A 55,932-nucleotide genomic window follows, 5' to 3' on the forward strand; every position below is an offset into this window, starting at 1 on the left:
CCCATAGTCCTTCTTCAGAACCTCGATCACCGCTTCAAAGAATTGGGATTTTTCCCGCGCTTCCTTGAGCTGGACCTCCAGTTCCTTGATCCGTTGCTCCGGCGTGAGCGTCTGGCTGTTCGGTGATTGGGCAGGGTCACTCATACGACCGTAGTGTGCCATCACACCCCAGCTCTGGCGACCGTGCTTGCGCAACCAGACCAGAACCGTCGACCGGCCTTGAATGCCGTAACGCTCCTGCGCCTGCTTGTAGGTCAGTTCGCCTTTTTCTACTTGCTCGACCACCGCCAGTTTAAAAGCCAGCGTGTAGTCCCGCTGTGTCCTCTTAATCCCCGTTTCCATCTGACTTCCCCTTTCTTTCCAGAAAAGGTGTCAACTTCTTTCAGGACGGGTCACAGCTGAAAGAAAAAGGGGCGCCCGGTGGGCGCCCCTTTTTTCTGCTTGCCGCAGCTGATCAGTGCTATTTGTGGGTTTCGACCTGCTGCAGCGGCTCGTCGGAAACCACCAGCGAAGGCCGCGGACGCCGGCCGAGCGGACGGGCAGGTGCCTCTTCGGCATGGACCTGGGCGAAAGCCTGGACCTTTTCGCGGCTCGTTTCGATCATGACGAGACCGCTCTCCGCCAGCGAGCTGCCGAGATCGATCGGTGCAGACGGCGCATGAGAGGCCTCCGGTACCTCGGCCGCGCTGGCCTGCTCGACCGCGACGACCGGGGCGGCCTCGGCTTCCGCCGGAGCAGGTTGCTCGGCTTCGGCTGACCCGGCTGCCGGCGCGACTGCGGGGGGCGCAGCGGCTTCCACTGCCGGCGCAACGACTTCCGCGGGCGCCTCCTCGGCTTGTGCCGTCGGCGCTGCTTCGATGGCCGCTATTTCCTCGACGATCGTTGCGGCATCGTCCACGGTGCCGGCGGGGGCTGCTGCCGCCATCGCACGAACGGGCATGGGCGCTTCCTCGACCTCAGCCGGAACCGCTTCGGCTGCGCTGGCGACGACGGGCAGCGGGGCCTCGGTTTCCGCAACAGTGATCGCCGCTTGGGCTGGCGCGGCAGTTGCGACTGCCGCCGCCTCGACCACTTGCGGGGCCGGTTCCGTCTGTGCGGCTTCGCCTGCGGTTACCGCTTCGATGGCCTCGGTGCCCGTTGCCGCTGCAGCCACGACTCCCTGGTCTTCACCCGGGCGCCGATCGCGGCGACCGCGGCTGCGGCGGCGGCGCTTCTCGGGCGTACCTTCTTCGCCCGTCGGTGCGCCTGCCTCGGTCACACCGGCTGCTGCGACGGTCTCCGCGATCTGCTGTTCGGCTGCATTCTCTACGGTCTCGACGGGCTTGGGCTGGCGCGGACCGCGCTGGCGGCGGCCTTCGCTGCGTTCCGCAGTTTCGGGGCGCTCTACGCGTTCGGTGCGTTCGGTGCGTTCCTGGCGTTCAGTCCGTTCGGGACGCTCGGCCCGTTCGGCGCGCTCCTGTCGCTGTTCGCTTCTGCCGCTGCTGCGGGCGCCTTGCGACGGCTCCTCGCGTTCGGTGCGCTGGCCTTCGCGGCGGTTGCGGTTGTTGCCGCCGCGGCGGTTATCCCCGCGCTCGCCGCGCGGACGCGCTTCGCGCTTGGGCTGTGCTTCTTCCACGGGTTGCGGAGCAGGGGACGACTTCTCACCGCGCAGCCACCCAAAGAGGCGCGCAATCAGGCCGGGCTGTGTGGCCGAGGGGGTGACAGGCTCGGACTTCGGCTCCACCACCGGTGCAGGCTGTGCAGGCGCGATGCCCTTCACCACGGCTTCGGCACGGGCCGGTTTTTTGTCGTCCTTCGTCGGCAGGCGCAGGTCGACTTCGGCAGGTTTGCCGACCAGCTGGTAGCTGGCGAGCGTCACTTCTTCCTGGTTCAGCTGGTCGTGGCGCAACCGGATGATCTCGTGGTGCGGCGTCTCGAGATGGCGGTTGGGGATGATGATCAGCTGGATCTTGTGCCGGTACTCGATGTGCGCGATGTCCGAACGCTTCTCGTTGAGGAGGAAGGTCGCGACATCCACCGGGACCTGCAGGTGCACTGCGCCGGTGTTTTCCTTCATCGCTTCCTCTTCGAGGATGCGCAGGATGTGCAGTGCGGACGATTCGGTGCTGCGGATGTGACCGGTGCCGTTGCATCGCGGACAGGGGATGTAGCTCGTTTCCGCAAGCGCGGGGCGCAGGCGCTGGCGCGAAAGCTCGAGCAGGCCGAAGCGGCTGATCTTGCCGGTCTGGACGCGTGCACGGTCGTGGCGCAGCGCGTCACGCAGGCGGTTCTCGACCTCGCGCTGATTCTTTTGCGACTCCATGTCGATGAAGTCGATGACGATCAGGCCGCCAAGGTCGCGTAGACGGAGCTGGCGTGCGATCTCTTCGGCCGCTTCGAGGTTGGTGCGGAAGGCCGTTTCCTCGATGTCCGCGCCCTTGGTCGAGCGGCCGGAGTTGACGTCGATCGAGACGAGGGCTTCGGTATGGTCGATCACGACCGCGCCGCCGCTGGGCAGGCCCACCTGGCGCGAGTAGGCGGACTCGATCTGGTGTTCGATCTGGAAGCGCGAGAACAGCGGCACGTCGTCGCTGTAACGCTTCACGCGATTGACGTTGGCCGGCATCACGTGGGCCATGAACTGAAGGGCCTGCTCGTACACGTCATCCGTGTCGATCAGGATTTCGCCGATGTCCGGCTGGAAGTAGTCGCGGATCGCGCGGATCACGAGGCTGCCTTCCTGATAGATCAGGAAAGCGCCCGACTGTGACTGTGCAGCGCCGTCGATCGCTCGCCACAGCTGCAACAGGTAGTTGAGATCCCACTGCAGTTCCTCGGCGCTGCGGCCGATCGCTGCGGTGCGCGCGATCAGGCTCATGCCCGGGGGAACTTCGAGCTGATCCATGACTTCGCGCAGTTCGCTGCGCTCGTCACCCTCGACGCGCCGCGAAACGCCACCCCCTCGGGGGTTGTTCGGCATCAGGACCAGATAGCGTCCCGCCAGTGAAATGTAGGTGGTAAGGGCCGCGCCCTTGTTGCCGCGCTCGTCCTTTTCGACCTGGACGATGAGTTCCTGGCCTTCCTTGAGCGCGTCCTGAATGCGCGCCTTGCCGGCATCGACGCCGGGCGCGAAGTAGGAGCGGGATATTTCCTTGAACGGCAGAAAACCATGCCGCTCGGAGCCGTAGTCAACGAACGCAGCTTCGAGACTGGGCTCGATACGCGTGATGACGGCCTTGTAGATATTGCTCTTGCGTTGTTCCTTGGCGGCCGATTCGATATCGAGGTCGATCAGTTTCTGACCATCCACGATTGCGACGCGCAGTTCCTCGGCCTGCGTCGCATTGAAAAGCATGCGCTTCATTGATTTCGTTCCCCCGCGCGAAACCCACGGGCAGGACGAACCGCGCGCACCATCGCGCTTGTTACGTGATCAGGAGCGGGTAGGTTCTTCTACTTTTTTCCGGTCGGTAATGGGCTGTGATGGGTCGGCTGGTCGATGTTCATGCATTCCCGCCTGGGGCCGGAACGCTTGATCCTGCGGGTGCGTTACGCGTCTTTGTTCAATCCAATGGATCGAAGATTGTCAATTGCGTTACCATCGATGCCTTTTTCGGCAACGACAGCACGTTGTGGTTGTCCGGGAGCTCTTCTGGGGCTCGTTGTCGACCGCTTTCCTCCGCATCGGTGCGAGAGGGGCGTCGATGAAACCGGGACTAACCGGCGGCAAGTATATTTCAGGATGATGGCACAAGGCAAAGCGACGACGGTCCGGCGCGAACGCGTCGATGATTCGGTCGCCGGTCAGCGGATAGACAATTACCTCATGCGCTTGTGCAAAGGGGTACCGAAAAGCCACGTCTATCGGATCCTGCGCAGCGGGGAAGTGCGCGTCAACGGCGGACGGGTCGGTCCGACCTACCGCCTCGCGCTCGGGGACGAGGTGCGGATTCCCCCCGTACGCGTCGCGGAATCGAACACGCCGGCGGTGGTGCCTGCGGGCAAGGCTCTGCCCGTCGTGTACGAGGATGATGCCCTCATGGTCGTCGACAAGCCCTCGGGGAAAGCCGTGCATGGTGGCAGCGGCGTGAGCTTCGGTGTCATCGAGCAATTGCGCAGCCAGCGGCCGGAAGCACGCATGCTCGAACTGGCGCATCGCATCGACCGTGAGACCTCGGGGCTCCTGATCATCGCGAAGAAGCGGTCGGCGCTGACCGCGCTGCACGACATGATGCGCGAGGGGCGCGTGGAGAAGTGCTATCTCACGCTGGTGCCCGGCAGGTGGGCCAACCCCTTGCAGCACGTGAAGGAGCCGCTGTTCAAGTACCTCACGCCCGAGGGGGAGCGGCGCGTGCGGGTGAGCGCTGACGGCAAGCAGGCGCATAGTGTCGTGCGGCTCGTGAAGCGCTGGCAGCGCTTCAGTCTGCTCGAGGTGGAACTCAAGACGGGTCGTACCCATCAGATCCGCGTCCATCTCGCTCACCTCGGCTTTCCGCTGTGCGGCGACGACAAGTACGGCGATTTCCCGCTCAACAAGGCGCTCGAGCAGGAGGGGCTGAGACGGATGTTCCTCCATGCAGCCCATCTCTCCTTCGTCCATCCGCTTACCGGGGAGCCGATCGTGCTGCAGTCGCCGCTTCCCGACGAGCTGCAGGGTTTCATCGATCACCTGGATGCAACAGAGTCTCGCAAGAATGGCTAAGCGCTTCGACCTCATCGTCTTCGACTGGGACGGAACCCTCATGGATTCGGCGGCGGCGATCGTAAGCGCGATCATGGCGGCGTCACGAGACCTCAATCTGCCGGAGCCGTCCGAGGCGCGCGCTCGCCACGTCATCGGACTGGGGCTGGCCGACGCGCTGCGCCATGCCGTGCCGGATTTGCCCGAGGCCGACTATCCCCGCATGGTCGAGCGCTATCGTTACCATTACCTGGCGCGGGATCAAGAGCTGTCGTTGTTTCCGGGTGCGTACGAAATGGTCGAGGAGCTTTCCGCGGCGGGGCGGATGCTGGCTGTCGCAACCGGAAAGAGCAGGCTGGGCCTCAATCGCGCGCTCGAACTCAGCGGGCTGGGGCCGTTCTTTCACGCCACCAGGTGCGCGGACGAATGTTTCTCCAAGCCGCACCCGGCGATGCTGGAGGAAATCATGGACGAGCTCGGCGTCACTCGGGAGCGCACGCTGATGGTCGGTGACACGACGCACGACCTTCAGATGGCGAGGAATGCGGGGGTGGCCGGGCTTGGCGTGACCTTCGGGGCGCATCCGCGGGAGGCGCTGGAGGGCGAGGAGGTCGTCGGGCTTCTCGATTCGCCCGCCGAGCTTGTCCTGTGGCTGCGCAAGTACGCCTGACCGCGGGAGGGGTCAGCTCGCGAGCAACAGGAAGAGCGTGGGGCGTCTGGCCAGCTCGGGCCTGGGCTTCCGGCGCCAGTCGGCAATGCTCGCGCTGTGCACCCATTCGCTGTCCGTCGTCAGTTCGCGCGCGACGCATAGCCGCGTCGCCGGACGGCAATTCGCCAGCAGGGCGTCGAAGAGGCGTTCGTTGCGGTAGGGGGTTTCGATGAAGATCTGCGTACGCTGCAGGCGGCGCGATTCGTCCTCGAGTTGCCGGATGCGCCCGTCCCGTTCCGATTCGGAAACGGGCAGATAGCCGTTGAAGGCAAAGCTCTGGCCGTTAAGGCCGGACGCCATCAGGGCCAGCAGAATCGACGACGGGCCGACCAGCGGTCGCACCTCTATGTCCAGTGCGTGCGCGCGAGCCACCAGTCTTGCTCCTGGATCCGCGACCGCCGGGCAGCCGGCTTCCGACATCAGGCCGATATCGTGGCCCTGAAGTGCCGGGGCCAGCAGGGCATCGAGTGCGGCCGGGGCATCTTTCTCCGGCAAGACCTGGATGTCGATATCGCGCAACGGGCCCGGGTGTTCGAGGCGCTTGAGTTCCGTCCGTGCCGTCTTTGCGTTTTCGACGACAAAGTGGCGGAGCCGGCGGGCGACCGCCTGTACCTCGTGCGGGAGTATGTGCGAGCACACCGTGTCGCCGAGGCTCACCGGTACGAGAAACAGGGCCCCGCGTCGTGCGCTCATGGGAGCTGCATGCCTTCGGCGCGCAAGAGGCGCGACAGCGCGATGAGCGGCAGGCCGATCAGCGCTGTCGGGTCGTCGCCGGAGAGCGACTCCAGGAGTGTGATGCCGAGACCTTCCGACTTCGCGCTGCCGGCGCAGTCGAGGGGGCGTTCCTTGTCTACGTAGCGCCGGATCTCGTCATCGTCGAGATTGCGGAAGCGCACGAAGGTCGGGACGTTTTCGCTGCGGACATGTCCGTTGCGGGTGTTGACGACCGCGAGTGCAGTGTGGAACGTGACCGTCTGTCCGCTCATGCGGCGCAATTGGGCGACGGCTCGCTCGACGGTGCCCGGCTTGCCGAACACTTCGTCGCCGATGTGCGCGACCTGATCGCTGCCGATCACGAGGGTGTCGGGGTGATTGAGTGCCACCGCCTGCGCTTTCTCGATTGCGAGGCGATTTGCGGTCGCGGGCGGTGTCTCGCCGGGCAGGGGGGTTTCGTCAACCTTCGGGCTGGCGGTCTCGAACGGGGTCTGGAGGCGTTCGAGGAGCATGCGGCGATAGGTGGAGGTCGAGGCGAGTACGAGTTTCATGGTCGAAGGGGGGTGCGAACGGCGGCCGGGCGATGCGGGTGAGGCTTGTGCAGCCTCGCCGGTAGCGCAAATCCTTGAAAATAGGCGTTTCAGGGTTTTGACAGGGGAAGCCGAAAATAATATCATGCGCCTCTTATGTCGCAACGCCGTGTTCTTCCGGATCCTTTCAAGTTTGCAGCCGAAGGCCATAGCCTGAGCGGGGTCATTCCGCTGACGCAATTGCCGCGACTCGGCGACATGCTGCTGGATAAGGCCGGTAGCGTGCAGTTCAGTCTGGTCGGCGAGATGGGGATGGACCGCAGGCCGCGCATGCATCTCGCCATTTCGGGTGAGTTGCAGGTGCGTTGCCAGCGCTGCCTTGGTTCCATGGTTTGGCCGGTGGACGTGGACGCGCTGTTCGAACTGGTCAGGCCCGGTCAGCCGATCGCGGATGACGAACTGGAAGAAGACGAGTTCGATGCAATTGAAGCGACGTCGGACATGGATGTGACGGCGTTGGTCGAGGATGAGATCGTGCTGACGGTGCCAATTGCGCCTCGGCATGAAAAGTGTGAGGCGCCCCGCCCCGATGGTGGCGCCGTAAAGGAATCGCCTTTCGCGTCGCTTGAGAAGTTGCGCAAGACCGACGGCGCGGAATAGGCGCGATATTTGTACTAGGAGTTTTTCATGGCCGTTCAGCAGAACAAAAAATCCCCCTCCAAGCGTGGCATGCATCGTGCCCACGACTTCCTGACCAATCCGCCGCTCGCTGTCGAAGCGACCACCGGCGAAGTTCACCTGCGTCACCACATCAGCCCGAGCGGTGTGTATCGCGGCAAGAAAGTCGTCAAGATCAAGGGCGAATAAGTCCTGTCTTTCAAGGCGGCGCGGCGCTTAGGGCGTCTGCGCCGTTTTTTCATCCCGAGTCCCTGTTCGAGGTGCACGAAAGCTCCATGGGTGTCACCGTTGCGATAGATTGCATGGGCGGCGATCATGGTCCGTCCGTGACGGTGCCGGCCGCGCGGGCCTTCCTGCGCAACCATCCCGAGGCCAAGGTCATTCTGGTCGGGCGCCAGGACGCGCTCGATCAGGCCGTGGCGGCCATCGGCAATGGTTTCGGTGATCGTCTGTCGGTCCGTGCGGCGTCCGAGGTCGTCGAGATGGACGATCCGCCGGCGATCGCCATGCGCACGAAGAAGGATTCCTCGATGCGCGTCGCGGTCGACCTGGTGAAGGCCGGCACGGCCCAGGCGGCAGTGTCCGCGGGCAATACCGGCGCGCTGATGGCGATCTCGCGTTTTGTTCTGAAGACGCTCGACGGCATCGACCGGCCTGCGATCGCGACAATCCTGCCCACGCGGAAGGGGCAGGTGTATGTGCTCGACCTCGGCGCCAACGTCGATTGCGAGCCCGAGCACCTGCTCCAGTTCGGCATCATGGGGGCAATGCTCGTGTCCGCGGTCGAGCACGTCGATCGCCCGTCGGTAGGACTGCTCAACATCGGCGAAGAGGCGATCAAGGGTAACGATGTCGTGAAGCGCGCCGGCGAACTGCTGCGCGGCAGCGGCCTGAACTTCTACGGCAACGTGGAAGGCGACGACATCTACAAGGGTACGACCGATGTTGTTGTGTGCGACGGGTTTGTCGGCAACGTGGCGTTGAAGACGTCCGAGGGGCTTGCGCAGATGCTTGCGGCCTTCCTCAAGGAGGAATTCAGCCGCAGCCTGCTGACCAAGGCCATGGCGGTAGTTGCGATGCCCGCGCTCAAGCGTTTCAAGAGCCGCGTCGATCATCGTCGCTACAACGGTGCGGCCTTGGTCGGGCTGCGTGGTGTCGTGGTCAAGAGCCACGGATCTGCCGACGTGTATGCGTTCGAGCAGGCCATTCACCGAGCCGCCGAGGCCGCGTCGAATCGCCTTGTCGAGCGCATCAGCGAGCGCATGGCGGCAATGGGGAGAGCAGCATGATCTATGCACGAATCGCCGGCACGGGAAGTTTCCTGCCGGGTGAGCCGGTCAGTAACGACGATCTCGTCGCGCGCGGCATCGATACGTCGGACGAATGGATCGTCGAGCGTACGGGCATTCGCACCCGTCACCTCGCGGCAAGCGACGTCACGTCGAGCGATCTCGCGTGCGAGGCGAGCCGTCGCGCCATCGCGGCCGCCGGGCTGCAGCCGGAAGACATCGATCTCGTCATCGTCGCGACCTCCACGCCGGACTGTATCTTCCCGAGTACCGCAACCCTGCTGCAGGCCAAGCTCGGGATGCGCAACGGTGCCGCCGCGTTCGATGTGCAGGCCGTGTGCACCGGCTTCGTCTACGGACTGACGATCGCCGAGAAATTTATCCGCTCCGGCAGTCACAAGCGCGCGCTGGTGGTTGGTGCCGAAGTGTTCTCGCGCATCCTCGACTGGTCCGATCGCGGAACCTGCGTGCTGTTCGGCGATGGGGCGGGCGCGGTCGTGCTCGAGGCGTCCGATGTGCCGGGTATCCTGGCGACCGCACTGCACGCGGACGGCAGCCATCACCCCATCCTGTGCGTGCCTGGCGCGGTGGCCTCGGGCCAGGTGATCGGAGACCCCTTCCTGCGCATGGACGGTCAGGCGGTATTCAAGTTTGCGGTCAAGGTGCTGGGCGAGGTCGCGCACGAGGTGCTCGCCGACGCCCGAGTGGAGTCTGAGACGGTCGACTGGCTGATCCCGCATCAGGCCAACATCCGCATCATCCAGGCGACCGCGAAGCGGCTCGGCGTGCCGATGGACAAGGTGATCGCGACGGTCGATCGGCATGGCAACACCTCGGCGGCATCGATCCCGCTTGCCCTCGATCTGGCTGTGCGCGACGGGCGTATCCGGACGGGCCAGCGGATCATCGTCGAAGGCGTCGGCGGCGGTTTCACGTGGGGCGCCGCGCTGCTCCAATTCTGAGACAGGACAAGAACAATGGCTTTTGCTCTGGTGTTCCCGGGACAGGGGTCCCAATCCGTCGGAATGATGGCGGGCTACGGCGACCGCGCCGAGATCCGCGATACCTTCACCGAGGCATCCGATGCGCTCGGCGAGGATCTCTGGCAGATGGTCAATGATGGGCCTGCCGAGCGACTCGCGCTGACCGTCAATACCCAGCCCCTGATGCTCACGGCCGGTGTGGCCGCATATCGCGCGTGGCTTGCCGCGGGTGGTCCCAAGCCGCAGCTGGTTGCGGGTCACAGTCTCGGTGAGTATTCCGCGCTCGTCGCTGCCGGTGCGATGGCCTTCGCTGATGCTGTTCCGCTCGTGCGTTTCCGTGCGCAGGCGATGCAGGAGGCCGTTCCTGCCGGTGAAGGCGGCATGGCCGCGCTGCTCGGTCTGGAAGTCGAAGCCGTTCGCGAAGCCTGCGCCGAAGCGGCTCAGGGCGAAGTTGTCGAGGCTGCGAACCTGAACGCCCCCGGCCAGATCGTGATTGCCGGAGCCAAGGGCGCGGTCGAGCGCGCGATCGAGGCGGCGAAGGCACGCGGCGCCAAGCGCGCGATGCTGCTGCCGGTGAGCGCCCCGTTCCACTGTGCGCTGATGAAGCCGGCGGCGGAGCGCCTCGCCGAGCGACTCGCCTCGGTGGCGATCGGCAAGCCGGAAATTGCCGTGATCAACAATGTGGACGTTGCCGTATACGACGATCCCGCGAGGATCCGCGACGCTCTCGTGCGCCAGGCCTTCTCTCCGGTACGCTGGATCGAGCTGGTGCAGGAGATGGCGCGCCGCGGCATGGGGCACGTCCTTGAGTGCGGACCGGGCAAGGTCCTCGCGGGCATGACGAAGCGGATTGCGGGCGACGTGCAGGGCGGCTCGATTCACGACGCGGCGAGTCTCGAACAATCCATTGCGGTCTTGAGGTAATTCAAATGAGTTTTTCGCTCGAACGGCAGGTGGCCCTCGTGACCGGTGCGTCCCGCGGGATCGGACGCGCCGTGGCGCTCGAACTGGGCCGGCTGGGCGCGACCGTCGTTGGCACTGCAACTTCGGAGGCGGGGGCCGCCGATATCGAACATGGCCTGCAAGAAGCGGGCATCAAGGGTTGCGGGATGGCGCTCAACGTCACCGACGCGGCCGCGTGCGAAGCGGCCATCGGCGAAATCGAGAAGCGCTTCGGCGCCGTCGGCATCCTCGTGAATAATGCCGGCATCACGCGCGACAACCTCGCAATGCGCATGAAGGACGATGAGTGGGATGCCGTCATCGACACCAACCTGAAAGCGGTGTTCCGCATGTCGCGGCTGGTCATGCGCGGCATGATGAAGGCTCGTGGCGGCCGCATCATCAACGTCACATCCGTGGTCGGTAGCGCCGGCAACCCGGGGCAGGCGAACTATGCAGCGGCAAAGGCCGGTGTCGCCGGCATGAGCCGTGCGCTGGCGCGCGAGCTGGGTAGCCGCAACATCACGGTGAACTGCGTGGCTCCGGGCTTTATCGACACGGACATGACCCGTGCCCTGCCGGAATCGGCCCGCGACGCGCTGCTGGGCAACATTGCGCTCGGCCGGCTCGGACGTCCCGAAGAAATCGCCGGAGCGGTGGCCTTCCTGGCCTCGCCCGCTGCCGCCTACGTTACGGGCACGACCCTGCACGTGAATGGCGGTATGTACATGTCGTAATCGCCGGCGGCGATAGCGGTTCTCATCCTTTTTGGTAGAATACGCCGGCTTTTTTTCTTACATATCTGGATCATTCTGGGAAGGAGTTAGTTCATGGAGAACATCGAGCAGCGCGTCAAGAAAATTGTCGCCGAACAACTTGGTGTGAACGAGTCGGAAATCAAGATCGAGTCCTCGTTCGTCGACGATCTGGGCGCGGATTCGCTGGATACCGTGGAACTGGTCATGGCCCTCGAGGAAGAGTTCGAGTGCGAAATCCCGGACGAGGAAGCTGAGAAGATCACCACGGTTCAGCAGGCGATTGACTACGTCAACGCCCACCTGAAGAAGTAAGACTGATTACCGGAGCGAACATTGACCCGTCGCAGAGTCGTCATTACCGGCCTGGGCATCATTTCCCCGGTCGGGAATACCGTTCCGGAGGCCTGGGACAACATTGTCAACGGCCGCTCCGGTATCGGCGAGATCACGCGCTTCGATACCACGAACTTCCCGGTGAAGATCGCCGGTGAGGTGAAGGGTTTCGATATCGGCACGTATCTCTCGCCGAAAGAGGCCCGTCGTATGGATGTGTTCATCCATTACGGCATGGCCGCCGGCATCCAGGCGTTCCAGGACGCCGGACTGCAGGTTACCGCCGAGAACGCCGAGCGCATCGGCGTAAATCTGGGCTCGGGTATCGGCGGTCTGCCGATGATCGAATCCACCCACGACGATTACCTGAAGGGGGGGGCGCGCAAGATTTCCCCGTTCTTCATTCCCGGAACGATCATCAACATGATCGCGGGCAACCTGTCGATCATGTTCGGCCTGAAGGGGCCTTGCCTGGCGATGGTCACCGCCTGTACGACCGCTACGCACTGCATCGGCGAAGCCGCGCGTCTCATCCAGTACGGCGACGCAGACGTGATGATCGCCGGCGGCGCCGAGTCGACCGTGACGCCGCTGGCCGTCGGTGGTTTCGCCTCCGCCCGTGCGCTTTCCACGCGCAACGACGATCCGCAGACGGCGAGCCGTCCGTGGGACAAGGGGCGCGACGGTTTCGTGCTGGGCGAGGGCGCCGGCGTGCTGGTGCTCGAAGAATACGAGCACGCGAAGGCGCGTGGCGCGAAGATCTATGCCGAAGTCGTCGGTTACGGCATGAGCGCCGACGCCTACCACATGACCGCTCCGTGCGAGGATGGCAACGGTGCGGCGCGCTGCATGACGAATGCGATGCGCGATGCAGGCATGGCGCTTGACGAGGTCGACTACATCAATGCCCACGGCACGTCGACGCCGCTCGGCGACCTCGCGGAAACGACGGCGGTCAAGCGCTGCTTCGGCGACCGCGCGAAGTCGATTGCGGTGAATTCGACCAAGTCGATGACTGGTCACCTGCTGGGCGCAGCGGGAGGCGTCGAGGCGGTGTTTACAACGCTCGCGATCCATAATCAGATCGCTCCGCCGACGATCAACATCTTCGAACAGGACGAAGGTTGCGATCTCGACTACGTTGCGAACAAGGCAAGGCCGATGGAAATCCGCGCCGCGCTGTCGAACTCGTTCGGCTTTGGCGGCACGAACGGAACCATCGCGTTTCGCCGCGTCTGAGTTGCAGGTGCGGTAGCCCGTGCGCTACCCGCTTGAAATCGGACTCCGCCCGTCGAGGCTGATGTTCCTGATGAACGCCGCGATCCACGCGATCGCGGCGTTTGCATTTCTGCGCTCGTCCTTCCCTCTGCCATTCGTCATCGTCATCGTTGCAGGGCTGGCATTCTCACTGCGCTCGGCGATCCGCGCCGAAAGAGCGAAGGCGGGCGTGTGTCTGGTGCTGCAGGATAATGGCGAACTGTACGTTGATCCGGATGGCCGCGGGCGCCGAACGGTGTATGCGGTGGCCGAACCGGGGTGTGTCGATTTCGGTTGGGCCGTTTGGATTCACTGGCGCGGTACGCGGGTCCGACGTTCGTCTCGCCTGCCGATCGTCGGAGCGCTGATGCTCGTAAGAGGGAATGTCGGTGGCGACGAGTGGCGGGGTATGAAGGTCTGGCTCAGACACAAGGTCGGCGCCGCCCGGTCGGACGCCGCCGGGGACGACGCACCCGCGCAGCGCTGATCCAGCAGGGGGCGAATCGGGCCCTGCCGGAGGGCGCGTCGCCGCTCCTCAGCGCCGGTGCGGTCTCAGAACCGTGGGGCGTGCCACCGACAGCGTGTCCGGGTAATCGCGCGAGCTGTGCAGGCCGCGGCTTTCCTTGCGGCGCAGGGCGCAGCGCACGATCAGGTCGGCAGTGACCACGAGGTTGCGCAGTTCGATCAGATCGTTGCTGACGCGGAAGTGCGAATAGAACTCGTTGATTTCGCGCGCGAGCAGGCGGATGCGGTGCTGCGCGCGCTGCAGGCGCTTGGTTGTGCGTACGATGCCGACATAGTCCCACATGAAGCGCCGCAATTCCGCCCAGTTGTGCGAAATCACGACTTCTTCGTCGGCGTCGGTCACGCGACTCTCGTCCCAGTCCGGAAGTCGGGGCAGGGTGCGGCGCGGTTGGGAAAGGATATCGTTCGCCGCCGCTTCGCCGAAAACCAGGCACTCGAGGAGCGAGTTGCTGGCGAGGCGGTTGGCGCCATGAAGGCCCGTGTACGCAGATTCGCCGACGGAGTAGAGGCCCGGTACGTCGGTGCGGGCGGCGAGATCGGTGACGATGCCCCCGCAGGTGTAGTGAGCTGCGGGTACGACGGGAATCCCCTCGCGGGTGATGTCGATCCCCAGTTCGAGGCAGCGTGCGTGAATATTGGGAAAATGCTCGCGCAACCAATCGGCCGGCTTGTGGCTGATATCGAGATAGACGCAGTCGATACCGTGTCTCTTCATCTCGAAGTCGATCGCGCGGGCGACGATGTCGCGCGGAGCCAATTCCGCGCGGGCATCGTGCGCCGGCATGAATCGGGTCCCGTCGGGCAGCTTCAGCAGCCCGCCTTCACCGCGCACGGCTTCCGAAATCAGGAAGGATTTCGCTTGCGGGTGATACAGGCAGGTCGGGTGGAACTGGATGAATTCCATGTTCGCCACGCGACAACCGGCCCGCCATGCCATGGCGATACCGTCGCCGGTCGCGACGCTCGGGTTGGTCGTATACAGATAGACCTTGCCCGCTCCGCCGGTCGCAATGACGGTATTGCGGGCGCCGATCGTCTCGACGCGGTCATTGGCGATGTCCAGCACATATGCGCCGAGGCAGCCCTGGTCGGGCTGGCCCAGCTTGTCGCCGAGGATCAGGTCGACCGCGATGTGGTTTTCGAGGATGTCGATGTTGGGATGCTTGCTGACCTGTTCGGTCAACGTTGCCTGCACCGCTGCGCCGGTGGCGTCCGCTGCGTGAATGATGCGCCGGTGCGAGTGGCCGCCTTCGCGGGTGAGGTGGTATCCGAGGCTCGACTGGTCTTCGCGAGTGAAGGGGACGCCGCGCCCGATCAGCCATTCGATCGCGGTCTTGCCGTGTTCGACGACGAAGCGCGTGGCCTTCGGGTCGCACAGTCCGCCGCCCGCGACGTAGGTGTCCTGGATATGGGCTTCGATGCTGTCGGAGGTGTCGAGGACTGCGGCGATGCCGCCCTGTGCCCAGGCGCTGGCACTGTCGGAAATCGCGCGCTTGGTGACGAGGGCGACGCGAAGGTGGTCTGCGAGACGCAGCGCGATGGACTGCCCCGCGGCGCCGCTGCCGAGGATGAGTACGTCGTATTGTTTTGACAAGATCGTATGTGCCAAGGATCGACCGATTCATGAACTATATCACGTTCGGTATGCCGGTCCGGGACGTCGGGCCGTACACCGTAGGCGGGCGCCGGAAAACCCCATTGCGGTCTGAACTATTTCAAGGCGTGTCGGTCTTCTGTTTAGCTTCGAACTTTGCCGGAGACGGGGTGGGGTCGCTATACTGGCGCGGATTTTGCCCAACATAGAGAAACGACCCGCCCATGAGCGATCGCGAGATAGATCAGCAGCTTGTCGAGCGCGTGCAGCGCGGTGACAAGCAGGCTTTCGGCTTGCTGGTAGCAAAGTACCAACGCAAGCTGCACAGGCTGCTGTCCCGCTTGATCCGCGATTCGGCAGAGGTCGAGGACGTGGCCCAGGAAACGTTCATCAAGGCGTACCGCGCCTTGGGTTCGTTTCGTGGCGATAGTGCTTTTTACACGTGGTTGTACCGTATCGGGATCAATACCGCTAAGAACTATCTGGTTTCGCAAGGCCGCAGGGCGCCCACCTCGACGGGATTCGATTCCGAAGAGGCGGAGACCTTCGAGGAAGGCGAGCAATTGCGCGACATCAATACGCCGGAACGGCTGATGATGACGCGGCAGATCGGCGAGACGGTCGATCAGGCAATGGAGGCGCTGCCTGAGGAGTTGCGTACGGCGATCATGCTCAGGGAACTGGAGGGTCTGAGCTACGAGGAAATTGCCAGCATCATGGATTGTCCGATCGGAACGGTGCGTTCGCGAATCTTTCGCGCACGCGAGGCAATTGCTGAAAGACTGCGGCCGCTGCTGGATACGGCACCTGATAAACGTTGGTAGGTGGTACTCATGAAGGACAGATTGTCGGCACTTCTGGATGGTGATCTCGATGAGCAGTCGGCGCATCCGGTGTTCGAGTCGATGCGGCGCGAGCCGTCATTGCGCACCGACTGGGAGGCATACTGCCTGATCGGCGACGTGCTCCGTGGAGACCGTGACGGGAACGCCGGTTTTGTCGGGCGCGTCATGGCGAATCTCGACGAGGAGCCCACCTTGCTCGCGCCTCCCCGGTACGCCGCTGCGGAGGGAGGGCGGTTGTGGCGGTCCCTGATGCCGCTGGCGGCCTCCGTGATGGGCGTGGCCGCCGTGGGGTGGGTTGCGCATACCTTGTACAGCGATCAGGGGCAGGGTGCCGGCAGCCCCGTTGCCGTCGCGCGATCGTCAGTTGCAGTGGCGGCGCATACAACGGTACGTCCGGTTGCGGTTACGCCGACGCCGGTTGCGGTGGATCCGACCCGCGAATATGTCTTCGTTCATCAGGCGATGTCCGGCGGCGGGCCCATATCAGGTGTGATCCAGCACGTGCGTACCGTTTCCGATGTCGGGCAGGACAGTGGTCGATGAGGCGGATGTCGGCTGTTTTGGCGGTCTGCGCGGCATTGATGCAGGCGCCGGCCATTGCGGAGTCTCCGAGTGATCCACTGTCCTGGCTCGGACGAATGGCGACTGCGGGCCAGCGCCTGAATTACTCCGGTACTTTCATCTATCAGTCGGGAAAGAATTTCGAGACGTCGCGCATCGCGCACATGAGCGATGCGAATGGCGAACACGAACGCCTCGAAGTGCTCGACGGCAGTCCGCGCGAGGTGATCCGCAGCAACAACGAAGTGCGTTGCGTGCTGCCGGACCAGAAGACCGTCATCATCGACCGCCCGGGTACCCGACGTGCATTCCCTTCGCGACTGCCGGTGGCATTCGGCGGCCTTGCGGAAAATTATCGTATCCGCAAGGGCAGCGTGGGTCGGGTGGCGGGTCTTGATGCGCAGCAGATCATCCTCGAGCCGAAAGACGACCTGCGCTTCGGTTACCAGCTGTGGGCGGAACTGCAGTCGGGCCTCCTGCTCAAGGCACGCACCGTTGACGATCGCGGCGAGATCGTCGAGCAATTCACCTTCAGCGATGTCAGGATAGGCGGCGAGATCGGCAGCGATGCATTCCGCCCGCGCATTACGAAGAGCAGCGACTGGCGGATTGTCCAGGCCAATGGCGTCGAAGTGCGCAAGGAGGAAAGCGGTTGGGCGCTGAACGCGCCGCTGGCTGGATTTTCCCTCGTGTCGGTGATGCGCAGGCCCCTCGGTCGCGATCGGGGCGAGGCGCTGCACATGGTGTACAGCGACGGACTCGCTTCGATCTCGGTGTTCATCGAGCCGAACGATGGGGCACGCGTAGAACCCGGGCCGCTTGCGAGTGGCGCGATCAACATCTACAAGCGTGTCGTGGGCCCGTATCTCGTGACGGCTCTGGGCGAGGTGCCCTTGCGTTCGGTACAGCGCCTGGGTGACGCGATCGAGCCGGTGGCGCGATGAACGAAGCGCAGGGCGTGGTAGAGCGGGTCGACGGTGCGCGCGCGTGGGTTCGCCTGACCGAGCGGGCGGGGGGCTGCGGACGCTGCGACGAGCCGGGCGGATGCCGCTCGACGGGCCTCGCGTATGCGTTGAAGGCGCCTGAGGAAGTGTTTGCGGTTCCGAATCCTTTCGATGTTCGGCCGGGCGAGCTGGTGCGCCTGCGGATGCGCGACGGTGCGCCGTTGCGGGGCGCGCTGCTGGGTTACGGCCTGTCCGTCGGGCTGCTGCTGATTGGTGCCGCGCTCGGCAGCGCACTCGCCGACCCCGGTGCGCAGGACCCGAGCACCGCGGTGGGGGGGCTTGTCGGACTTGCGGTCGCGCTCGGGATCAATCGCGCGGTCTTCCGCAGCCGGACCGTGCGTCGCGGATTCGAGATCGAGATGGTGCGCGGGAGCGCCGAATGTGGTGTGGCGGGGGCGCAGCAGGAATGAACGTCGGGCGTCTGCTGCGCGCACTTGTCTTTGCGCTGTCCTGCGTATTTGCAGCCTCTGCCGCGTGTGCCGCGGGCAGCCTGATTGCCTTGCCCGATTTCACGCAGCTCGTGCAGCGGCATGGTGCGGCTGTCGTGAACATCAGCGCGGCGCAGGCGGGGAAGGGCGCCGGGCCGGGGTTCCCGGGGCTTGCGCCGGACGATCCGATGTTCGATTTCTTCCGGCGCTTCATTCCGCGCAAGCCCGAACATCCCCGCATCGATCCCGACAACAAGTCGCTGGGTTCCGGCTTCATCGTGAGTGCGGACGGCTATATCCTGACCAACGCACACGTCATCGAAGGGGCGGAGGAGATCATCGTCCGCCTGGTCGACAAACGCGAGTTCCGCGCGCGCGTGGTGGGGGCGGATGCGCGGTCCGATGTGGCGCTGATCAAGATCGACGCGACCGATCTGCCGCGTCTGGCGATCGGGGACCCGGACAAGCTGCAGGTTGGGGAGTGGGTGGTTGCGATCGGATCGCCCTTCGGTTTCGACCATTCGGTGACGGCCGGCATCGTCAGCGCGAAGGGGCGCAGCCTGCCGGACGAGAATTTCGTGCCCTTCATCCAGACGGACGTCGCGATCAACCCCGGCAATTCGGGTGGGCCGCTGTTCAACCTCAAGGGTGAGGTGGTCGGCATCAATTCGCAGATCTACAGCCAGACCGGCGGTTTCATGGGGCTGTCGTTCGCGATCCCGATCAACCTCGCCATGGAGATCCAGGGGCAGCTCAAGTCCAGCGGCCGCGTGCAGCGCGGGCGTATTGGTGTCGCCATCCAGGAAGTGACGCGCGCGCTCGCGGAGACCTTTGCATTGCCGCGTGCGGAAGGGGCGCTCGTGAGCGCCGTCGAGCCGGGTGGTCCGGCGGCGAAGGCGGGCATCGAGCAGGGCGACGTGATCGTGCGTTTCGCCGGCAAGGCGGTCGAAGAGTCAAGCGATCTGCCCCGGATCGTGTCCACGAGCCGTCCCGGATCCCAGGTCAACCTGGCGCTGTACCGGGCGGGCGCACTACGCGAGATCAATATCGTGGTCGGCGAATGGACGGACGAAGGCGGTTCGCGCGCGCGCCGAAGCGAGCGCGTGCAGCCGGCGCCCAACAAGCTCGGCCTCGTGCTCGCACTGCCGACCCCGGCGCAGAAACGCGAGCGCAACGTGGAGCACGGGCTGGTCATCGAACGGGTGCAGGGCGCCGCGGCGCGCGCCGACCTGCAGGTGGGCGACATCGTGCTCGCAATCGTGTCCGGTGGGCGCCAGATCGCGCTGAAGTCGGTGGATGGCTTTGCTCGCCAGGCTGCGGAGGTCAAGGACGGCCAGTTGGTGACCTTGCTGGTGCACCGCGGGTCCGGAACGAGCTACGTGACCCTGAGGGCGGGGGATTGAGCGTGGTACGCGAGCTCACCGTCATGAGTCGCGAATGGTGTCATCTGTGTCACGATCTCGTTGACCGGTTGCTGCCCTTGGCTGCCGAACTCGGGTGGGCCGTGCGCGTCCTGGATGTCGATGCCGATCCTGTGCTGGAAGCGCGGTGGGATGAGCTGGTTCCCGTCGTCCTGGCCGGCGACACCGAGCTGTGCCATTACCACCTCGACGAGGCGGCGATCCGTGCCTATTGCGGGCGTTTTCCGCTAGAATCCGCGGCTTAGCCGATTCAACCGATTCATCCTGGGTGCCGCATGGCACCTTTATTTTGTTGGCGCATGCAACACATCCGAAACTTTTCCATCATCGCCCACATCGATCACGGCAAGTCCACGCTGGCTGATCGGCTCATCCACTATTGCGGCGGGCTCTCCGATCGCGAGATGGAGGAGCAGGTGCTCGATTCGATGGACCTCGAACGCGAGCGCGGGATCACGATCAAGGCGCAGACGGCCGCTCTGCAGTACAAGGCGAAGGATGGTCAGGTCTACAACCTGAACTTGATCGACACGCCGGGGCATGTGGACTTCTCCTACGAGGTGAGCCGTTCGCTGTCGGCCTGCGAGGGCGCGCTGCTCGTGGTCGATGCGTCGCAGGGTGTCGAGGCGCAGACGGTCGCGAACTGCTACACGGCGATCGAGCAGAATGTCGAGGTCGTACCGGTCCTGAACAAGATCGACCTCCCCGCGGCGGATCCGGACAACGCGCGCCAGGAAATCGAGGACGTGATCGGCGTCGATGCGTCCGAGGCCGTGCTGTGTTCGGCGAAGACGGGGCTGGGCATCGAGGACGTGCTCGAGACCGTCGTGCGCCGCGTCCCGCCGCCCAAGGGCGATCCCGCGGCGCCGCTGAAGGCGTTGATCATCGACTCGTGGTTCGACAATTACGTCGGTGTCGTGATGCTGGTGCGCGTCGTGGACGGCGTGCTGCGGCCGAAGGACCGCATCCTCCTGATGGCGAACGGTGCCCAGTATCCGTGCGACCAGGTCGGCGTGTTCACTCCGCGCTCGGTTCCGCGTACTGAATTGTCCGCTGGCGAGGTGGGCTTCATCATCGCCGGCATCAAGGAACTGCAGGCGGCGAAAGTGGGTGACACCGTGACCCTCGCGAGCCGTCCGGCGGTCGAACCGCTGCCCGGCTTCAAGGAGATCAAGCCGCAGGTGTTCGCCGGCCTGTATCCGGTCGAGTCGAGCGAGTACGACCAGTTGCGCGATTCGCTGGAGAAGCTGCGCCTGAACGACGCCTCGCTGCAGTTCGAGCCGGAAGTCTCGCAGGCGCTGGGCTTCGGTTTCCGCTGCGGCTTCCTTGGCCTGCTGCACATGGACATCGTGCAGGAGCGCCTCGAACGCGAATTCGACATGAACCTCATCACCACTGCGCCGACCGTCGTGTATGAGGTGGTGATGAACAGCGGTGAAGTGATTCATGTCGAGAATCCTTCCAAACTGCCCGACCTGTCGAAAGTTGCGGAGATTCGCGAGCCCATCATCACGGCGACGATCTTCATGCCGCAGGAATATGTCGGTCCGGTGATCACGCTGTGCAACCTGAAGCGCGGCGTGCAGGTCGATATGCGCTACCACGGCCGCCAGGTGCAACTGATCTACGACCTGCCGATGAACGAAGTGGTGATGGACTTCTTCGACAAGCTGAAGTCGGTGTCGCGCGGCTACGCGTCGCTGGACTATGAGTTCAAGGAGTACCGTGCGGCCGATCTCGTGAAGCTCGACATGATGGTCGGCGGCGAGAAGGTCGATGCGCTGTCGGTGATCGTGCACCGCGCCTCGGCACAGTATCGCGGGCGTGAAGTGGCGGCGAAGCTGCGTTCGCTGATTCCGCGCCAGATGTTCGACGTCGCCGTCCAGGCAGCGATCGGCTCGCACATCATTGCGCGCGAGACCATCAAGGCGCTGCGCAAGAACGTGCTCGCGAAGTGCTATGGCGGCGACATCTCGCGCAAGAAGAAACTGCTCGAGAAACAGAAGGAAGGCAAGAAGCGCATGAAACAGGTCGGCAACGTCGAAATTCCGCAGGAGGCCTTCCTCTCCGTGCTGCGGGTGGACGAAGGCAAATAAGCGGCGGGGCCTTGCGCCGCGCTGCGTTGAATCGCGACGAAACGGAGTCTGTGTGAATTTTGCGCTGGTGTTGTTCCTGCTGCTGGTGGCAACGGCGATCCTTTGGGGCATCGACCACTTCTACGCGAAGAAGCGTCGCTCTCCCGGTGCCCCCTCGCCATGGTGGGTCGAGTACGGTGCCAGTTTCTTTCCGGTGATCCTGATCGTGTTCGGCCTGCGCTCGTTCATTGTCGAGCCGTTCAAGATTCCGTCCGGGTCGATGATTCCGACGCTGCTCGTCGGTGATTTCATCCTCGTGAACAAGTGGACCTACGGCATTCGCCTGCCGGTGATCAACAAGAAGATCGTCGAGGTGAATTCGCCCAAGCGCGGCGACGTGATGGTGTTCCGCTATCCTGCCGATCCGTCGATGGATTACATCAAGCGCGTCGTGGGACTTCCGGGCGACAGGATCGAGTACATCGACAAGCGCCTGCGCATCAATGGCGAAGCGGTGCCGATCGCGCCGCAGGACGATTACCTCCATCCGGATCGCCTGTACTACTCGCCGCGTTTCCTGGAAAAACTGGGTGCCGTCGAGCATTCGGTATTGATCGAGCGTGACGTGCCGCCCTTCGTGCCGCAGGTACTCGATTATCCGCGTCGCGAGAACTGCACCTATACTACGGCCGGCGTGCGTTGCACCGTACCCGAAGGGCATTACTTCGTGATGGGCGACAACCGCGACGCGAGCAGCGACAGCCGCGTCTGGGGATTCGTTCCGGATGAGAACATCGTCGGCAGGGCGTTCTTCATCTGGTTCAACTTCAACGACATGAAACGGATTGGCGGGTTCCACTGATACGGAGACGGCATGCGGATGAAGAAATGGCAACAGGGCGTGAGCCCTATCAGCGTACTGGTTGTCGGCGGGCTTCTCGGCTTCGTGCTGTTGATCGGCTTTCGTGCCGTTCCGGCAGTAAACGAGTACTTTGCGATCCAGCGCATCATTAACAAGGTGGCCGATGAGGGCGACGGCGGGGCGTCGATCGCCGACATGCGCAGGAGTTTCGAGCGCCGCGGCCAGATCGACGACGTGGTCACGGTGACCGGTGCGGACCTCGATATCAGGAAGGATGGCGGCAAGGTCGTCATCGACGTCGAGTATTCCCGCAAGGTCCCGGTGGTGACCAACGTCAGCCTGCTGATCGACTTCAAAGCGACGACGACTGGAAGATAGTGGCCGCCAACCTGGATCGCCTTCAGCGGAGCGTCGGATATCAGTTCACGGACCGCGCGCTGCTGGAGCAGGCTCTCACGCACCGCAGCTTCGGGCTGCCCAATAACGAGCGTCTGGAGTTCCTCGGCGACAGCATCCTGAATTGCGTCGTCGCGATCGCGCTGTTCGAGCGTTTCGGCGAGTTGCGCGAAGGCGAGATGTCACGTCTGCGGGCCTCGCTGGTGTGCCAGGACGGCCTGCATGGCATTGCCCGCGAACTCGATCTCGGCGAGTACCTGCGCCTGGGCGAGGGGGAATTGAAGAGCGGCGGGTTCCGTCGGCCCTCCATCCTCGCCGACGCACTCGAAGCCATGTTCGCGGCAGTCTTTCTCGACCAGGGTTTCGACGCGGCGAAGACGGTGATCGATCGTCTGTATGCGCCGCTGATCGCAGCCATCGATCCCCGCGTGGCAGCCAAGGATCCGAAGACCGCACTGCAGGAATACCTGCAGGGGCGCAAGATGGCGCTGCCCACCTACACGACGGTGAAGGTGCATGGCGAGGCGCACGCGCAGGAATTCGAGGTCACCTGCGAGGTCAACGCGCTGAAGATCCGTACCACCGGGCGGGGCGCGAGCCGTCGCGCCGCCGAGCAACAGTCGGCCGAGAATGCGCTGGCGCAGTTGAGGAAGTCATGAACGAGAATATCGGCCCGGAAAACGGGCCTGCCGCAGCGCCCGAAGGATTTCGCACGGGCTTCGTCGCCATCGTCGGGCGGCCCAACGTCGGCAAATCGACGCTGCTGAACCGCCTGATCGGGCAGAAGATCAGCATCGTTTCGCGCAAGGCGCAGACGACGCGGCATCGCGTGACGGGCATCCTGACCAACGATGACGCGCAGTTCGTCTTCGTCGATACGCCGGGTTTCCAGACCAAGCATCGCAACGCGCTCAACCGTTCGATGAACCGGACGGTGTCGCAGGTGCTCGCCGACGTCGATCTCGTGCTCTTCGTGATCGAGGCCGGCCGCTTCGGCGAGGACGACCGCAAGGTGGTCGAGGTGCTGCCGCAGGAAGGGAAGGTGGTCCTCGTCATCAACAAGGTCGATCGGCTTGCCGACAAGAGCCAGTTGCTGCCCTTCATCGCGCGCGTGAAGGACGTGTACCCGTTCACCGAGATCGTGCCGCTCAGCGCCGAGCGGGGGACCAACGTCGAACAACTGCTCAAGGCGGTGACGCCGCTCCTGCCCGAGGGCGCGCCGATGTACGGCGAGGATGAGATCACCGACCGCAGCGAGCGTTTCCTCGCAGCCGAGTTCCTGCGCGAGAAGCTCTTCCGCCTCCTCGGGGACGAACTGCCCTACGGCATCGCGGTCGAGATCGAGAAGTTCGAAACGGAAGGCAATCTGCGTCGCATCCACGCGGCGGTCGTCGTCGACCGTGCCAGTCACAAGGCGATCGTCATCGGTAGGGGCGGCGAGCAGTTGAAGCGCATCGCCTCGGAGGCGCGCGTGGAGCTGGAGCAGTTGTTCGACGGCAAGGTCTTTCTCGAGGTGTGGGTCAAGGTCAAGAGCGGCTGGGCGGATGACGAGCGCGCGCTCAAGAGCCTGGGCTACGAATAAGGCCTGCGGGCGCATGCCGTCGTGAGCCAGAAGCAGCGCGTCGACCAGCAGCCCGGTTTCGTCCTGCATACACACCCCTGGCGCGAGACCAGCCTCATCGTCGAAGTCTTCTCGCGCGATCACGGTCGCGTCGCAGTGGTCGCCAAGGGCGCGCGGCGTCCGATGTCGGCGCTGCGCGGCGTCATCATGGCGTTTCAGCCGTTGCTGCTGGACTGGTCCGGTGGCGGCGAGATGAAGACGCTTGTGCGCGCCGAGCGCTGCGGCGGACAGCCCTTGCTGGCGGGGCGCGCGCTGATGTGCGGTTACTACCTGAACGAGCTGCTCGTGCGCCTGACCGCCCGCGAGGATCCGCATGCCGCGCTGTTCGATGCGTACGCACGTGCGATTGCGACCCTTGGCCGCGGCGAGCCGCAGGAGCCAGTCCTTCGTCGCTTCGAGCTCGCGCTGCTGCGCGAGCTCGGCTACGGCATCGGTCTCGCGTCGGACAGCGACTCGGGCGCGCCGCTCGATCCCCGTGCCGACTACGTCTATATAATCGAGCGCGGTCCGGTGCCGCTACCGGAGGACGCGGGGGATCTGCCGGCGACGAGCGGGCAGACCCTGCTCGACATGGAGCGCGACGATTTTTCCCGCCCCGAAACGCTGGTCCAGAGCAAGACCTTGCTTCGTATGCTGATCAATCATTACCTCGGCGGGCAGATCCTGCAGTCGCGCCGGGTTCTAAAGGAGTTGCTGGAGCTGTGATCGAACTCGGCGTGAATATCGACCACGTGGCGACGCTGCGCCAGGCGCGCCGCACCTGGGAGCCGGACCCGGCATGGGCGGCCGTGGAGGCGCATCTCGGCGGTGCGGATGGCATCACCGTGCATCTGCGCGAGGATCGGCGCCACATCCAGGACGAGGACGTGCGCAGACTGCGCGAGCTCACGCAGGTCAAGCTGAACCTCGAGATGGCCGCGACCGACGAAATGGTCGGGATCGCGTGCCGCCTGAAGCCGGAGATGGCGATGCTGGTGCCGGAGGGGCGGCACGAGGTGACGACCGAAGGCGGCCTCGATGTCGTCGCCCAGGAGGCGCGGTTGACGAGCGTCGTGGGGCGGCTGGCCGACGCCGGGATCGTCACGAGCGTGTTCATCGATGCGGAGATTGCGCAGGTCGAGGCCGCCGCGCGCATCGGCGCGCGCGTGTGCGAGATCCACACCGGACCTTATGCGCATGCCTTCCACAATGCCGGACGGGACGCCGAGAGCGCGTCCGTGCTCGCGGAAATCGCGAAGGTGCGCGAGGCGGGTGACGCGATCCGTGGCCTGGGCATGCGCTTCAACGCCGGCCACGCCCTCAACTTCTACAACGTGCAGCCGATCGCACGGCTCGCAGGCGTGCGCGAACTGCACATCGGCCACGCTATCGTCAGCCGGGCGGTGTTCGCCGGTATGCGCGAGGCGGTGCGCGAGATGAAGCGCCTGATGCGCGAGGCCGCGGGGCAGGGCTGCTGAGCGACGCAGGATGATTCACGGGATCGGTACGGACATCGTTCAGATCGCCCGCCTGGGCGCTGCGCTGGAGCGCAATGGCGAGCGTTTCGCCGCGCGCATCCTTGCGGCCGGCGAGGAGCGCGAAGGCTTCCGGGCGAGTCGCGATCCGGCCCGATTCCTCGCCAAGCGTTTTGCCGCCAAGGAGGCGTTCGGCAAGGCTCTGGGCACGGGCGTTGCGGTCCCGGCAACCCTGCACGCGGTGCGGGTCGGGCATGACGAACTCGGCAAGCCGGTCTACCTCTTTGACGACGGACTTGCCACCTACATGCGGGAGCGCGGACTGACTGCGCACCTGAGCCTGAGCGACGAAACCGATTACGTGGTCGCGTTTGCGCTGATCGAGAAACCATGAATTCGACAACTCAAGACAAGCTGCACCTGCCGCTCGGGCCGGTGATGCTCGACGTCGCGGGCACCGCGCTCACCGACGAGGAGCGCGAACGCTTGTGCGATCCGCTGGTCGGCGGTGTGATCCTGTTCGCGCGCAACTTCACCGGTTCGGAGCAACTCTCGGCGCTGACGGCCGAGATCCACGCGTTGCGAGATCCGGCCCTCGTGATCGCGGTCGATCACGAAGGGGGGCGCGTGCAGCGCTTCCGCACCGACGGCTTCACGCGTCTGCCGTCGATGCGGCGGCTCGGACAACTGTGGGCACAAGACCACGTCGCCGCGCTGGACGCGGCACGCGCGGTCGGCTACGTGCTTGCGTCCGAACTGCTGGCTCACGGCGTGGACCTCAGCTTTGCGCCCGTGCTGGACCTCGATTACGGCTGCAGCCGGGTGATCGGGGACCGCTCCTTCCATCGCGATCCGCAGGTGGCGGCGTCGCTCGCGCAGGCTCTCGCCGCCGGTATGGCCGAGGCCGGGATGGGCTGCGTGGGCAAGCACTTCCCGGGACATGGTTTCGTCGAGGCCGATTCGCACCTCGAAATCCCGGTCGACGAGCGCGACTTCGACGCGATCTGGAACGAGGACATCGTCCCCTACCGCCATCGCATCGGACGGCAGCTCTCGGGTGTGATGCCGGCGCACGTCATCTATCCGAAGGTCGATCCGAATCCGGCGGGCTTTTCGCCCTTCTGGCTGCAGGACGTGTTGCGCGGACGCGTCGGCTTCAAGGGCGTCGTGTTCAGCGACGACCTGACGATGGAGGGGGCAGCCGTGGCCGGCGACATCCTCGCGCGTGCCAAGGCGGCCTATGCAGCCGGCTGCGACATGGTGCTGGTGTGCAATCGCCCGGATCTGGCTGCCGATCTGCTGGACCGCTGGGTTCCCGAGGTGCAGCCCGAGAGTCGCGCACGCATCGGTGCCTTGCGCGCGCGTCCGCAGTTCTGCGATCCCTTCTCGCTCGAACTGAGTCCGGTCTATCAGCAGGCGCGCGGGACGGTCGCCGAGATTCCCGCAGAGCTCGCCTGAGTCTTCATCCGGTTCCGAGTCCGCCGGCAATGACCGATCCCGCCGCGCCTTTCGATGCCAAGGCCTTCCTGAAGACGGTGCCCGAGGAACCCGGCGTCTATCGCATGATAGGCGCCGAGGAACGGGTGCTGTACGTCGGCAAGGCCAAGAATCTCAAGCGGCGGGTGTCGAGCTACTTCCTGCGCACGCAGCCCAGTCCGCGCATCGCACTGATGGTCGCGCAGATCCAGCGCGTCGACGTGACGGCGACGCGTTCGGAGGCCGAGGCGCTGATCCTCGAAAACAACCTCATCAAGAGTCTGGCGCCGCGCTACAACATCCTGTTTCGCGACGACAAGTCATATCCGTACATCGAACTCTCCGGCGACGGGTTTCCGCGCCTGGCCTACCATCGGGGAGCCTTCGCGAAAGGCGCGCGGTACTTCGGACCCTTTCCGAACGCTTACGCCGTGCGCGAGAGCATCCATCTGCTGCAGAAGACCTTCCAGCTGCGCACCTGCGAGAACTCGGTGTTCCAGAATCGTTCGCGCCCGTGCCTGTTGCACCAGATCAAGCGCTGCACGGCACCCTGCGTCGGCCTGATCGACCGTGACGACTACGCCGCCGACGTGAAGCTCGCGGCGCGCTTCCTGGACGGGCGCGCGTCCGAGGTCATCGACGACCTGAGCGCGCGCATGCATGCCGCCTCCGAGCGCCTCGCGTTCGAGGAAGCGGCGGCGATCCGCGACCAGGTGCGCGTGCTGCAGGCCGTGTTGCAGCGGCAGTATGTCGACAGCCGCAGGGACGAGGACGTCGACATCATCGCCGCGGTCGAGGAGGGCGGGCTGACCTGCGTGAATATCGCGATGGTGCGTGGCGGCCGGCACCTTGGCGACCGTCCGCAATTCCCGAGCGCTGCAGCAGGCTGCGGTGCCCTGGACGGTGCGCTGGCCTTCGTCGAGCAGCATTACCGCGACCACGGCATGCCGGCGCGGCTGCTGCTCGATGTCCCGCTGGAGCCGGTCAAGGCCCTGATGGCGGAGATCAGTGACAAGCCTTGCGCCCTGGTGACGCCGCGCAGCGCCGCCGAAAAGGCGTGGATGGAGATGGCGGAGAACAATGCGCGCCTCGCCATCCTCGCCCGCGCGCGTGACACGGGGCGCAGCGAGGCGCGTCTGGAGGCGCTGCGCGAGGTGCTGGACCTGCCGGAGGCGCCGCGCCGCGTCGAATGCTTCGACATCAGCCACACGATGGGCGAGGCGACGGTCGCGTCCTGTGTCGTGTGCGTCGATGGGGCGATGAAGAATTCCGAATATCGTCGCTACAACATCGCCGGCATCACCGGCGGCGACGACTTCGCGGCGATGCGGCAGGTACTGGAGCGCCGCTACGGCAAGGTCGCCGCGGGTGAGGGGCTGTGCCCCGACCTGATCCTGATCGACGGCGGCAAGGGGCAGGTGAGTTCTGCACTCGAAGTGCTGACCGAGGTCGGGCTCGAGTCGATCGCGATGGTCGGCGTCGCCAAGGGCGTGGAGCGCAAGCCGGGCCTCGAGACGCTGATCTTCCCTGACGGGCGCGCTCCGCTGAATCTCGCGTCGGATCATCCCGCACTACACCTGATCCAGGAAATTCGCGACGAGGCGCACCGTTTTGCGATCACAGGCCACCGCGCGCGCCGGGCGAAGGCGCGCATCGGCTCGCGCCTCGAGGATATTCCCGGCGTCGGTGCGACCCGGCGGCGCAACCTGCTCGCGACCTTCGGCGGGCTCGACGGCGTGCGTGCCGCCACGGTCGAGGATCTATGCCGCGTCGATGGGGTGAGCCGAAAGCTCGCCGAAGCGATATACAATGCGTTGCACTAGCCATGCATTTGTCGCATTTCCGTCATCTTCTCAATGCAGATCAACATTCCGAACTCGCTGACCTGGGCGCGCATCGCGCTGATACCGCTCTTCGTCGGCGTCTTTTACCTTCCGGAACAGTGGCTTGATCCGCAGGAGAAGAATTTCGCTGCGACCCTGATCTTCATCGTCGCAGCGGTGACGGACTGGTTCGACGGCTACCTTGCGCGGGCGCTGAACCAGACCTCGGCCTTCGGCGCCTTCCTCGATCCCGTTGCCGACAAGCTGATGGTTGCAGCGGCCTTGATCCTGCTCGTGCAGTTGGCGCGCGTCGATTCGATCATCGCTGTGGTCATCATCGGACGCGAGATCACCATTTCCGCGCTGCGCGAATGGATGGCCCGCATCGGCGAGTCCGCGGGTGTTGCGGTTGCGTTCGTCGGCAAGCTGAAGACCGCCGCGCAGATGACCGCGATTCCTCTCCTGCTGTATGACGCACCCTTGTTGCACGTGAACGTCAGGCTGTTCGGCGAGGTCCTGATCTATGCCGCGGCGGCGCTGACCCTGTGGTCGATGGGTTATTACCTGCATCGCGCGATGCCGCATCTGGCGAACGAAGGAAGCAAGGCGAGGCGTCCCGGCTGATGCTGGGCAGGGGCGTCGTCGCACGGTAGAATGCCCAGCCCTTGCAGGCCGGGATGGTGAAATCGGTAGACACAGCAGACTTAAAATCTGCAGCCTTTGGGCGTACGGGTTCGAGTCCCGTTCCCGGCACCACGCGCCAACGGGCATGCGTTTGCCCCAGTCCGGAAGTCCACGTGATCGTTCTCAACCTCAGCTGCGACCATGAGCACCTGTTCGAGGGTTGGTTTGCCTCGTCGGCGGCTTACGACGAGCAGCGCGAGCGGGGATTGGTGTCCTGTCCGGTGTGCGGATCGACCACGATTTCCCGGCGTCCCAGCGCACCATACGTGAACACGGGGGCGTCAGCCCCGGTGCCGGAGAAAAAATCGGGCTTGCCTACGGGTGCCGGGGCGGCGCCAGCTGCTTCGGTTGCGCCGAACGCCGATGTGGTTGCGGCGGCGATGGCGATGCTGCGCCGTCTCGGCCGGGAGTCGGAGGACGTGGGCGATCGCTTCGCCGACGAAGCGCGCCGTATTCATCATGGTGATAGCGAGGCGCGCAATATTCGCGGCCGTGCGACGCGCGACGACGTCAGCGAGCTGATGGACGAAGGCATCGCCGTATTGCCCTTGCCTGCGGACGAGGATCTGCACTAAGGGCTGCGTCGGTGTGTCGGCTGGTCGTCAGCAGCGCGCCTGGACCAGGGGAATCCACATTTCGTCGGGCGACAGCCCGCCGTGAACGCCGATCATCGCGTGTTCCTGTTCGCCCGGAACATGGTCGCGAATCGTCCAGCCCGGTTCCATCAGCAGGGCGTGGGTTCCGATGCGCTCCCGCAGTCGCCGATGAGGTTTGCCCGGGCCGAAGACGCCGAGCCCGATCAGGTCGTCCGATTGCGCGACGATCGCCTTTCCCCTCAGGCACTCGCGTGCCAGCAGTTCGAAGTCGCGTTCCGCCCCGCGGCGCACGGCGCAAAAGGCGGTACGCCGCTCGCCGAACAGCGGCGCTGCCAGCATGGTTTGCAGCTCGGGCAGGGTGTCCAGATCGATCACGCATTCCGGCGGCGAGTCGATGAAGCCGTGGTCGGCCGTGAGGACGATGTCGGTCCCGCTACCGCGCAGTCGTTCCAGAAGCTGCCCGAAGGCCGCGTCGATGCGCGCGAAGTGAGTGACGACATCCTTCGAGTTGCAGCCGTAAGCGTGGCTGAGGCCGTCGAAGGTCGGGTAGTAGGCATGCACGAGGACGGGATGGCTTCCGCTCGCCGCGATCGCCCCCGCGATGGCATCGATCATCCCCTGCAGGCCCTTGTAGCCCAAGGTCGTTGCTCCGCGGCTGTGCCGGCGCGAGTAGGGGGAGAATGCCAGGTCACGGGGCGAGACGAAGATCGCGGGACGCTTGCGGCGCTGGAACAGCGTGCGATAGGCAAAGAGCCGGGGTACGGCCAGCGGGCCCCTCAGCGGGGTGCCGCCGCGCCGGATGGCCGGCAGCGGTGCGATGACGCCGCCGAAGCGCCGGTCGTGGATGAACCACCCAGTGAGGCCGTGGCGTGCGGGGGCGAGACCCGTCATCGTCGTCGTGACGGCGCTCGCGGTGGTGCTCGGGAACACCGAGGTAAGGCGACCCGTCCGGTGGGCGAGGAGGGTTCCCCGGGCACCGGTGCGCTGCAGGAACATGTCGCCGAGGCCGTCGATGAGGATGAACACGAGCTTGCGCGGGGCGGCGTCCGGGGCCGGGGGCGAGGATGGGCCGGGTGCCTGCCAGGGACGGCCATCGAGATAAGAGCGCACGCTGCGGATCAGCGCGAACAGGCCGCCGTCGCGGTAGTCGGGAAGCACGGCATCGTGCGGCAGCTCGATGCGTGGAGAGTCGGACGGATCGGATTGCCGGGAGCGGGGCATGAGTATGGGCGGCAGAAAGACAAAAAGGGAAGGTGCATCGGCACCTTCCCTTTGTCAAATGCTGGAGCGGGAAACGAGTCTCGAACTCGCGACCTCAACCTTGGCAAGGTTGCGCTCTACCAACTGAGCTATTCCCGCGTATACTTCTGGAGGCGCGAGCCGGAGTCGAACCGACCTACACGGATTTGCAATCCGGTGCATAACCGCTTTGCTATCGCGCCAGTTGTCTGCTCTGACTCCCGATACGCCTCGATCGGGTGAAAAGGCCTTACGGAGCCTTTTCGAGAATCTGGAGCGGGAAACGAGTCTCGAACTCGCGACCTCAACCTTGGCAAGGTTGCGCTCTACCAACTGAGCTATTCCCGCGAAAGACCGCCATTATAGGTCGTATTTCGGCGGTGTCAACTGCTCCCGCAATCCCGTTCTTAGCGATCGCCGTGAGGCTTCTTCTTGCCCGGTTTGAAGCCGGTGCCTTGCGTTTCGCGACGGTCGGAGTGGAAGGGCTTGCCGCCGTGCGGGCGGTCGCCGCCCGGCTTGCCGGCGGGCTTGTCCCACGGTTTCGCAAAGGGTTTGCGGGGCGCGTCCTCGCCGCGCGGAGCCGGCTTCGCGCCGAAGCGCGGGCCGGGGCCGGGCCGGGGGCGTGCGGCGTCGCGCTGCGCCTCGTCGTGGTCCAGCGGGCGGATGTTCAACTGGCGCTGCCGCACACGCACGCGACGCAGGATGTCGAGGACGTCGTGAGGCAGGTCGCCGGGCAATTCGACGGTGCTGTAATCCTCGTAGAGGTTGATCTGGCCGATGAAGCGGCTCTCGATGCCGGCTTCGTTCGCGATCGCGCCGACGATGTCCTTGGGGGTCGCCTGCTGGTTGCGTCCGACCTCGATGCGGTAGCGCTGCAGGCGCCCGTCGGCGAAATCGCGGCGGCGCTCGAGGATGGCATCGCGGTTCTCGCGTGCGGGGCGTTCCGCGCGCGGGGCGGATTGCGCTGCGGCGATGTCGGGGCCGGCGCTCCGCGGCAGTTGCAGGGGGCGTTCGCGCTGCGCGAGGAAGGCGAGGGCGGCGGCAATGTCGTGGATGTCGGCGTCGTGACTGTCTTCCATGCCGGCGACGACCTCGCGGAAGAAATCGAGGTCTTCGGATTCGAGCACGGTCGCCACCTGCTGGCGGAAGGCTGCCACGCGCTTGTCGGCGACGGCTTCGCGCGACGGTAGTTGCAGCGGCTCGATCGGCTGGCGCGTCGCCCGTTCGATCACCTTGAGCATGCGCATCTCGCGCGGCGCGACGAAGAGGATGGCGCTGCCGGTGCGGCCCGCGCGACCGGTGCGGCCGATGCGGTGAACGTAGGCCTCGGTGTCGTAGGGGATGTCGTAGTTGATGACGTGGCTGATGCGCGGCACGTCCAGGCCGCGCGCGGCGACGTCGGTCGCGACGACGATGTCGAGGCCGCCGCCCTTGAGCTGTTCGATGACCCGTTCGCGCAGCTGCTGGGTCATGTCGCCGTTCAGTGCGGCGGCGGCGTAGCCGCGCGCCTCGAGCTTCTCGGCGAGTTCGACGGTGGCGGTCTTGGTGCGCACGAAGACGATCGCGGCGTCGAACTCCTCCTCGACCTCGAGGATGCGCGTGAGGGCGTCGAGCTTGTGCGCGACGGCGATCTGGCAGAAGCGCTGGCGGATCGTCGTCACCGTCGTCGTGGCGGTCTTGATCTTCACCTCGCGCGGCTCGCGCAGGTAGCGGTGGGCCACCCGCCGGATCGCGTCCGGCATCGTCGCGGAGAACAGCGCGGTCTGCCGTTCGGCCGGGACGTGATCGAGGATCCATTCGACGTCGTCGATGAAGCCCATGCGCAGCATCTCGTCGGCCTCGTCGAGCACCAGCGTCTTCAGGCTGCCGAGGTCGAGGCTTTCGCGCTCGATGTGGTCCATCACGCGTCCCGGCGTGCCGACGACGACATGTGCGCCGCGGCTCAGCTGGCGCAGCTGCACGACCATGCTCTGGCCGCCGTAGATCGGCAGCACGTGGAAGCCGGGCAGGTTCTTCGCGTAGCGCTGGAAGGCTTCCGCGACCTGGATCGCGAGTTCGCGCGTCGGGGTCAGCACGAGGACCTGCGGCTTGCGGGCGGAGAGATCGAGGCGGTCGAGCAACGGCAGCGCGAAGGCCGCCGTCTTGCCGGTGCCGGTCTGGGCTTCGCCCAGCAGGTCATGCCCCGCGCGCAGGTGCGGGATGCAGGCCGCCTGGATCGGCGACGGGGTTTCGTATCCGATGCCGGCAAGGGCTTCGAGGATCTGGGGGCTCAGCTCGAGCTGGGCAAAGGATTCGATAGTGGGGTTCATTGGGGGTCGTGAGGAGGGATTGGATGGCGCGCCCGATGTTGCCTGCATCGTACCGAAATCGCGGGAAGGTCGCTCGGCGCGGAGGCATGCCGTGTGACCCGGTCTGCTGCTGCCGCGCGTTGCATCGGCGCTGGACCGTGCCGGCTGCGCGGGAGGGTGAGGGGGTGGAGTCGAGAACCGACTCGTGCAGGCGAAGACCGAACTCGCCTTTCGGGGTGATGGTCGCGGCAAGGCGGACGGGCATGGCCGGTCCGCCTGCGGATGCTCAGGCGCGCAACGCTGCGGTGCGGTGGGCCTGGATGATGGGCAGGATCTGCCCGAAGATCTTGGGGCTGCCGGCGACGACGTTGCCGGTTTCCATATAGGTGCCTTCGCCGGCAAGGTCGCTCACCAGTCCGCCCGCTTCCTGGATCAGCAGTGCACCGGCTGCCACGTCCCAAGGCTGCAGGCCCATCTCCCAGAAGCCGTCGAGGCGTCCGCAAGCCACGTAGGCGAGGTCGAGCGAGGCGGCGCCGGGGCGGCGGATGCCGGCGGTCTTCTGCGTCAGGTCCTTGAACATCGCGAGGTAGGCGTCGACGTGGTCGAACTGGCGGAACGGAAAGCCCGTGCCGATCAGCGATTCGTTCAGGCGGACGCGCTTGGAAACGCGGATGCGCCGGTCATTGAGGAAGGCGCCGCGGCCCTTGGTGGCGGTGAACAGCTCGTTGCGCGTCACGTCGTAGACAACGCCCTGTTCGAGCGCGCCGTTCTTCGTCAGCGCGATCGAGATCGCGTACTGGGGGAAGCCGTGGATGAAGTTCGTCGTGCCGTCGATCGGGTCGATGATCCACTGGTATTCGCTGTCGGAGGACTGCGCGGACGCGCCCGACTCCTCTGCTAGAATGCCGTGCTCCGGGTATGCTTCGCGCAGAACCTCGATGATGGCGGCCTCGGCGGCCTGATCGACTTCGGTGACGAAATCGTTCGGGGACTTGGCCTGGACCGACACCTGGTCCAGCTGCAGCGAGGCGCGATTGATGATGGAGCCCGCGCGGCGGGCGGCTTTCACTGCAATGTTCAGGGTGGGGTGCATGCGCGTCGGTCTCGCTGGAGTCGGGGGCCCGGAGAGCGTCCCGCTCGAAAGAATTCCAATAAAACGAAGTATTTTAATATGAACGGAGCCATCGCGCTCGACCGCATCCGCATCGTACTTTCCCGTACAAGCCATCCCGGCAACATCGGCGCCGCTGCGCGTGCGATGAAGACGATGGGGCTCGGCCGTCTCTGGCTGGTCCAGCCGGCCTCCTTTCCTGACCCGGTGGCGGAGGCGCGCGCCTCCGGTGCCGGCGATCTCCTCGCGGCCGCGCGGGTGGTCGGCTCGCTCGAGGAGGCGCTCGAGGGCACCATCCTCGCGGCGGCCGTCACGGCGCGCCGGCGCGAGCGTTCGGTGCCCGTGCGCATTGCGCGCGAGGCGGCCCCGGAGCTGGTGTCGTTTGCCGAAAAGGGCGAAGTCGCGCTGGTGTTCGGCAACGAGACGAGCGGACTCACGAACGAGGAGGTCGGGCTGTGCTCGATGCCGGTGACGATCCCGGCGAACCCCGCATTTTCGTCGCTCAACCTCGGCGCCGCGGTGCAGCTGCTGTGTTATGAGCTGCGCATGGCGGCGCTGAACCCGCTTCCGCCCGCCGAGCCACTTCCGGACCTGGCCGCGTTCGAGGAGGTGGAGGGGTTTCATCGTCATCTGGAACGGGCGATGACGGTCAGCGGATTCTATGACCCGGCAAATCCGAAGCGCCTGCTGCAGCGCCTGCGCCGCCTGTTCGGCCGCATCCGGCTTGAAAAGGAGGAGGTGAATATCCTCCGCGGCATCATTAGTGCGCTTGAGCGCAAAGCTGAGTAAAATACTCGGAATTAAAAAACCGGACACCGGAGCAAGCCACACATGTTCAGACGTCTGCGCGAAGACTTGGCCAGCGTTCGCGAACGCGACCCCGCCGCCCGCTCGACCTGGGAGGTGCTGACCTGCTATCCCGGCGTGCACGCGCTGTTCCTGCACCGCTTTGCGCACGGAGCATGGAAACGCGGCTTCTACTGGGTGGGGCGATTCGTCAGCCACGTCGGCCGTTTTCTCACCGGCATCGAGATCCATCCGGGAGCGACGATAGGCAGGCGCGTCTTCATCGATCACGGCATGGGGGTGGTGATCGGGGAGACGGCCGAGATCGGGGACGATTGCACGATCTATCAGGGCGTGACGCTCGGCGGGACCTCGCTGTACCGCGGTGCGAAGCGGCATCCGACGCTGGGCAAGGGGGTCGTGATCGGCGCCGGCGCGAAAGTGCTCGGCGGCTTCACGGTCGGTGACGGCGCCCGGGTCGGCTCCAATGCGGTTGTTGTCAAGCCGGTGCCGGTCGGGGCCACCGCGGTCGGCAATCCCGCCCGCGTCATCGAACCCGATCGGGACAGCGCGCGCGACCGTGCTCGCGAGCAGAAGGCCGAGCAGATGGGCTTCTCCGCCTACGGCGTGACGAAGCAGATGGACGACCCGCTGAGCAAGGCGCTGCATGGGCTGCTCGATCACGCGGTCGAGACGGACCGTCGCATCCAGATGCTGGTGGAGCGTCTGGAAAAGGCCGGATTCAACCTCGATGTGGCGATCGAGAAGAGCGACGAATTCGACGCCGAGCGCCTATCGAAGATGGTTGATTGAGTGACATCCGATTAGTTGACTGATTTTGTCGGGCTCCGTATAGTTGAGCGAAACGTTCGGGTATTCCCCCGGGCGAGAATCTCCGCGACAGAAGGAGCTCCGACATGAGACTGACCACCAAAGGACGTTTTGCAGTCACCGCGATGATCGATCTGGCATCGCGCCAGGCCGAGGGGCCGGTGACGCTGGCCGGCATTGCCGACCGGCAGAAGATCTCGCTGTCGTATCTCGAGCAGTTATTCGGCAAGCTGCGCCGCCACAAGCTGGTCACCAGCGTGCGTGGTCCCGGCGGCGGCTACAGGCTGGCGCGCGACATGTCGCGCATCACCGTTGCCGACATCATCGTCGCGGTAGACGAGCCGCTCGATGCGACGCAGTGCGGCGGCAAGCAGAACTGCCAGGACGAGCATCGCTGCCTGACGCACGACCTGTGGGCAAACCTCAACAAGCGCATGTACGAGTACCTCGATTCGGTGACGCTGAATGCGCTGGTCCATCGCGAGGTCAAGCCCGACCCGGACATGAGCGTCCTCAAGGACGTGCGCCGGCGCGCGATGGTCGCGATGCGCGAGGCAGCGGCGGCCTGACGGGACGGTTCGAACGTGTTCGCCCCCGTCTATCTCGACTGGAACGCCACCGCGCCGCTCGAGCCGGCCGTGCGCGAGGCGATGCTGCCGTGGCTCGACAGCCGCTTCGGCAATGCGTCGAGCCGGCACGAATACGGGCGGCAGGCGCGTGCCGCGGTCGACGAGGCGCGTGCGCAGGTCGCCGCGGCGGTCGGCGCCCACGCGACGGAAGTGATCTTCACCAGCGGCGGTACCGAGGCGAACAACCTGTTCGTGAAGGGCGCGGCGGGTCTGATGAAACCGGGGCTGATCGCGATCAGCGCGATCGAGCATCCGTGCGTGCGCGAACCGGCGAAGCAGCTGCGGCGCGCCGACTGGACGCTGCGTGAAATCGCCGTCGATCGCGCCGGGCTGGTCAAGCGCACCGACTGGCTGGCCGTGCTGGCGGCGAAACCGGTCCTCGTGTCGGTGATGCTCGCGAACAACGAGACGGGTGTGCTGCAGGACGTCGCGACGCTCGCACGCGAGGCGAAGGAAGTCGGCGCCTGGTTCCATACCGACGCGGTGCAGGCGCTGGGCAAGATCGGCGTGGATTTCCGCGCGCTGGGCGTCAATGCGATGACGCTGTCGGCGCACAAGGTCGGCGGTCCGCTGGGGGCGGGCGCCCTAGTCGTCGACAAGCGGCTGGAACTCGCGCCGCTGCTCGCCGGAGGCGGGCAGGAGCGCGGTCTGCGCTCGGGCACCGAGAACGTTGCCGCCATCGTCGGCTTCGGCGTCGCATGCGAGTTGGCAGCGGCACGCGTGTCCGGCGAGAATGGCCGTTTGTGCGGCCTGCGGGATACGCTGGAAGCGGGTCTGGCTACGCACGGCATGCGGATTTTCTCGGCCGGAGCGCCGCGCCTGCCGAATACCGTGTTCTTCGCCGCCGACGGCGTGGATGGCGAAACCCTGGTGGCGCGGCTCGACCGCGCAGGTTTCGCGTGTGCGAGCGGGTCGGCGTGTTCGAGCGCGAATCCGGAACCGTCGCACACCCTGATGGCGATGGGTGTCGAGCGTGAGACCGCGCGCGGCGCGGTGCGCGTCAGCCTGGGGCGCGACACGCAGGAAAGGCATGTAGTCGATTTTCTGGCCTGCCTGGGGCAGCAGATGAACGAACTGAACAATCTGACCGCCGTGGCGGTTCAATGATCGACGGAGGATTACCGATGCTGAAGTTTCCGATTTACCTGGACTATTCCGCGACCACGCCGGTCGATCCGCGCGTCGCGCAGGCAATGATCCCCTGGCTCACCGAGCATTTCGGCAATCCGGCGAGCCGTTCGCACGCCTACGGCTGGGAAGCCGAAAAGGCGGTCGAGGATGCGCGCGAGCAGGTCGCCGCACTGGTGAATGCGGACCCGAAGGAAATCGTGTGGACTTCAGGCGCGACCGAGTCGAACAACCTTGCGATCAAGGGTGCCGCGCAGTTCTACAAGGGCAAGGGCAAGCACATCATCACCGTGAAGACCGAGCACAAGGCCGTGCTCGACACCTTCCGCGAGCTCGAGCGCCAGGGCTTCGAGGCGACCTATCTCGACGTGCAGGAGAACGGCCTGATCGATCTGGCTGCGTTCAGGGACGCGCTGCGCCCGGACACGGTCCTCGTTTCGGTGATGTTCGTGAATAACGAGATCGGCGTGATCCAGCCGATCGCCGAGATCGGCGAAATCTGCCGCGAGAAGGGCATCGTGTTCCACGTCGATGCGGCACAGGCGACGGGCAAGGTCGACATCGACCTGCAGACGCTCAAGGTCGACCTGATGTCGTTCTCCGCGCACAAGACCTACGGTCCGAAGGGCATCGGCGCGCTGTACGTGCGCCGCAAGCCGCGTGCGCGCCTCGAGGCGCAGATGCATGGCGGCGGTCACGAGCGCGGCCTGCGCTCGGGCACGTTGCCGACGCACCAGATCGTCGGCATGGGCGAAGCCTTCCGCATCGCGCGCGAGGAGATGAAGGTCGAGAACGAGCGCATCCGTGCGCTGCGTGACCGCCTGCTCAAGGGCCTGCAGGACATCGAGGCGACCTATGTGAACGGCGACCTCGAGCACCGCGTCCCGCATAACCTGAACATTTCCTTCGCCTATGTCGAAGGCGAGTCGATGATCATGGCGGTGAAGGATATTGCCGTGTCGAGCGGTTCGGCCTGTACGTCGGCGAGCCTGGAACCGTCCTATGTCCTGCGCGCGCTGGGGCGCAACGACGAACTCGCCCATAGCTCGATCCGTTTCTCGATCGGCCGCTTTACGACCGAAGAGGAAATCGACTACACGATCGACCTCATGCACAAGAAGATCGGCAAGCTGCGCGAACTGTCGCCGCTGTGGGAAATGGTGCAGGAAGGCGTCGATCTGAATACCGTGCAGTGGGCAGCCCACTGAGCACCTGAGACAGGAGATACGATAATGGCATACAGTGAAAAAGTGCTCGACCACTACGAGAATCCCCGCAACGTCGGCGCCTTCTCGAAGGAAGACGAAGGCGTGGGCACCGGCATGGTCGGCGCCCCGGCCTGCGGCGACGTGATGAAGCTGCAGATCAAGGTCGGCAAGGATGGCGTCATCGAAGATGCCAAGTTCAAGACCTACGGCTGTGGTTCGGCGATCGCGTCGAGCTCGCTGGTGACCGAATGGGTCAAGGGCAAGACGGTCGAACAGGCGCTCGAGATCAAGAACACGCAGATCGCCGAGGAGCTCGCGCTGCCGCCGGTCAAGATCCACTGCTCGATTCTCGCCGAGGACGCCATCAAGGCGGCCGTGGCAGACTATAAGAAGAAGCACGAAGGCTGAATCTGGAGGCGGAATCATGAGCGTCACTGTTAGCACGAGCGCAGCCAAGCACGTTTCGAACTTCATCGCCAAGCGCGGCAAGGGCCTGGGGATCCGACTCGGAGTCCGCACCTCGGGTTGTTCGGGCATGGCCTACCGCCTCGAATTTGTCGACGAGACGCACGAAGACGACGTGGTGTTCGAGAGTAACGGCGTGAAGGTCATCGTTGACCAGAAGAGCCTGGCTTATCTCGACGGCACCGAGCTCGATTTCGTCCGCGAGGGCCTCAACGAAGGCTTCAAGTTCAACAACCCGAACGTCAAGGACTCGTGCGGCTGCGGCGAGAGCTTCAACGTCTGAAAGCGGCGATCCGGATCCGATGAGCATCGACCTCCAGCAGGACTTCTTCGGGCTGTTCGGGCTGCACCGCCGGTTTCGTATCGACGAGGCGGCGCTCGAGTTCGCCTACCACGATCTGCAGGGGCGCGTGCATCCCGACCGTTTCGCACATCTGCCCGACAGCGAGAAGCGTCTGTCGATGCAGTGGGCGACGCAGGTGAATGAAGGCTTCCGCACGCTGCGCAAACCGCTGCCGCGCGCGACCTACCTTCTCGAACTGCTAGGCATCGACGCCGGGTTGCATACGAACACCGCGATGTCGCCGACCTTCCTGATGGAACAGATGGAGTGGCGCGAGGCGGTCGAGGAGGCGCGGGCGGCAGGTGATTCGGAGGAGCTCGCGCAACTTCACACGCGCTTGCGCCAGCATTCGCGCGAGGTGTTCGACGAGCTCGCGCGGCAGTGCGACGACGAGCAGGACTACGCAGGTGCCGCGGAAACCGTGCGCCGGCTGATGTTCATGGAAAAACTACAACACGAGATCGACGACGCCCTCGAGGCGCTGGAGAGCTGATGGCACTTCTGCAAATCGCCGAACCCGGTCTGTCGACCGAACCGCACAAGCACCGCCTGGCCGTAGGCATAGACCTCGGCACGACCAATTCGCTCGTGGCGACGGTGCGCAACGGTATCGCCGTGTGTCTGGTCGATGAGGATGGACGCGCCATGCTTCCGTCCATCGTCCGTTACCACGCCGACGGCAAGGTCGAGGTCGGCCGCAGCGCGGCGGTGGCGCACGCGACCGATCCCAGGAACACGATCATCTCGGTGAAGCGCTTCATGGGGCGCGGCCTCAAGGATGTCGCCTACATCGAATCGATGCCTTACGATTTCGTCGATGCGGGCGGGATGCTGCGCCTGCGTACCGTGCAGGGCGTGAAGTCGCCCGTCGAGGTGTCGGCCGAGATCCTCAAGGTGCTGGCTGCGCGCGCGCAGGCGAGCCTGGGCGGCGAACTCACCGGTGCGGTGATCACGGTGCCGGCCTATTTCGACGACGCGCAGCGCCAGGCGACGAAGGATGCGGCGAAACTCGCCGGCATCAACGTGCTGCGATTGCTCAACGAGCCGACGGCAGCGGCAGTCGCGTACGGTCTCGACAATGCGGCCGAGGGCGTCTATGCGGTCTATGACCTCGGCGGCGGCACCTTCGACCTGTCCATCCTCAAGCTTTCGCGCGGCATCTTCGAGGTGCTTGCGACCAATGGCGATGCGGCGCTCGGCGGCGACGATTTCGACCACCGGCTGTTCTGCTGGGCGCTGGACCAGAGCGAGATCGATCCGCCTTCGAGCGAGGACGCGCGCCGTCTGCTGCTGAAGGCGCGCGAGGCGAAGGAATTGCTGACTGCGTGCGAGGAGGCCTCGATCAAGGCGACGCTGGGGTCCGGCGAAAAGGTCGATCTGGTCGTCACGCGCGACCAGTTCGCCGACATGACGAAGCATCTCGTGCAGAAGACCGTCGCGCCGATGCGCAAGGTCCTGCGCGATGCGGGCCTCGCGCCCGAGGACATCAAGGGCGTCGTGATGGTGGGCGGGGCAACGCGCATGCCGCACGTGCAGCGTGCGGTGGCCGAGTTCTTCGGCCAGGAGCCGCTCACGAACCTCGACCCGGACAAGGTCGTCGCGCTCGGCGCGGCGATCCAGGCCAACGTGCTGGCGGGCAACCGCAAGGAAGAGGACGACTGGCTCCTGCTCGACGTGATCCCGCTGTCGCTCGGGCTCGAGATGATGGGTGGGCTCACCGAGAAGATCGTGCCGCGCAATTCGACGCTGCCGATCGCGCGGGCGCAGGAGTTCACGACCTACAAGGACGGCCAGACGGCCATGGCCTTCCACGTCGTGCAGGGTGAGCGCGAGCTCGTCGCTGACTGTCGTTCGCTGGCGCGCTTCGAGCTGCGCGGCATCCCGCCGATGGCGGCCGGTGCGGCGCGCATCCGCGTGACCTTCCAGGTCGATGCCGACGGCCTGCTGTCGGTGTCGGCGCGCGAGATGTCGTCGGGCGTCGAAGCCAGCGTGCTGGTGAAGCCGTCCTATGGCCTGACCGATGACGAGATTGCGGGCATGCTGCGCGACGGCGTCGAGCGTGCGTCGGAGGACATCGACGCGCGCGCGTTGCGCGAGCAGCAGGTCGAGGCCGACCGCGTGATCGAGGCCACCCTCGTCGCGCTGGAACAGGACGGCGATCTTCTGAGCGGCGAGGAACGTGCGGCGATCGACGCGGCCATCGCCGAAGCCCGGGAAACCGCTGCGGGTCACGACCCGCGTGCGATCAAACGCAGCACGGAAGCGCTGTCCCGTGCGACCAACGATTTTGCCGCCCGGCGCATGGACAAGAGCATCCGTGCGGCGCTGGCGGGTCACAAGGTGGATGAGATTCAGGTATGACGCAGATCATCGTATTGCCGCACGTGGAACTCTGTCCGGACGGGACGGTGATCGAGGCGGAGCCGGGCACGTCGATCTGCGATGCGCTGCTGCGCAACGGTATCGAGATCGAGCATGCGTGCGAGCAGTCCTGTGCCTGCACGACCTGTCACGTGATCGTGCGCGAAGGTTTCGACTCGCTCGACGAAGCCGAGGAAGAGGAGGAGGACCTCCTCGACAAGGCCTGGGGCCTGGAGCCGCAGTCGCGTCTTTCCTGCCAGGCGGTCGTCGCGGAGACGCCGCTGGTGGTCGAGATCCCCCGCTACACGATCAACATGGCCCGGGAGGGCAAGCACTGATGAAGTGGACCGAGGTTCAGGAGATCGCCATCCAGCTCGCGGACAAGTTTCCCGAGACCGATCCGACGCGCGTCAATTTCGTCGATCTGATGAACTGGGTGATGGCCCTTCCCGAGTTCGAAGACGATCCGCAGCATTGCGGCGAACGCGTGCTGGAGGCCATCCAGCAGGCCTGGATCGACGAAGTGGCCTGACGCGACGGCGTGCAGATCGCCGGTCCGCGTTACCGCATCAGAAGCGTATCGTGTCGTCGGGCGGTTCGTTCAGGCCAAGCCAGTAGCGGGCGATCAGCGCGGTTGCGCGCTCGAATTCCTGCGCATTGAGAGGTTTTCGCACGTAGCTGTTGGCGCCGAGCCGGTAGGCCTCGCGGACATCTTCCGCGGTGCAGGACCTGGCGAACATCACGACCGGCATCAGCGAAGTCCTGAGCTCGGCCCGGATGCGGCGCAGCACCTCGAGGCCGTCGATCCGGGGAAGGTCGGGATCGAGCACGACAACGGCCGGCAGGGTCGTCGGCTTCGGTGGCGGGTGGTCGTTTTCGGTGGACAGGAAGGCGAGGGCTTCGATGCCGTCTCGCGCGACGACGAACCGGCTGCCGAAACCGTTCGCGCGCAGTGAAGCGAGTGCCCGGGCCTCGTGGTCCGGGTCCCCTTCAACCAGCAGGACGTAACTGCCGCCAGCCATGCCGCCACCTCCTCATTCCTGACGAGTCGTGGCAGCGGCGCAGGCGGCTCCGGCCGTCCGCGGGCTTCAGGCCTGGGCTTCGGGCAGTTCCTCTGCGCGCAGCAGGAAGACCATGTCGTCGCCGCCGCTGGAAGACAGCCAGACGAAGGGCAGGTCGGGGAAGGCCGCTTCCACGATATGACGATTATGCCCCACTTCGACGGCAAGCACGCCACCGGGATTGAGGTGCGCGTGCCCTTCGGCGAGGATGCGGCGCACCACGTCGAGACCGTCCTCGCCTGCGGCCAGCGCCATCCGCGGCTCGTGGAGGTATTCGGCCGGCAGCGTCTCCATCGAATCGGCGGTGACGTAGGGCGGATTGCTGATGATGAGATCGAAACGGCGTCCCGCGAGTCCGTCGAACACGTCGCTGTTCACGAGCTCGACCTGCTCCTCGAGGCCGTATTCGGCGACGTTGAGGTGGGCCACTTCGAGCGCATCGTCGGACAGGTCGGCGCCGACCACGTGGGCGTTCGGGAAGGCGTGCGCCATCAGGACCGCCAGGCAGCCGGAGCCGGTGCACAGGTCCAGTGCGCTGCCGACGCGTTCCGCATCCTCGATCCAGGGCGCGAAGCCGTTTTCGAGCATTTCGGCGAAGAACGAGCGGGGCACGATCACGCGCTCGTCGACGTGGAAGCGGAAATCGCCCAGCCAGGCCTCGCCCGTGAGGTAGGCGGCGGGGACACGCTCCTCGGCGCGGCGTTCGATGACCGCGAACAGGGCTTCGCGTTCGTCGGCGGTGATGCAGGCGTCGAGGAAGGGTTCGAGGCGGTCGAGCGGCAGCGACAGGGTGTGCAGCAGCAGCCACACGGCCTCGTCGTAGGCGTCGGCGCAGCCGTGGCCGAAGAACAGGCCGGCGCGGTTGAAGCGGGTGACGGCGTAGCGCAGCCAGTCGCGCAGGGTCACGAGTTCGGCGAGCGGACCGCTCTCGTGTTCGTGCGTGTGCTCTTCGCCGTTGTCACAGTGTTCGCAGTGGTCGGTCATGCTCGGTCTCGTCAGCGCGCCAGGAGGGCGCGCAGGGTACGTTCGTAGATCAGGGAAAGCGGTTCGATCGCGTCGATGGCGACGCGTTCGTCGAGCTTGTGGATGGTGGCGTTGACGGGCCCGAACTCGACGACTTCCTTGCAGATGTCGGCGATGAAGCGCCCGTCCGAGGTGCCGCCGCTGGTCGACAGCTCCGTCTCGACGCCCACCGTCTCGCGGATCGCGCCGCCGATCGCCTCGACGAGCCTGCCGCGGCCGGTCAGGAAGGGGTTGCCGGAGAGGTGCCAGTCGAGCGTGTAGTCGAGCCCGTGGCGGTCGAGCACGGCATGGGTGCGCTGCTTGAGCTCCTCGGCGGTGCTGACCGACGCGAAGCGGAAGTTGAACAGCACTTCGCACTCGCCGGGAATCACGTTGTTCGCGCCGGTACCGGCGTGGATGTTGGAGACCTGCCAGGTCGTCGGCGGGAAGAATTCGTTGCCCTCGTCCCAGCGCGTCGCGGCGAGTTCGGCGAGCGCCGGCGCGAACTCGTGGATCGGGTTGCGCGCGAGTTGCGGGTAGGCGACGTGGCCCTGCACACCCTTGACGCGCAGCGTGCCGGAGAGCGAACCGCGCCGGCCGTTCTTGATCATGTCGCCGAGGGTCTTCACCGACGTCGGCTCGCCGACGATGCAGTAGTCGAGGGTTTCGCCGCGCCCCGCCAGTGCCTCGACGACCTTGACGGTGCCGTGGCTCGCGACGCCTTCCTCATCCGAGGTCAACAGCAGCGCGATCGAGCCCTGGTGGTCGGCGTGGGCGGCGACAAAACGTTCGATCGCGGTGACGAAGGCGGCCAGCGAGGTCTTCATGTCGGCAGCGCCGCGGCCGTAGAGGTGGCCGTCACGCACGGTCGGCGCGAAGGGAGGCGAGGTCCAGGATTCGAGCGGGCCGGTCGGGACGACGTCGGTGTGGCCGGCGAGGCACAGCACGGGGCCGGTGTCGCCGCGGCGCGCCCACAGGTTGCACACGCCGCCGGTGTCGATGCGCTCGAAACGGAAGCCGAGCGGGGCGAGGCGCGCGGCGATGAGGTCCAGGCAGCCGCTGTCTTCGGGCGTTACCGACGGACGGGAGATGAGTTCGCAGGCGAGCGCGAACGTTGCGTTCGGGGAGGAGTCAGTCATTGCCATCGGGCGGCGGATGCCGCCCCGGGGTCAGGGTTGGGGATGCGTGGCGAATTCAGTGCGCCGGACCGTCGTCGAGGTGCAGCGCGAATTCGCTGAACGACGTGCCGTCGGCATTCTTGTTCTGGGGTTCGAAGTCGACCGAAGGCGGTGCGTCGCTACCTTCTGCGCTGGGCGCGGCGTTGATCTGCGCGTTGTTGATCAGCCACGCGAGGTTGGTCGGCGAGTCGGCGTTGGCGAGCGCCTCCTCGAAGCTGATGATGCCGTCGCGGTAAAGGCGGTGCAGGTCCTGCTCGAAGGTCTGCGACCCGGGCGCAAGGCTCTGCTGCATCGCTTCCTTGACCTCGTTCAGTTCGCCGCGCTCCACCAGTTCGGAGACGTGGCGCGTGTTCATGAGGATCTCGACCGCAGGAATGCGCATGCCGTCGGGTTTGCGCACGAGACGCTGGGAGATGATGCACTTGAGCGCGACCGCAAGGTCGAGATACAGCAGGGAGCGGTTTTCCAGCGGGAAGAAGTTAACGATGCGGTTCAGCGCGTGGTAGGCGTTGTTTGCATGCAGCGTCGCGAGGCACAGGTGGCCGGTCTGCGAGTAGGACAGGGCGGCCTGCATCGTCTCGCGGTCGCGGATTTCGCCGATCAGGATGCAGTCCGGCGCCTGGCGCATCGCGTTGCGCAGCGCATCGTGCCAGCTCAGGGTGTCGATGCCGACCTCGCGCTGGTTGACCACCGACTTGCGGTGCTTGAACAGGTACTCGATCGGGTCCTCGACCGTGAGGATGTGGCCGGAGCGGTTGCGGTTGCGGTGGTCGATCATCGACGCGAGCGTCGTCGACTTGCCTGAGCCGGTCGCTCCGACCACGAGGATCAGGCCGCGCTTCTCGGTGACGACTTCCGACAGCACGGGCGGCAGGCCGAGGGATTCGAGCGAGGGGATCTCGCCCTGGATATAGCGCACCACGATGCCGATGCTGTGGCGCTGCCAGAATACGTTGACGCGGAAATTGCCGAAGTCGCGCCGGCCGAAGGACAGGTTGAGCTCCTTCTCGCGCTCGAAGGTCTCGATCTGCTCGGGGTTCATCATCTCGTAGATCATCCGCTTGATCATGGAGGGGTCCATGACCTGCTGGTTGATCGGCATCGTGATGCCCTGGATCTTGATGTGGATCGGGGCGCCGGCCGAGATGAAGATGTCCGAAGCGAGCTTTTCCGCCATCAGTTGGAACAGCTTGTCGAAAATCATCCGGAGATTCTCCTGAGCGTGGTTGGGCGGACTTCGGTGTCGGGGCGGCCTTGCACGGCCGCCCCGGAACGGGCGATCAGGCGCCGCGCAGCAGTTCGTTGATGCCGGTCTTGGCGCGGGTCTGGGCGTCGACGCGCTTGACGATCACGGCGCAGTACAGGCTGTACTTGCCGTCGGCCGAGGGCAGGCTGCCGGGCACGACGACGGCGCCGGACGGCACGCGACCGTAGAAGACTTCACCGGTCTCGCGGTCGTAGATCTTGGTGCTCTGGCCGATGTAGACGCCCATCGACAGCACGGCGTTCTCCTCGATGATCACGCCTTCGACCACTTCGGAACGCGCGCCGACGAAGACGTTGTCCTCGATGATGACGGGGCCGGCCTGCACCGGTTCGAGCACGCCGCCGATGCCGACACCGCCCGACAGGTGCACGTTCTTGCCGATCTGGGCGCAGGAGCCGACGGTGGCCCAGGTGTCGACCATCGTGCCTTCATCGACGTAGGCCCCGATGTTCACGTAGGACGGCATCAGCACGACGTTCTTGCCGATGTAGCTGCCCTTGCGCGCGACCGCGGGCGGCACGACGCGGAAGCCGCCTTCGCGGAACTGCTCGGGGGTGTAGTCGCCGAACTTGGTCGGCACCTTGTCGAAGAAATTCAGCGCGCCGGCCGATTGCACTTCGTTGTCGCGCAGGCGGAACGAGATCAGCACGGCCTTCTTGATCCACTGATTGACGGTCCAGTTGCCGTCGATTTTCTCGGCGACGCGCAGCTTGCCGCTGTCCAGCCCGTCGATGACGGTGGCAACCGCGTCGCGCACGATTACGGGGGCCGCGGAGGGCGACAGGCCGGCGCGGTTCTCGAAGGCTTCGTCAATGATCTTTTGCAGGTCTTGCATGGGGGATTTCCGTTTGTATTTCAAAGAGTTTGGCAGAAGGCGGCGATGCGCTCGGCGGCCTCGACGCATTCTGCCGTTTCGGCTACGAGTGCGATTCGCACGAACCCGGCGCCCGGATTGACGCCGTTCGATTCCCGGGCGAGGAAGCTGCCCGGCAGAACCGTCACATTATATGCAGCCTGCAGGCGGCGGGCGAACTCGGTGTCGGCGATGGGGGTCTGCGCCCACAGGTAGAAACCGGCGTCCGGGCGCTGCACCTTGAGGTGCTTCGCGATGATCGGCATCGCGCGGTCGAACTTCTCGCGGTACATGCGGCGGTTCTCGACGACGTGCGCCTCGTCGTTCCACGCAGCGACCGAGGCGGCCTGGATCGGCAGGCTCATCGCGCAGCCGTGGTAGGTGCGGTAACGCAGGAAGCCCTTCAGCACCTTGGCATCGCCCGCGACGAAGCCCGAGCGCATGCCCGGCACGTTCGAGCGCTTGGACAGGCTGGAGAACATCACGAGGTTGCGGAAGTCGCTGCGCCCGAGGGCGTGGGCGGCCTGCATCGCACCGACCGGGGGCGCGTCGTCGTCGAAGTAGATCTCCGAGTAGCATTCGTCGGCGGCGATCACGAAGCCGTAGCGGTCCGACAGCTCGAACAGGCGGGCCCATTCCGCCTGCGACAGCATGCGGCCGGTCGGATTGCCCGGCGAGCATACGAACACGAGCTGGACGTCGCGCCACACCGCCTCGGGAATGCTGTCGAAATCCGAGCCGAAACCGTTTTCCGGCAGGTTGTTGAGGAACACCGGTTCGGCACCGGCGAGCAGGGCCGCGCCTTCGTAGATCTGGTAGAACGGGTTCGGGCTCAGCACCTTGGCGCCGGGGCGGCTGCCGTTGATCACCGCCTGGGCGAAGGCGAACAGCGCCTCGCGCGAGCCGTTGACCGGCAGCACCTGGGTCGCCGGATCGACCTTGGGCAGGCCGAAGCGGCGTTCCAGCCAGCCGGCGATCGCCACGCGCAGCGGGTCGCCGCCGATCGTCGCGGGGTAGTTCGCGAGCCCCTGCAGGTTGTCCATGAGCGCCTGCATGATGAAGGGCGGAGTCGGGTGCTGCGGTTCGCCGATCGACAGGCGGATCAGTTTCAGGTCGGCCGGGGGTACGACGCCGTCGAGCAGCGCGCGCAGTTTTTCGAAAGGATAGGGCTGGAGGCGGTCGAGGTTCGGATTCACGGCGGACTGTTTCGGCTTGTTTCGATGGGCATGCGCCTGTGCCTGAAGGCGAGGGCATTGAGCGCGCGATGGTATCATGACGGGCTTTCGCCGGCCCCGGCCGGCCAACTCCAGTTCCGATTCGACCCGGCTCCGTCACGAAGTGCGTCTCTCCAAGCTCAAACTCGCCGGTTTCAAGACCTTCGTCGATCCGACCACCGTCCTCACCCCCGGCAATCTCGTCGGTGTGGTGGGGCCGAACGGCTGCGGCAAGTCGAACATCATCGACGCGGTGCGCTGGGTGCTGGGCGAGACGCGCGCGAGCGCGCTGCGCGGCGAGTCGATGCAGGACGTGATCTTCAACGGCTCGACGACGCGCAAGCCGGTGTCGCGCGCGAGCGTCGAGCTGGTGTTCGACAACGCCGAGGGCCGTGCCGCGGGGCAGTGGTCGCGCTATGCGGAAATCTCGGTCAAGCGCGTGCTCGACCGCAGCGGCGAGTCGACCTACTTCCTCAACAACGTCCAGGTCCGGCGCAAGGATGTCATCGATCTCTTCCTCGGTACCGGTCTCGGCCCGCGCGCCTACGCGATCATCGAGCAGGGCATGATCTCGCGCATCATCGAGGCGCGTCCCGAGGAGGTGCGCGGCTTTCTCGAGGAGGCCGCGGGCGTCACGAAGTACCGCGAACGCCGGCGCGAGACCGAAGGCCGGCTGTCCGACGCGCGCGACAACCTCGCCCGACTCGACGACATCCGCATGGAGCTCGGCGAGCGTATCGGACACCTGGAGGTGCAGGCGGAGATCGCCGCGCGCTACCGCGACCTGAACGCCGCGCACACGCAGCGCCAGCAGCTGCTGTGGCTGCTCAAGCGCAACGAGGCGCGCGCCGAGCAGGCGCGCGTGGAGGGCGAACTCAATCAGCTGTCGTCGAAGATGGAGGCCGACAGCGCCCGCCTGCAGGAGCTCGAGAACGCCGTCGAGGAGGCGCGTGCGGGGCACTTCGAGGCATCCGAGGCCACGCACGCCGCGCAGTCGGATCTCTTTGCGGTGTCGGCGGAAGTGACGCGGCTGGAAGCCGAATTGCGCCACCTCGACGACGCGCGCAAGCGGCTGGAGGCGCGGCTCGCGCAGCTCGCGACCGACGAGGCACACTGGCAGGAGCGCCAGGCGGCGCTGGCGGCGGAGCGCGAGCGCTGGACCGGTCTGCTCGACAATGCGGCGATGCGCGCCGAGCAGGCCGAGGCGCGCCATGCCGAGATTGGCGAGCGCCTGCCCGAGGCGGAGGCCGCCCGGCAGGCTGCCGATACCACGGTTGCCGCGGCGCGGCGCGAACTCGCGCAGACCGAGCAGCAGCTGCGCGTCGAGGAGGCCAACCGCGCGAGCGCCGTACGCGCGATCGATGCGCTGAACCAGCGCCGCGGGCGCCTGACGGGTGAATCGGGCGGTATCGAAGGGCCGGACGAGGCCGTGGTTGCGCAGCAGGAAACCCGCCTCGAAGCCCTGCGCGAGGCGCAGGAAGGCCATCAGGAGGAGCTCGCTGCGGTCCAGATGCGCCTGCCCGAGGCGCAGGCCGCGCTGAAGGCCGCGCTCGAGCATGAACGGCAGGTGCAGCGGCGCCTCACCGAACTACGGGCGCGGCGCGATGCGCTCGTGCAGCTGCAGGCCAAGGTGCAGTCGCAGGGACAGCTGGGTGACTGGTTGAAGCGCCACAAGCTGGCGGAGCTGCCGCCGCTGTGGCGCGACCTGCGGGTCGAGCCGGGCTGGGAAATGGCGGTCGAGGCCATGCTGCGCGAGCGGCTGGCGGCGCTGACCGGCGACGTGAGCGAAGCGGCGCGCGCGATGTTCGACGACGCGCCGCCGGGATCCTTCGCGCTCGCCTTCGGCGACGGCGTGGAATCCGCCGCCGAGCCTGCGCCGCTGCCCGGTACGTTCGCGCTGATGGACAAGATCTCGTTCGTGGACGAAGGGCTTCGGCCGGTCGTCGCCGACTGGCTGCGCGGTTGCCTGGCCACCGACGGCCTGGAGCCGTGGGTCGAGCGGCGCGGGGAACTCGCTGCGCACCAATGCCTCGTCGGACCGCGCGGGCAGATCCTCACACGGCACGCCCTGGTGCATTACGCGCCGGACAGCCGCACGCACGGCGTCATGGAGCGCCAGCGCGAGATCGACGGCCTGGCGGAACAGCAGCGCGGGCTCGAAATGGAGGCCCATATCGCCCACGACGCGCTGATTGCGGCCGAAGGCGTGACGGCCGAGCTGCAGGAACGCGGCAACGTGTTGCGGCGCGAGCTGCAGGCGGCGCAGCAGCAGGTGCATGCCGAGCAGGTCGAGCTCCTGAAGCTCACGCAGGCGCGGCAGCGCGCCGAGGAGCGCCGGGCGCAGCTCGCGCGCGACCTCGAGGACATCGTCCATCTCGAGTCCACCGAACGCGAACACCTCGCCCGCGCGGAGATGGAGCAGGCGCGTGCGGCGGAGCTGGCCGAGCTGCAGCGCGAGCGCCTCGACGGCGCGCTGGAGGTGCTGGCGGAGCGCGACAACGTGCTGCGCGAGACGCGCTCGCTCGAACAGGCGCTCGCGCGCGAACTACAGGAAGCGCGTTTTTCGGAGCGCGAGTGCGCGGGCAAGCTCGAAGACATCGCGCGCAATCTGCAGCTCGCCGGCGAACAGCTCGAACGGATCGCGGTGGAGGTCGAGGCGCGCCGGCACGAGCTCGACGCGACCGACAGCGGTCGCAGCCGCGACGCGCTGCAGGAGGCGCTGGAGCTGCGTGCGAGCCGCGAAGCGGGGCTGGCGGCGCGGCGCGACGCGCTGGAAACGGCGGCGATGCGGCTCAGGCAGACCGAGGAGCTGCGTCTGCGCACCGAGCAGGAGGCGGCGCCCGCTCGCGGACGGGTGGCCGAGCTGCGGCTCGCCGTGCAGGCGGCGGAGCTCGCGGCGGCGCAGTTCGACGAGCGGCTGGCCGAGGCGCAGGCTGACGAGGCGGCGCTGCAGCCCCTGCTCGCGCCGGACCTGCGCGAGGGCTCGCTGGTGCGGGAAGTCGGGCGGCTTGCGCGCGAAATCGCGGAACTGGGCCAGGTCAACCTGGCGGCACTGGACGAATTGCGCAGCGCGCAGGAGCGCAAGGGCTATCTCGACGCGCAGTTCGATGACCTGACGCAGGCGATCGAGACGCTGGAGGATGCCATCCGGCGCATCGACCGCGAGACGCGCGAGCAGCTGCAGGACACCTACAATACCGTGACGCAGCATTTCGGCACGCTCTTCCCGCAGCTCTTCGGCGGCGGGCAGGCGCGGCTGGTGCTCACCGGCGACGAAATCCTCGACGCGGGGATCCAGATCGTTGCTCAACCGCCCGGTAAGAAGAACAGCTCGATCCACCTGCTGTCCGGCGGCGAGAAGGCGCTCACCGCGATTGCGCTGGTGTTCTCGATGTTCCAGTTGAATCCTGCGCCATTCTGCATGCTTGACGAGGTCGACGCGCCGCTGGACGATACGAATACCGAGCGTTATTGCCAGATGGTGAAGCGCATGTCATCACAGACACAGTTCATCTTCATCAGCCACAGCAAGATCACGATGGAGATCGCGCAGCAGCTCGTGGGGGTGACGATGCAGGAACAGGGTGCCTCGCGCGTGGTGGAAGTGGATATGGAAGAGGCGCTGCGCCTGGCGGAGCCGGCAGCGGCCTGAACATGAGCGCCGCCGCGCGCCGGAACGGTGACGCTGCGGCAAGGTTTGATTGCGAAGCCCAGAGAATTGCGAGGCCCGCTGCGCGATGCGGCGGGACCGACAACGGGAAGGAAGATGGATAACGAATTGCAGATCGGGTTGGCGGCGCTGGGGGTGGCTTCGGTCGTCGGAATCGTCGCCTACAACAAGTGGCAGGAACGCAAGCACCGCCGCGAGGCGGAGCAGGCCTTCAGGTCGGACCATCGCGACGTGTTGCTCGAACCGGCGGACGGCGCTGCGGACGACGTTCTCTCCGAGCGCGTCGAACCGTCGATGGGCGAGACCGATGCGGAACACCGGCGTGCGCCCGCGGCGGCACATGACTCGGGTGTGCGCAAGGTGACGCCGGGGGTGCCGGATGCCGTCGATCAGCGCGTCGACTGCGTGATCCGCATCGAGGCGATCGAGCCGCTGGAGGCGCCGCGCCTGTGGGCCGCGCAGAGCGAGCAGCTGACGGGGATTTCCAAGCCGGTGCGCTGGTTTGCCTTCGACGATGGCGCAAACCTGTGGCGCCCCCTGGACGCGCATAGCGCGGGCGCCTTCCACTGGTTCTGCGCGGCGATGCAGACGGTCGACCGTCGTGGCCCGATCAGCGAGAACGATTTCCTGCACTTCTCCGGGGGCATGCAGCGCGTGGCCGACCAATTCCTCGCGGTGCCGGCGGACCTGCCGGCTCGTGGCGAATCGCTGCGCAACGCGGCCGATCTGGACAAATTCTGCGCGAGCGTGGACGTGCAGATCGGCATCAATGTCGTCAGCAACGGCCAGCCCTTCGTCGGCACCAAGATCCGTGCGCTGGCCGAATCGCACGGGATGACGCTGGCGACGGATGGCGCCTTCCATGCGCGCGACGAAGAGGGCAACACGCTGTTCACGCTCGGCAATATCGAGCCGGCATTGTTCGCCGCGGAGGAAATGCGGGATCTGACGACCAGCGGCCTGACGCTGGTGATCGACGTACCGCGCGTGCCCAACGGCGTGTTCGCGTTCGAGCGCATGATGCGCCAGGCCATGCAGATGGCGGATGCGCTGCAGGGCACGGTGGTCGATGACAACCGTGCCCCCTTCGGCGCGGAGGCGGCCGCGCTGATCCGCAGCCAGATCCAGCAGTTCCAGGCGCAGATGGCCAGCGGCGACCTGCCGGCCGGCGGTCCCGTGGCCTTGCGCCTGTTCTCGGCCTGATGATCGCTTCGGTCCAGGTGTTCGAGCGCGCCGCGCAGTTGCGGCGCGAGCTCGAAGCGCACAATTACGCGTATTACGTGCTCGACGCGCCGACGGTTCCCGATGCGGAATACGACCGGCTGTTCCGCGAGCTGGAGGTGCTGGAGCGGGAGTTTCCGGAACTGGCAACGCCCGATTCGCCGACGCAGCGGGTCGGCGGGGCACCGATGTCCGGACTCGCGCCGGTGCGCCATGCGGTGCCGATGCTGTCGATCCGCACCGAGACCGACACCACGAACGGCGGCGTCGTCGCCTTCGACACGCGCGTGCGCAACGCGCTGGGACTCGGGCCTGCGGACGGGCCGGTCGAGTACCTCGGCGAGTTGAAGTTCGACGGGCTGGCGATCAGCCTGCGCTACGAGCACGGTATGCTGGTGCGCGCGGCGACGCGCGGCGACGGCGAGACCGGCGAGGACGTGACGCACAACGTCCGCACGATCCGCCAGATTCCGCTGCGCCTGTCGGGCAGGCCGCCGGCGCTGCTGGAGGTGCGCGGCGAGATCTACATGCGCCGCGACGATTTCGAACGTCTGAATGCGCGTCAGGAGCAGGCCGGCGAAAAGCTGTTCATCAATCCGCGCAATACTGCAGCGGGCGCGGTGCGCCAGCTCGACCCGCGCATCGCCGCGAAGCGCCCGTTGTCCTTCTACGCATACGGGCTGGGAGAGAGCGGCGACTGGTCGCTGCCGCCGACGCAGTCTGAGCTGCTCGACGCCTTCGCCGCGTTCGGCCTGCCGGTGTGCGAGCATCGCGTCGTCGCGGCCGGTGTCGAAGGCCTGTGCGAATTCCACGACCGCATCGCGGCGCTGCGCGACAGCCTGCCGTACGACATCGACGGGGTCGTGTACAAGGTCAACCGCTTCGATCTGCAGCGCGAGCTGGGCTTCGTCACGCGCGAGCCGCGCTGGGCGGTCGCGCACAAGTACCCGGCGCAGGAAGAGATCACCGAGCTCCTCGGCATCGAGGTGCAGGTCGGCCGCACCGGCGCGCTGACGCCGGTGGCGAGGCTGAAGCCGGTGTTCGTCGGCGGGGTTACGGTGACCAACGCGACCCTGCACAACGAAGGGGAAATCCTGCGCAAGGGCGTGCTGATCGGAGATCAGGTCATCGTACGGCGGGCCGGCGACGTTATACCGGAGGTCGTCGGTCCGGTCGTCGAACGGCGCACGGGCAGCGAGCGGATCTTCGTGATGCCGACGCGCTGCCCGGTGTGCGCGTCGCATGTCGAGAAGGCCGAGGACGAGGTGGTCGCACGCTGCACGGGCGGGCTGTTCTGTCCCGCGCAGCGCAAGCAGGCCCTGCTGCATTTCGCCGGACGGCGCGCGATGGACATCGAGGGGCTGGGCGACAAGTTGGTCGACCAGCTCGTCGAGGCCGGAATCGTGAAGACGCCGGCGGACCTGTACAAGCTGGGCGTGCTGGCACTGGCGAACCTGCAGCGCATGGCCGAGAAGTCGGCGGCCAACCTGCTCGCGGCAATCGAGAAAAGTCGGCACACGACGCTGGCGCGCTTCATTTTCGCGCTCGGCATCCGCAATGTCGGCGAGGCGACGGCCAAGGATCTGGCGCGGCATTTCGGCTCGCTGGACGTGCTGATGGATGCGACGCCGGAGCAGTTGCTGGAGGTGCGCGACGTCGGACCGGTGGTCGCGCAGAGCATTGCCGGCTTCTTCGCCGAGGCGCACAACCGCGAGGTGATCGAGCAGTTGCGCGCGGCGGGGGTGACGTGGGAAGAAGGCGCGCCCGCGGTTCCGGCCACGGGCAGCGCGAGCGGCAAGGTTTTCGTGTTGACCGGCACGCTGCCGACGATGAGCCGCGACGAGGCGAAGGCCCTGATC

The 55,932-nt window shown here is 65.8% G+C and carries 55 protein-coding genes, 4 tRNA genes and 2 pseudogenes (1 of these 61 only partly in view); 44 read left to right on the forward strand and 17 right to left on the reverse strand.

Annotated elements, in window-relative coordinates; translation table 11 throughout:
• Both BW991_RS20485 and BW991_RS20490 read right to left on the reverse strand, forming a co-directional pair.
• Positions 1-342, reverse strand: a pseudogene (locus BW991_RS20485) (helix-turn-helix domain-containing protein); the annotation flags it as partial.
• Positions 343-460: 118 nt separating this feature from the next.
• The gene (locus BW991_RS20490; RefSeq protein WP_076603977.1) at positions 461-3,343 is read right to left on the reverse strand and encodes an Rne/Rng family ribonuclease; all 2,883 of its coding nucleotides are present in this window, start codon (positions 3,341-3,343) and stop codon (positions 461-463) included.
• 378 nt (positions 3,344-3,721) lie between these two features.
• Here BW991_RS20490 and BW991_RS20495 point away from each other — a divergent pair, with 378 nt between their 5' ends.
• Together BW991_RS20495 and BW991_RS20500 are read left to right on the forward strand one after the other, a co-directional pair.
• Positions 3,722-4,681 (forward strand): RluA family pseudouridine synthase, encoded by a 960-nt coding sequence (locus tag BW991_RS20495; protein ID WP_076603978.1) that lies wholly within the window; start codon positions 3,722-3,724, stop codon positions 4,679-4,681.
• Positions 4,674-5,330, forward strand: coding sequence for an HAD-IA family hydrolase (locus tag BW991_RS20500; protein WP_076603979.1), 657 nt, complete (start codon positions 4,674-4,676; stop codon positions 5,328-5,330). The genes BW991_RS20495 and BW991_RS20500 overlap by 8 nt, the downstream gene beginning before the upstream one ends.
• 12 nt (positions 5,331-5,342) lie before the next feature.
• Here the strand turns inward: BW991_RS20500 and BW991_RS20505 are convergent, their stop codons facing one another.
• Both BW991_RS20505 and BW991_RS20510 read right to left on the reverse strand, forming a co-directional pair.
• Positions 5,343-6,062 (reverse strand): SAM-dependent methyltransferase, encoded by a 720-nt coding sequence (locus tag BW991_RS20505; RefSeq protein ID WP_076603980.1) that lies wholly within the window; start codon positions 6,060-6,062, stop codon positions 5,343-5,345.
• A complete protein-coding gene (locus BW991_RS20510) occupies positions 6,059-6,634 on the reverse strand; it encodes a Maf family protein (RefSeq protein WP_076603981.1) in 576 nt (191 codons plus the stop codon). Before BW991_RS20510 ends, BW991_RS20505 begins: the two co-directional genes overlap by 4 nt.
• A 135-nt stretch (positions 6,635-6,769) precedes the next feature.
• On the opposite strand from BW991_RS20510, the gene BW991_RS20515 reads away from it, so the two are divergent.
• The 9 genes from BW991_RS20515 (at position 6,770) to BW991_RS20555 (ending at position 13,340) form a co-directional block, all read left to right on the forward strand.
• Positions 6,770-7,273, forward strand: a complete 504-nt coding sequence (locus BW991_RS20515; protein WP_076603982.1) for a YceD family protein — start codon at positions 6,770-6,772, stop codon at positions 7,271-7,273.
• Between the two features lie 27 nt (positions 7,274-7,300).
• Positions 7,301-7,480: a 50S ribosomal protein L32 gene (gene rpmF / locus BW991_RS20520; RefSeq protein WP_076603983.1), complete on the forward strand. Its 180-nt coding sequence runs from the start codon at positions 7,301-7,303 to the stop codon at positions 7,478-7,480.
• 86 nt (positions 7,481-7,566) lie between these two features.
• Positions 7,567-8,580 carry a phosphate acyltransferase PlsX gene (plsX, locus tag BW991_RS20525; RefSeq protein WP_076603984.1) on the forward strand — a complete coding sequence of 338 codons (1,014 nt, stop codon included), beginning with the start codon at positions 7,567-7,569 and terminating at the stop codon, positions 8,578-8,580.
• Entirely contained in the window at positions 8,577-9,542 is a 966-nt protein-coding gene (locus tag BW991_RS20530; RefSeq protein ID WP_076603985.1) for a beta-ketoacyl-ACP synthase III, read from the forward strand. The genes plsX and BW991_RS20530 overlap by 4 nt, the downstream gene beginning before the upstream one ends.
• Positions 9,543-9,557: 15 nt before the next feature.
• Entirely contained in the window at positions 9,558-10,487 is a 930-nt protein-coding gene (fabD, locus tag BW991_RS20535) for an ACP S-malonyltransferase (protein ID WP_076603986.1), read from the forward strand.
• 5 nt (positions 10,488-10,492) lie between these two features.
• Entirely contained in the window at positions 10,493-11,242 is a 750-nt protein-coding gene (gene fabG / locus BW991_RS20540) for a 3-oxoacyl-ACP reductase FabG (protein ID WP_076603987.1), read from the forward strand.
• Between the two features lie 93 nt (positions 11,243-11,335).
• On the forward strand, positions 11,336-11,575 hold the full coding sequence (gene acpP / locus BW991_RS20545) for an acyl carrier protein (protein ID WP_004255952.1): 240 nt from the start codon (positions 11,336-11,338) through the stop codon (positions 11,573-11,575).
• Between the two features lie 21 nt (positions 11,576-11,596).
• Positions 11,597-12,835 (forward strand): beta-ketoacyl-ACP synthase II, encoded by a 1,239-nt coding sequence (fabF, locus tag BW991_RS20550; RefSeq protein ID WP_076603988.1) that lies wholly within the window; start codon positions 11,597-11,599, stop codon positions 12,833-12,835.
• 19 nt (positions 12,836-12,854) lie between these two features.
• A complete protein-coding gene (locus BW991_RS20555; protein WP_342068000.1) occupies positions 12,855-13,340 on the forward strand; it encodes a protein YgfX in 486 nt (161 codons plus the stop codon).
• 48 nt (positions 13,341-13,388) lie between these two features.
• Here BW991_RS20555 and nadB read toward each other — a convergent pair whose 3' ends face one another.
• Positions 13,389-14,972: an L-aspartate oxidase gene (gene nadB, locus BW991_RS20560; protein ID WP_076604045.1), complete on the reverse strand. Its 1,584-nt coding sequence runs from the start codon at positions 14,970-14,972 to the stop codon at positions 13,389-13,391.
• A gap of 224 nt (positions 14,973-15,196) precedes the next feature.
• On the opposite strand from nadB, the gene rpoE reads away from it, so the two are divergent.
• The 19 genes from rpoE (at position 15,197) to BW991_RS20655 (ending at position 30,197) form a co-directional block, all read left to right on the forward strand.
• Entirely contained in the window at positions 15,197-15,796 is a 600-nt protein-coding gene (rpoE, locus tag BW991_RS20565; protein WP_050416433.1) for an RNA polymerase sigma factor RpoE, read from the forward strand.
• Between the two features lie 9 nt (positions 15,797-15,805).
• Positions 15,806-16,360 (forward strand): sigma-E factor negative regulatory protein, encoded by a 555-nt coding sequence (locus BW991_RS20570; protein ID WP_076603990.1) that lies wholly within the window; start codon positions 15,806-15,808, stop codon positions 16,358-16,360.
• On the forward strand, positions 16,357-17,322 hold the full coding sequence (locus BW991_RS20575) for a MucB/RseB C-terminal domain-containing protein (protein ID WP_076603991.1): 966 nt from the start codon (positions 16,357-16,359) through the stop codon (positions 17,320-17,322). The genes BW991_RS20570 and BW991_RS20575 overlap by 4 nt, the downstream gene beginning before the upstream one ends.
• Entirely contained in the window at positions 17,319-17,792 is a 474-nt protein-coding gene (locus tag BW991_RS20580) for a SoxR reducing system RseC family protein (RefSeq protein ID WP_076603992.1), read from the forward strand. The genes BW991_RS20575 and BW991_RS20580 overlap by 4 nt, the downstream gene beginning before the upstream one ends.
• The gene (locus BW991_RS20585) at positions 17,789-19,213 is read left to right on the forward strand and encodes a Do family serine endopeptidase (protein WP_076603993.1); all 1,425 of its coding nucleotides are present in this window, start codon (positions 17,789-17,791) and stop codon (positions 19,211-19,213) included. Before BW991_RS20580 ends, BW991_RS20585 begins: the two co-directional genes overlap by 4 nt.
• A gap of 23 nt (positions 19,214-19,236) precedes the next feature.
• On the forward strand, positions 19,237-19,476 hold the full coding sequence (locus BW991_RS20590; protein WP_076604046.1) for a glutaredoxin family protein: 240 nt from the start codon (positions 19,237-19,239) through the stop codon (positions 19,474-19,476).
• 54 nt (positions 19,477-19,530) lie between these two features.
• Entirely contained in the window at positions 19,531-21,327 is a 1,797-nt protein-coding gene (gene lepA, locus BW991_RS20595; protein WP_076603994.1) for a translation elongation factor 4, read from the forward strand.
• A 52-nt stretch (positions 21,328-21,379) separates the two neighbouring features.
• Positions 21,380-22,168: a signal peptidase I gene (gene lepB / locus BW991_RS20600; RefSeq protein WP_076603995.1), complete on the forward strand. Its 789-nt coding sequence runs from the start codon at positions 21,380-21,382 to the stop codon at positions 22,166-22,168.
• Between the two features lie 12 nt (positions 22,169-22,180).
• Positions 22,181-22,546: a DUF4845 domain-containing protein gene (locus tag BW991_RS20605; protein WP_076603996.1), complete on the forward strand. Its 366-nt coding sequence runs from the start codon at positions 22,181-22,183 to the stop codon at positions 22,544-22,546.
• Entirely contained in the window at positions 22,546-23,223 is a 678-nt protein-coding gene (gene rnc / locus BW991_RS20610) for a ribonuclease III (RefSeq protein ID WP_084205176.1), read from the forward strand. Before BW991_RS20605 ends, rnc begins: the two co-directional genes overlap by 1 nt.
• Positions 23,220-24,146, forward strand: coding sequence for a GTPase Era (gene era / locus BW991_RS20615; protein ID WP_076603998.1), 927 nt, complete (start codon positions 23,220-23,222; stop codon positions 24,144-24,146). The genes rnc and era overlap by 4 nt, the downstream gene beginning before the upstream one ends.
• A gap of 21 nt (positions 24,147-24,167) precedes the next feature.
• Positions 24,168-24,890, forward strand: a complete 723-nt coding sequence (gene recO, locus BW991_RS20620; protein ID WP_076603999.1) for a DNA repair protein RecO — start codon at positions 24,168-24,170, stop codon at positions 24,888-24,890.
• Positions 24,887-25,642, forward strand: a complete 756-nt coding sequence (locus BW991_RS20625) for a pyridoxine 5'-phosphate synthase (protein ID WP_076604000.1) — start codon at positions 24,887-24,889, stop codon at positions 25,640-25,642. Before recO ends, BW991_RS20625 begins: the two co-directional genes overlap by 4 nt.
• Positions 25,643-25,652: 10 nt before the next feature.
• The gene (gene acpS, locus BW991_RS20630) at positions 25,653-26,033 is read left to right on the forward strand and encodes a holo-ACP synthase (protein WP_076604001.1); all 381 of its coding nucleotides are present in this window, start codon (positions 25,653-25,655) and stop codon (positions 26,031-26,033) included.
• Positions 26,030-27,097 carry a beta-N-acetylhexosaminidase gene (gene nagZ, locus BW991_RS20635; protein ID WP_076604002.1) on the forward strand — a complete coding sequence of 356 codons (1,068 nt, stop codon included), beginning with the start codon at positions 26,030-26,032 and terminating at the stop codon, positions 27,095-27,097. The genes acpS and nagZ overlap by 4 nt, the downstream gene beginning before the upstream one ends.
• Before the next feature lie 29 nt (positions 27,098-27,126).
• Positions 27,127-28,938: an excinuclease ABC subunit UvrC gene (gene uvrC / locus BW991_RS20640; RefSeq protein ID WP_076604003.1), complete on the forward strand. Its 1,812-nt coding sequence runs from the start codon at positions 27,127-27,129 to the stop codon at positions 28,936-28,938.
• Positions 28,939-28,971: 33 nt separating this feature from the next.
• Positions 28,972-29,562, forward strand: coding sequence for a CDP-diacylglycerol--glycerol-3-phosphate 3-phosphatidyltransferase (pgsA, locus tag BW991_RS20645; RefSeq protein WP_076604004.1), 591 nt, complete (start codon positions 28,972-28,974; stop codon positions 29,560-29,562).
• A 47-nt stretch (positions 29,563-29,609) separates the two neighbouring features.
• Positions 29,610-29,694, forward strand: a tRNA-Leu gene (locus BW991_RS20650).
• 41 nt (positions 29,695-29,735) lie between these two features.
• Positions 29,736-30,197, forward strand: a complete 462-nt coding sequence (locus BW991_RS20655) for a DUF1178 family protein (RefSeq protein ID WP_076604005.1) — start codon at positions 29,736-29,738, stop codon at positions 30,195-30,197.
• Positions 30,198-30,224: 27 nt separating this feature from the next.
• On the opposite strand, the gene BW991_RS20660 is transcribed toward BW991_RS20655, so the two are convergent.
• The 6 genes from BW991_RS20660 to BW991_RS20685 form a co-directional block, all read right to left on the reverse strand.
• The gene (locus BW991_RS20660) at positions 30,225-31,439 is read right to left on the reverse strand and encodes an alkaline phosphatase family protein (RefSeq protein ID WP_076604006.1); all 1,215 of its coding nucleotides are present in this window, start codon (positions 31,437-31,439) and stop codon (positions 30,225-30,227) included.
• Positions 31,440-31,501: 62 nt separating this feature from the next.
• A tRNA-Gly gene (locus BW991_RS20665) sits at positions 31,502-31,577 on the reverse strand.
• Positions 31,578-31,586: 9 nt separating this feature from the next.
• Positions 31,587-31,660 (reverse strand) — tRNA-Cys (locus tag BW991_RS20670).
• A 69-nt stretch (positions 31,661-31,729) separates the two neighbouring features.
• Positions 31,730-31,805, reverse strand: a tRNA-Gly gene (locus tag BW991_RS20675).
• A 59-nt stretch (positions 31,806-31,864) separates the two neighbouring features.
• Entirely contained in the window at positions 31,865-33,766 is a 1,902-nt protein-coding gene (locus BW991_RS20680) for a DEAD/DEAH box helicase (protein ID WP_076604007.1), read from the reverse strand.
• Positions 33,767-34,031: 265 nt separating this feature from the next.
• Complete coding sequence (locus tag BW991_RS20685; protein WP_076604008.1) at positions 34,032-34,838, reverse strand: inositol monophosphatase family protein; 807 nt, start codon at positions 34,836-34,838, stop codon at positions 34,032-34,034.
• Between the two features lie 78 nt (positions 34,839-34,916).
• Between BW991_RS20685 and BW991_RS20690 the strand changes: the two genes are divergently transcribed.
• The 11 genes and pseudogenes from BW991_RS20690 (at position 34,917) to iscX (ending at position 43,139) form a co-directional block, all read left to right on the forward strand.
• Entirely contained in the window at positions 34,917-35,645 is a 729-nt protein-coding gene (locus BW991_RS20690; RefSeq protein WP_076604009.1) for an RNA methyltransferase, read from the forward strand.
• A gap of 39 nt (positions 35,646-35,684) precedes the next feature.
• Positions 35,685-36,455: pseudogene (gene cysE / locus BW991_RS20695) on the forward strand (serine O-acetyltransferase); the annotation flags it as partial.
• A gap of 104 nt (positions 36,456-36,559) precedes the next feature.
• Positions 36,560-37,042, forward strand: a complete 483-nt coding sequence (iscR, locus tag BW991_RS20700; RefSeq protein WP_076604011.1) for a Fe-S cluster assembly transcriptional regulator IscR — start codon at positions 36,560-36,562, stop codon at positions 37,040-37,042.
• 15 nt (positions 37,043-37,057) lie between these two features.
• Positions 37,058-38,209 carry a cysteine desulfurase family protein gene (locus BW991_RS20705; RefSeq protein WP_076604012.1) on the forward strand — a complete coding sequence of 384 codons (1,152 nt, stop codon included), beginning with the start codon at positions 37,058-37,060 and terminating at the stop codon, positions 38,207-38,209.
• 17 nt (positions 38,210-38,226) lie between these two features.
• Positions 38,227-39,438, forward strand: coding sequence for an IscS subfamily cysteine desulfurase (locus tag BW991_RS20710; RefSeq protein WP_076604013.1), 1,212 nt, complete (start codon positions 38,227-38,229; stop codon positions 39,436-39,438).
• Between the two features lie 24 nt (positions 39,439-39,462).
• Positions 39,463-39,846, forward strand: coding sequence for a Fe-S cluster assembly scaffold IscU (gene iscU / locus BW991_RS20715; protein ID WP_018992301.1), 384 nt, complete (start codon positions 39,463-39,465; stop codon positions 39,844-39,846).
• Positions 39,847-39,862: 16 nt separating this feature from the next.
• Complete coding sequence (iscA, locus tag BW991_RS20720; protein WP_076604014.1) at positions 39,863-40,186, forward strand: iron-sulfur cluster assembly protein IscA; 324 nt, start codon at positions 39,863-39,865, stop codon at positions 40,184-40,186.
• Positions 40,187-40,205: 19 nt separating this feature from the next.
• The gene (gene hscB / locus BW991_RS20725; RefSeq protein WP_076604015.1) at positions 40,206-40,739 is read left to right on the forward strand and encodes a Fe-S protein assembly co-chaperone HscB; all 534 of its coding nucleotides are present in this window, start codon (positions 40,206-40,208) and stop codon (positions 40,737-40,739) included.
• Positions 40,739-42,607 carry a Fe-S protein assembly chaperone HscA gene (hscA, locus tag BW991_RS20730; protein WP_076604016.1) on the forward strand — a complete coding sequence of 623 codons (1,869 nt, stop codon included), beginning with the start codon at positions 40,739-40,741 and terminating at the stop codon, positions 42,605-42,607. The genes hscB and hscA overlap by 1 nt, the downstream gene beginning before the upstream one ends.
• Positions 42,604-42,945, forward strand: coding sequence for an ISC system 2Fe-2S type ferredoxin (fdx, locus tag BW991_RS20735; RefSeq protein ID WP_076604017.1), 342 nt, complete (start codon positions 42,604-42,606; stop codon positions 42,943-42,945). The genes hscA and fdx overlap by 4 nt, the downstream gene beginning before the upstream one ends.
• A complete protein-coding gene (iscX, locus tag BW991_RS20740; protein ID WP_076604018.1) occupies positions 42,945-43,139 on the forward strand; it encodes a Fe-S cluster assembly protein IscX in 195 nt (64 codons plus the stop codon). Before fdx ends, iscX begins: the two co-directional genes overlap by 1 nt.
• A gap of 37 nt (positions 43,140-43,176) precedes the next feature.
• Here the strand turns inward: iscX and BW991_RS20745 are convergent, their stop codons facing one another.
• The 6 genes from BW991_RS20745 to dapC all read right to left on the reverse strand — a co-directional run bounded on the left by BW991_RS20745 (position 43,177) and on the right by dapC (position 49,164).
• Positions 43,177-43,629 carry a response regulator gene (locus BW991_RS20745; RefSeq protein WP_076604019.1) on the reverse strand — a complete coding sequence of 151 codons (453 nt, stop codon included), beginning with the start codon at positions 43,627-43,629 and terminating at the stop codon, positions 43,177-43,179.
• A 66-nt stretch (positions 43,630-43,695) separates the two neighbouring features.
• Positions 43,696-44,652 (reverse strand): 50S ribosomal protein L3 N(5)-glutamine methyltransferase, encoded by a 957-nt coding sequence (gene prmB / locus BW991_RS20750; RefSeq protein WP_076604020.1) that lies wholly within the window; start codon positions 44,650-44,652, stop codon positions 43,696-43,698.
• 11 nt (positions 44,653-44,663) lie between these two features.
• Entirely contained in the window at positions 44,664-45,809 is a 1,146-nt protein-coding gene (dapE, locus tag BW991_RS20755; RefSeq protein WP_076604047.1) for a succinyl-diaminopimelate desuccinylase, read from the reverse strand.
• Positions 45,810-45,864: 55 nt separating this feature from the next.
• Positions 45,865-47,052 carry a PilT/PilU family type 4a pilus ATPase gene (locus tag BW991_RS20760; RefSeq protein ID WP_076604021.1) on the reverse strand — a complete coding sequence of 396 codons (1,188 nt, stop codon included), beginning with the start codon at positions 47,050-47,052 and terminating at the stop codon, positions 45,865-45,867.
• A 76-nt stretch (positions 47,053-47,128) separates the two neighbouring features.
• Positions 47,129-47,950 carry a 2,3,4,5-tetrahydropyridine-2,6-dicarboxylate N-succinyltransferase gene (gene dapD / locus BW991_RS20765; RefSeq protein ID WP_076604022.1) on the reverse strand — a complete coding sequence of 274 codons (822 nt, stop codon included), beginning with the start codon at positions 47,948-47,950 and terminating at the stop codon, positions 47,129-47,131.
• A 20-nt stretch (positions 47,951-47,970) separates the two neighbouring features.
• A complete protein-coding gene (gene dapC / locus BW991_RS20770; protein ID WP_076604023.1) occupies positions 47,971-49,164 on the reverse strand; it encodes a succinyldiaminopimelate transaminase in 1,194 nt (397 codons plus the stop codon).
• 142 nt (positions 49,165-49,306) lie between these two features.
• Here dapC and smc point away from each other — a divergent pair, with 142 nt between their 5' ends.
• The 3 genes from smc to ligA form a co-directional block, all read left to right on the forward strand.
• Positions 49,307-52,834 carry a chromosome segregation protein SMC gene (gene smc / locus BW991_RS20775; protein WP_076604048.1) on the forward strand — a complete coding sequence of 1,176 codons (3,528 nt, stop codon included), beginning with the start codon at positions 49,307-49,309 and terminating at the stop codon, positions 52,832-52,834.
• A 114-nt stretch (positions 52,835-52,948) separates the two neighbouring features.
• Positions 52,949-54,055, forward strand: coding sequence for a cell division protein ZipA (locus BW991_RS20780; RefSeq protein WP_076604024.1), 1,107 nt, complete (start codon positions 52,949-52,951; stop codon positions 54,053-54,055).
• On the forward strand, positions 54,055-55,932 hold the 5' portion of the coding sequence (gene ligA, locus BW991_RS20785; protein ID WP_076604025.1) for an NAD-dependent DNA ligase LigA. Its footprint extends 156 nt past the window's final position; 1,878 of the gene's 2,034 nt are visible here — the first part of the coding sequence; it begins with the start codon at positions 54,055-54,057; the stop codon falls past the right edge of the window. Before BW991_RS20780 ends, ligA begins: the two co-directional genes overlap by 1 nt.

The sequence above is a fragment of the Aromatoleum tolulyticum genome, assembly GCF_900156155.1.
Lineage (GTDB): Bacteria > Pseudomonadota > Gammaproteobacteria > Burkholderiales > Rhodocyclaceae > Aromatoleum > Aromatoleum tolulyticum.

Excerpts from the sequence above, each read along its gene's own strand:
- BW991_RS20495 (WP_076603978.1), top strand. The coding sequence starts at position 3,722 with ATGATGGCACAAGGCAAAGCGACGACGGTCCGGCGCGAACGCGTCGAT.
- iscA (WP_076604014.1), top strand. The coding sequence starts at position 39,863 with ATGAGCGTCACTGTTAGCACGAGCGCAGCCAAGCACGTTTCGAACTTC.
- rpoE (WP_050416433.1), top strand. The coding sequence starts at position 15,197 with ATGAGCGATCGCGAGATAGATCAGCAGCTTGTCGAGCGCGTGCAGCGC.
- BW991_RS20590 (WP_076604046.1), top strand. The coding sequence starts at position 19,237 with ATGAGTCGCGAATGGTGTCATCTGTGTCACGATCTCGTTGACCGGTTG.
- rpmF (WP_076603983.1), top strand. The coding sequence starts at position 7,301 with ATGGCCGTTCAGCAGAACAAAAAATCCCCCTCCAAGCGTGGCATGCAT.
- uvrC (WP_076604003.1), top strand. The coding sequence starts at position 27,127 with ATGACCGATCCCGCCGCGCCTTTCGATGCCAAGGCCTTCCTGAAGACG.
- BW991_RS20690 (WP_076604009.1), top strand. The coding sequence starts at position 34,917 with ATGAACGGAGCCATCGCGCTCGACCGCATCCGCATCGTACTTTCCCGT.
- BW991_RS20745 (WP_076604019.1), bottom strand. The coding sequence starts at position 43,629 with ATGGCTGGCGGCAGTTACGTCCTGCTGGTTGAAGGGGACCCGGACCAC.
- iscU (WP_018992301.1), top strand. The coding sequence starts at position 39,463 with ATGGCATACAGTGAAAAAGTGCTCGACCACTACGAGAATCCCCGCAAC.
- iscR (WP_076604011.1), top strand. The coding sequence starts at position 36,560 with ATGAGACTGACCACCAAAGGACGTTTTGCAGTCACCGCGATGATCGAT.
- BW991_RS20515 (WP_076603982.1), top strand. The coding sequence starts at position 6,770 with ATGTCGCAACGCCGTGTTCTTCCGGATCCTTTCAAGTTTGCAGCCGAA.
- BW991_RS20585 (WP_076603993.1), top strand. The coding sequence starts at position 17,789 with ATGAACGTCGGGCGTCTGCTGCGCGCACTTGTCTTTGCGCTGTCCTGC.
- acpS (WP_076604001.1), top strand. The coding sequence starts at position 25,653 with ATGATTCACGGGATCGGTACGGACATCGTTCAGATCGCCCGCCTGGGC.
- BW991_RS20500 (WP_076603979.1), top strand. The coding sequence starts at position 4,674 with ATGGCTAAGCGCTTCGACCTCATCGTCTTCGACTGGGACGGAACCCTC.
- BW991_RS20490 (WP_076603977.1), bottom strand. The coding sequence starts at position 3,343 with ATGAAGCGCATGCTTTTCAATGCGACGCAGGCCGAGGAACTGCGCGTC.
- lepA (WP_076603994.1), top strand. The coding sequence starts at position 19,531 with ATGCAACACATCCGAAACTTTTCCATCATCGCCCACATCGATCACGGC.
- BW991_RS20760 (WP_076604021.1), bottom strand. The coding sequence starts at position 47,052 with ATGATTTTCGACAAGCTGTTCCAACTGATGGCGGAAAAGCTCGCTTCG.
- BW991_RS20710 (WP_076604013.1), top strand. The coding sequence starts at position 38,227 with ATGCTGAAGTTTCCGATTTACCTGGACTATTCCGCGACCACGCCGGTC.
- hscA (WP_076604016.1), top strand. The coding sequence starts at position 40,739 with ATGGCACTTCTGCAAATCGCCGAACCCGGTCTGTCGACCGAACCGCAC.
- fabG (WP_076603987.1), top strand. The coding sequence starts at position 10,493 with ATGAGTTTTTCGCTCGAACGGCAGGTGGCCCTCGTGACCGGTGCGTCC.
- acpP (WP_004255952.1), top strand. The coding sequence starts at position 11,336 with ATGGAGAACATCGAGCAGCGCGTCAAGAAAATTGTCGCCGAACAACTT.
- fdx (WP_076604017.1), top strand. The coding sequence starts at position 42,604 with ATGACGCAGATCATCGTATTGCCGCACGTGGAACTCTGTCCGGACGGG.
- nagZ (WP_076604002.1), top strand. The coding sequence starts at position 26,030 with ATGAATTCGACAACTCAAGACAAGCTGCACCTGCCGCTCGGGCCGGTG.
- BW991_RS20505 (WP_076603980.1), bottom strand. The coding sequence starts at position 6,062 with ATGAGCGCACGACGCGGGGCCCTGTTTCTCGTACCGGTGAGCCTCGGC.
- BW991_RS20685 (WP_076604008.1), bottom strand. The coding sequence starts at position 34,838 with ATGCACCCCACCCTGAACATTGCAGTGAAAGCCGCCCGCCGCGCGGGC.
- BW991_RS20660 (WP_076604006.1), bottom strand. The coding sequence starts at position 31,439 with ATGCCCCGCTCCCGGCAATCCGATCCGTCCGACTCTCCACGCATCGAG.
- BW991_RS20510 (WP_076603981.1), bottom strand. The coding sequence starts at position 6,634 with ATGAAACTCGTACTCGCCTCGACCTCCACCTATCGCCGCATGCTCCTC.
- BW991_RS20575 (WP_076603991.1), top strand. The coding sequence starts at position 16,357 with ATGAGGCGGATGTCGGCTGTTTTGGCGGTCTGCGCGGCATTGATGCAG.
- BW991_RS20780 (WP_076604024.1), top strand. The coding sequence starts at position 52,949 with ATGGATAACGAATTGCAGATCGGGTTGGCGGCGCTGGGGGTGGCTTCG.
- era (WP_076603998.1), top strand. The coding sequence starts at position 23,220 with ATGAACGAGAATATCGGCCCGGAAAACGGGCCTGCCGCAGCGCCCGAA.
- BW991_RS20580 (WP_076603992.1), top strand. The coding sequence starts at position 17,319 with ATGAACGAAGCGCAGGGCGTGGTAGAGCGGGTCGACGGTGCGCGCGCG.
- dapE (WP_076604047.1), bottom strand. The coding sequence starts at position 45,809 with ATGACTGACTCCTCCCCGAACGCAACGTTCGCGCTCGCCTGCGAACTC.
- dapD (WP_076604022.1), bottom strand. The coding sequence starts at position 47,950 with ATGCAAGACCTGCAAAAGATCATTGACGAAGCCTTCGAGAACCGCGCC.
- BW991_RS20570 (WP_076603990.1), top strand. The coding sequence starts at position 15,806 with ATGAAGGACAGATTGTCGGCACTTCTGGATGGTGATCTCGATGAGCAG.
- BW991_RS20680 (WP_076604007.1), bottom strand. The coding sequence starts at position 33,766 with ATGAACCCCACTATCGAATCCTTTGCCCAGCTCGAGCTGAGCCCCCAG.
- iscX (WP_076604018.1), top strand. The coding sequence starts at position 42,945 with ATGAAGTGGACCGAGGTTCAGGAGATCGCCATCCAGCTCGCGGACAAG.
- plsX (WP_076603984.1), top strand. The coding sequence starts at position 7,567 with ATGGGTGTCACCGTTGCGATAGATTGCATGGGCGGCGATCATGGTCCG.
- BW991_RS20605 (WP_076603996.1), top strand. The coding sequence starts at position 22,181 with ATGCGGATGAAGAAATGGCAACAGGGCGTGAGCCCTATCAGCGTACTG.
- pgsA (WP_076604004.1), top strand. The coding sequence starts at position 28,972 with ATGCAGATCAACATTCCGAACTCGCTGACCTGGGCGCGCATCGCGCTG.
- BW991_RS20530 (WP_076603985.1), top strand. The coding sequence starts at position 8,577 with ATGATCTATGCACGAATCGCCGGCACGGGAAGTTTCCTGCCGGGTGAG.
- prmB (WP_076604020.1), bottom strand. The coding sequence starts at position 44,652 with ATGACCGACCACTGCGAACACTGTGACAACGGCGAAGAGCACACGCAC.
- fabD (WP_076603986.1), top strand. The coding sequence starts at position 9,558 with ATGGCTTTTGCTCTGGTGTTCCCGGGACAGGGGTCCCAATCCGTCGGA.
- hscB (WP_076604015.1), top strand. The coding sequence starts at position 40,206 with ATGAGCATCGACCTCCAGCAGGACTTCTTCGGGCTGTTCGGGCTGCAC.